The organism is Rathayibacter sp. AY2B9 (assembly GCF_002931595.1).
Taxonomy (GTDB): Bacteria; Actinomycetota; Actinomycetes; order Actinomycetales; family Microbacteriaceae; genus Rathayibacter.
In genome coordinates, this window is record NZ_PSUB01000006.1 from 57,672 (window position 1) to 114,626 (window position 56,955).

Here is a 56,955-nt window from a genome sequence, read left to right on the forward strand (position 1 = left end):
GTCGGGCGGTGACTGAGGTCATGGTCGCTTCCTGGGTTGCCATGGGCGGGAGGTCCTACTTGCTGGGGACGAGCGCGGCGAGCGGGTTGTCGAACTCCTCGAACGGCTGGGGGAAGGCGCCGAGGGCCTGCTCCGCGGTCTCGGAGGTCACGAGTGCGGTGGGCGACTCGATCTCGGCGGGGATCTCCTCGCCGGCGCCGACGGCCTCGCACGCCTGCACGCCGAGCTGGCCGATCGCGTAGGGGTACTGGGCGACGGTGGCGGTGAGGCCGCCGTCCTTCACCGACTGCAGCGCGTCCTCGTTGCCGTCGACGCTGACCACCTGGACGGAGCCGGTGAGGCCCGCGTTCTCGACGGCCTTGACGATGCCGAGGCCCATGTCGTCGTTCGCGGCGAAGAACGCCTTCACGTCGGGGTTCGCGGCGAGGATGTCGGTCGCCTTGGTCAGCGCGACCTCGCGCTTCCAGTCGGCCGCGGCCTCCTGGACGACGGTGAGGTCGGAGCCGATCGCGGCGGTGAAGCCGTCGACGCGGGCGGCGCTGGTGACGTCTCCCGAGACTCCGCCGATGACGGCGACCTCGGAGCCGGCGGGCAGCTGCTGCAGGAGGAAGTCGCCGGCCTTGCCGCCCGCGGCCTCGTTGTCGGTGCCGATGTAGGTGGTGACGTCGAGGTTCGCGGCCTCGACCGCGTCGGGGTCGAGCGGGCTGTCGATGTTGACGATCGTCTTGCCGGTGGCGGAGGCGAGGGCCTGCACCAGGTTCGTGCCGCTGATCGGGTTGACGATGAGGCAGCCGAAGTCCTGGCCGGCGACGGTGGTGAGCTTGTCGGCCTGGCCGGTGGTGTCGCCGATGTCGGCGGCGGCCTGCACCGAGACGTCCACGGAGTCGTCCTTCGCGGTGTCCTCGATGCCGTTCTCCATCGCCTGGAAGAAGGGGTTGTCGAGGCCCTTGATGACCGCGGCGACCTTGGTCGATCCGGAGCCGCCGGCGGCCGCGTCGCCACCCGAGGCGCAGCCGGTGAGGAGGAGTGCGAGGGCGCCGACCGGTGCGAGAACCGGGAGGAGGCGGCGTGCTGTGCGGTTCATCGTCATCCTTGAGGATCAGTGGCACCACTGCGTGCCGGTGTGTGAAAACTACCCGGGCTTTCGCGTTACCGCAATACGAAAGTCGGGGAACTTCAGGTTTCCCGTCGGCAGGCATGTACGCTGACCGTGACAAGAGGGGGAGCGATGACGGGGTACTCCACCGGCGAGGCCGGTTCGCACGTGGCCGACGTCCTCGCGCTGTTCCGCGAGCAGGGCGAGATCTCGCGCAACGCGGTGATGGAGCAGACGGGGCTCTCCCGCTCCACCGTCAACCAGCGCCTCGCGACCCTCGTGGAGCTCGGCCTGATCGCCCCCACCACCGGCGGCGAGTCGACCGGCGGGCGCCCCTCGAGCATGTTCGCGATGAACCTGGTCGGCACGGTGTTCCTCACCGCCGACATCGGGGCGAGCGGATTCGTCGCCGCCGCCTGCGACCTGCGCGGCACCCCCCTCCGGCACGAGAGCGGCGTCGTCGACGTCTGGGAGGGACCGGACGCCGTGCTCTCGCTGGTGCTCGCCGCGTTCGAGCGGCTGCAGCAGGGCGACGCGGTCGCCGGCATCGGCGTCGGAGTCCCGGGGCCGGTCGAGTTCGCCGCCGGGCGCGTGCGCAATCCGCCGATCATGACCGGCTGGGACGACTTCGACATCGCCGGCTACTTCGCCGAGCCGTACGAGGGCGTGCAGGTCGTCATCGAGAACGACGCGAACGCCCGCGCCCTCGCCGAGTCGCGCCACCACGGCTCCGACAACCTGATCAGCCTGAAGCTCGGCACCGGCATCGGCTCGGGCCTCGTCTTCAACGGAGCGACGATCCGCGGAGCCGTCGGCGCGGCCGGCGACATCGGCCACACCCGCGCGGTCACGGGCACGGTCGACGCGGATCCGCTGCCCTGCCGCTGCGGCAACGCCGGCTGCGTGGAGGCGTATGCGAGCGGCTGGGCCCTCGTCCGCGACCTCTCGGCCGACGACCCCTCGATCAAGCACGTCGCCGACGTCACGGCCCGCGTGCTCCGCGGCGACATGCGCGCCACCCAGGCGGTGCGCCAGGCCGGCCGCGTCCTCGGCGAGGCGGTCGCCGACCTCGTCAACATCCTCAACCCGCGGACCATCGTGATCTCGGGCCAGCTCGGCGACTGCGGCGAGGTGCTGATGTCGGGCCTGCGCGAGCGCGTCTACCTGCGCACCCACCCGCTCGCCACGCGGCACCTGACCATCCACACGTCGGACCTGGGCGAGCTGGCGGGCGTGATCGGCCTCGCTCTGACGACAGCCGATCAGGTCTTCAGCCGCGAGCGCTTCGACCGCGAGGCGAGCGCCGAGAGCCCCCGCGCGGCGGCCGCCGCGAGCTGAGCGGGAGCGGGTTCAGTGACGCAGGGTCGCGGTGATCCGGCAGAGCACCTGGACGTGGGACGGGGCCTCGGGGTTCACCTTCTCGGCGACCGCCTCGACCTCCCATCCGGACGCCATGAGCGCGGCGACCTCACCGCACAGCCAGTCCGGCACCCATCCGATCCGCTCGCCGGACACCGAGGCCACCTCGTAGGCCTCCGGGTTGCGGAGGTTCGAGGCGTCGGGCACGAGGACCAGCCCGTCGCCCTGCTCGAGAGGCAGCACCGGAAGCGGGAGCTCGGCCCGATGGCGGACTCCCGCCACGAAGAAACGACTGATGAGGGTCTGCGCGGTGCGGAGAGGCTTCTCCACGACATGGAAGGTGTCGGTCGCTCGCGCCGCGCCGGTCCGGACCATGATCTCGACGGGGAGGTCGGGGGACGCCGCCTCGAGACCGAGCCACCCCAGGTACTCCTCGTACGAGCCGCGCTCGGACGACATCACCCTGTTGGCGAAGAACGGCGGAAGGGACGAGCTCCGGTACTCCGCGTCCACACGGGGGAACTCCGCGAGCGGGAAGAAGTCCTCGTCGGCGACAGCCGCCGGCTCGTACCGGAAGAGGAAGCCGTCGACCCCGACGGACAGCACCGCCGCGCGGAGGAACCGGCGAGTACGAGGGTTCTGCCAGACGAGCAGCAGCTCGCGGACACCAGGGGTCGGACGCGGCGCCGGTCGATCAACGAGGAGAGTCATCGAGGATCCTCCTCCGTGTCGCTGCCAGCAGTCCTTCCGTGAAACTAGCGCACGTCTCCGACATCAGGGTCGGAGGAACCGCCGCGAGGACCTCGCGGACCGCAGAGGGATCGACCGCTCGGAGCCGAGCAGGCCAGAACGCCTGCGCCTCCGGAGAGGCCGCCGCGAGGGCCTCCGCTGCGAGGTCGACCAGCAGCGGTCTCCCGGCGAATTGGTGACTCCTTCCTCTCCGCACCCACCGGTCGAAGAGAGCCTCATCGGCGAGGCAGGCGGCGCGCTTCTCCTCGGTCTCCTGGAACCCGAGGGCGTTGCCGTGATCGAACGAGGGCGAGAGGGTCCGATGACCGCGTCCGGCGATGACGGCCCAGTTCTCGTCGTGTCGATCCCGTCCAGCTACCCAGGCATCGAACAGCAGGTAGCCCGCCCACACGTCGAAACCGCTCAGTCCGGCGACGGCGTCGAAGCCTGCAGGAGCGTCGACGCCGTCGAGAGCACGTCTCACCGCATCGACGGTGTAGCGGTCGTTGGGCCGCCTCCGAGCGTGGTCGTAGTGGCGATCGGAGTGGCGCAGCAGGCTGTTCCCGATCTCGAGGCTCTGGATCTGCTCGCGCTCGATGACGTTCCTCGACATGATTCCGCGCCGACCGCCCACCGTCGCAGGTCGGATCTCCGCGCACGGGACGTCGAGCATCCGCGCGAGATGGAACGACACCCACTCCGCCCAGTCCTCACCGCGGGTCTCGTCTCCTCGCTGGCGGGCGAACTTGAAGAGCCACAGATCGCCGTCGGCGACGAGCCAGAACTTCTCCTTCGTCCCCATCGGCTCGTCCGACCACCCCTCGTCGAAGGCGCGCTCGATGGTCGTCGACTCCCACTTCGGCTGCATCCGGTCACGGTAGCCCGCGTGCTGCCGGCCGCGGCGGTCCTGTCGCGTCTCGCGGCCGCGACCCCCTCCGCCCCGCGCACTGTTACGCCCGGCGACGAAGGGTTACGCCGGGCGACGCGGGCCGGGACGGGCGGGCCCGCGGTGCTCCATCATCTTGTCCGGGACGACGCGGAGAGGCCGCGGCCGCCCGACCCGTCCGAAGGAACGCGATGATCCGGCTCGAGCAGCTCAGCAAGTCGTACGGTCCGGCGACCGTGCTCGACCGCCTCGACTTCTCGGTCGCGACCGGCGAGATCTTCGCCGTCGTCGGCCCGAGCGGCGCGGGCAAGAGCACGCTCGCCGCCTGCGTGAACCTCCTCGAGCGGCCCACCTCGGGCACGGTCGTCGTCAACGGAGAGGCGCTCTCGCAGCTCTCGGAGGAGCGGCTGCGCGTCGCCCGCCGTCGCATCGGCACCGTCTTCCAGTCCGACGGACTCTTCAGCCGCCGCACGGCCGAGCAGAACGTGGCCCTTCCGCTGGAGTACCTCGGCGTCACCGCCGCCGAGACGAAGCGCCGCGTCGCGGAGCTGCTGGAGCGCGTCGGCCTCTCGGACCGCGCGCGCTACTACCCGCACCAGCTCTCCGGCGGTCAGCGCCAGCGCGTCGGCATCGCCCGCGCGCTCGCCCTCCGCCCCTCGGTGCTGCTCTCGGACGAGGCCACCTCGGGCCTCGACCCCGCCTCGACCACCGCGATCACCACGCTCCTGAAGGAGCTGCGCGACGACCTGGGCCTCTCGATCCTCTTCATCACCCACGAGATGGAGACGGTGCGCCAGGTGGCCGACTCCGTCGCCCGCCTCGACCACGGCCGCATCGTGGAGTCAGGGCGCCTCGTCGACCTGCTGCGCGACCCCGCGTCCCCGCTCGGCCTCGCCCTCAACCCGGTGCGCCCCTCCGTCGCGCCCGGCCCGGGTCTGGTCGAATGGGTGGTGGGCTACTCCCGCTCCGGAGTGCCGACCGACTGGGTCACCCGGCTCGCGGAGGCGGTCGGCCCCGTCTCGCTGCTCGGCGCGGCGATCGAGACGGTGGACGGGCAGGCGGTCGGCCACGCGACGATCGGGCTCGGCCCGGTCGACGAGGCGCGGCTCAGCCGTGCGGCGGCCGAGCTCGGCCTGTCGGTCCGGCCCGCCGGCGTGCGCGTCCTCGCCGAGGAGGTGGCGGCGTGATCCTCCACCTCGACAACAAGGTCCCGCTCGAGCAGATCCCCGCGCTGGTGCTGCCGGCGCTCGGCGAGACGCTGATCATGGTCGGCATCGTCATGGCGATCGTGGTGCTGGTCGGCGTGCCGCTGGGCGCTCTCGTGCACAACCTCGCTCCGGGCGGCCTGGCCGAGAACCGGGCCGCCCACCAGGTGCTCAGCGCCGTGATCAGCGTCGGCCGCTCGCTGCCGTTCCTCATCCTGATGGCGTCGATCATGCCGTTCACGCGCCTGATCACCGGCACCAACATCGGGATCGCGGCCGCCGTCGTGCCGATGTCGATCGCGGGGATCGCCTTCTTCACCCGGATCGTCGAGAACGCGCTGCGCAGCGTGCCGCTCTCGCTCACCCGCGTCGCCCGCGCCTCCGGAGCGTCGCGGCTGCAGGTGGTGCGGACCGCCCAGCTGAGCGAGGCGGTGCCGCAGATCATCGGCGGCCTGACGATCAACACGATCGCGATGATCGAGTACTCGGCGATCGCCGGCACGATCGGCGCCGGCGGCATCGGCTACGTCGCGGTGACCTACGGCTACCAGCGCTTCGACACCACCGTCATGCTCGCCACCATCGTGATCCTGGTCGCCACCGTCGCGACCGTGCAGCTCACCGGCGACGCCCTCGTCCGCGCGACCACGCCCGGCGCCTCCCGCTCGCGGCGAGCGCCGCGGGTCGCGGCCTCCGTCTAGAACCACCACTCCTCCTCCTGCGCCCTCGGGCGTCCCTCCTGCGCCCTCGGGCGTCCCTCCCGCGCGCCCGCGCACCCCCTCTTCGAAAGGCACCGCCATGTCCACTCCCGACGACCTCGGATTCGATCTCAAGAAGAAGCGCCGCTGGCCCTGGATCGCCGGAGCGGCCGTCGTCGTGGTCGGCGTCGCCTCCGCGATCGCCGTCCCGCTCCTCTCCCCCGCCGTCTCGGCCAACGAGCAGGAGGGAGCGACGCTCTACGTCGCGACCGCCGAGGGCAACGCCTCCGAGCAGGCCCTGGTCGACTTCGTCGCGAAGGAGGTGGCGCCGCGCTACGGCATCACCGTCGCCTTCAAGGGGCTCTCGGACAGCAACACCATCAACCGCGCGGTGAGCGAGGGCGAGGTCGCGGCCACGGTCTACCAGCACAAGCTCTGGCTGGGACAGGTGCTCGAGGCCAACCCCGACTTCGAGGAGGAGGCGGCCACCCCCGTCTTCCGCTGGGGCTTCGGGCTCTGGAGCGACAAGTACTCCGACGTCTCCCAGATCCCCGACGGCGGCACGGTCTCGCTCTACTCCGACCCCGCCAACGAGGCGCAGGGCCTCTGGCTGCTGCAGAACGCCGGCCTGATCACGCTGAAGCCGGGCACGGAGCCGGGCACCGCGACCCAGGACGACATCGCCGAGAACCCGAAGAACCTGCAGTTCACGCTGCTCGACTTCGCCGCCCAGTCGCGCGCGCTGCCGGACCTCGACGCGGCCGTCGGCTACACCGAGTACTACCTCGCCGCCGGCATCCCGATCGAGCAGCAGATCTTCGCCCCGCAGGCCCCCGACGACTTCGCCGGGCAGCTCACCATCGGCTCGAAGTACCGCGACACCGAGAACGTGAGGAAGCTCGTCCAGGCCTTCCAGGATCCGGCCGTGCAGGAGTTCCTCGCCACGGACGAGACGGTGAAGGGGATCCTGCTGCCGATCGACGGCTGAGCAGGGCCGGAGCGACGGGGTCGCCTGAGGAGTCGCGCGCGGCTTCTCGGGCGACTCGGCGTCTGCGGACGTAGCGTGGGCTCATGAACACGTTCACTCTCCACAACGGTGTCGAGATCCCCGCCCTCGGACTCGGCGTCTTCCAGACTCCGCCCGACGAGACCCGCGCCGCCGTCGCCGCCGCGCTCGACGCGGGGTACCGGCACATCGACACGGCGGCGGCCTACGGCAACGAGCGCGAGGTGGGCGAGGCGATCGCCGGCCGCGACGACGTCTTCCTCGAGACGAAGGTGTGGATCAGCGACTACGGCTACGACGAGACGCTGCACGCCTTCGACAAGAGCGCGGGCAAGCTCGGCGTCGAGCGGATCGACCTGCTGATCCTGCACCAGGCCCTGCCCGAGGCCTTCGACCGCACCCTCGACGCCTACCGGGCGCTCGAACGGCTGCTCGCCGACGGGAGGGTGCGGGCGATCGGCGTGAGCAACTTCATGGTCGAGCACCTCACCCGCCTGCTCGCCGAGACCGACGTCGTCCCCGCGGTGAACCAGCTCGAGGTGCACCCGTACTTCCAACAGCGGCGGGTCGAGCGCTTCGGCTGCGAGAACGACATCCTCACCCAGGCCTGGTCGCCGATCGGCGGCATCACCGCCTACCGCGACTCCCCGCGCCGCAGCTTCGACGACCCGGTGCTCCTCGAGCTCGGCGCCAAGTACGGGAAGACGGCCGCGCAGGTGATGCTCCGCTGGCACCTGCAGGAGGGCCGCCAGGTCATCCCGAAGTCGACCCGCCCCGAGCGCATCGCCGAGAACATCGACGTGTTCGACTTCGCGCTCTCCGGCTCGGAGCTCGCCCGGATCGACGCCCTCGAGGCCGGCGTGCGCGGCGGACCGGAGCCCGAGGCCGTGACGCTGGAGGCGTACGGCCGCGACATCCCCGAGGCGTGAGGAAGGCGCCCGCGACGGGAACACCGGAGCCGTCGCGGGCGTTGCCCTCATCATGAGCGTTCCCCTCTCCATCCTCGACCTCGCCCCCATCGCCCCCGGTGAGACCGCTCGCGACAGCTTCGCCGCCTCCGTCGCGCTGGCCCAGGAGGCCGAGCGGAACGGCTACCGCCGCGTCTGGTACGCCGAGCACCACAACATGGCGAGCATCGCCTCCAGCGCGACCTCTGTGCTCATCGCGCACGTCGCCTCGCAGACCTCCACGATCCGCCTCGGCTCCGGCGGCGTCATGCTGCCGAACCACTCCCCGCTCACCATCGCCGAGCAGTTCGGCACCCTCGAGACGCTGCACCCGGGACGGATCGACCTCGGACTCGGCCGCGCCCCCGGCAGCGACCAGGCGACCTTCCGCGCGCTCCGCCGCGACCCCGACTCCTCCGAGCGCTTCCCGCAGGACGTGCTGGAGCTGCAGGCGTTCCTCGCCGGCGAGTCCCGCATCCCCGGAGTGAGCGCGACGCCCGGTGCCGGCACCCGCGTCCCCCTCTACATCCTCGGCTCCTCGCTCTTCGGCGCGCAGCTCGCGGCCGCGCTGGGCCTGCCGTACGCGTTCGCCTCGCACTTCGCTCCGGACGCGCTGCACCAGGCCGTCGCGGAGTACCGCCGCGGCTTCCGCCCCTCCGAGCAGCTCGACGCCCCCTACGTGATCGCCGGGATGAACGCCATCGCCTCCGACACCGAGGAGGACGCGCAGGAGCAGTTCGCGCAGATGAAGCGCGCCCGCCTGATGATGCTGCTGCGCCAGAGCGGGCAGATCCCCGTCGGCCAGACCTTCGACGACGAGGAGCTCGACGCCCTGCTCAGCGCCCCGATCGGCGCCCACGTCGCGAGCATGACCACCTACACCGGTGTCGGCACCGGCGACCAGGTGGCCGACTACACCGCCGACTTCGCCCGCTCCGCCGACGCCGACGAGGTCATCGTCGCCCACGCGTCGCTGCAGACGGAGGCGCGCCTGCGCTCGGTCGCGCTCCTCGCGCAGTCGAACGCGCGCGTCGCCGCCTGACGGGCGGCCCAGTCCGTCGACGCCGCCGCACGGGCCCCGCGCGCGACCGGGGCCGCGCATCGGCGGGCGTGCGGCGCGCATCGGCGGACTCCTGTGAAAGTGAGCCTCTAACGGGGGCCACCTCACAGGGGGCGACCTCGGGAGGAGCGCGTCCGCGGTGCCAGGCTGAGCCCTGTGTCGACGATGACGGGCAAGCGGCGTGAGCCCGGGGACGGCCCTGCGCGGTCAGCGGCCCTGCTGCTGCGGGTCTGCGCGGGCGACCGGACCGCCTTCCGGCAGCTCTACTCGCTCACCGCGGGCCGGGTCGTCTCCGTCGCGGACGCCGTGCTCGACGACCGCGCCGCCGCCGAGGAGGTCGCGCAGGAGGTCTACCTCGAGCTCTGGCGCACCGCGCGCTCGCTCGACCCGGGCCGTCCCGTGCTCGCCTTCCTGGCCCAGGTCGCGCACCGCCGTGCCGTGGACCGCGCCCGGGCGGACCGGTCGGCGCGGCGCCGGGAGCTGCAGTACACGGTCCTCGACCGGCCGCGCGATCACGAGTGGGAGCGCTCGGACGTCCGGCTGGCCCTGGCGCCCGCGGCCGGCGCGATCCGGCAGCTCGCCGCCATCCACCACGACGTCCTCTACCTCGCCTACGTCCGCGGGTACAGCCACTCCGAGATCGCGGAGGAGCTGTCGATCCCGCTCGGCACCGTCAAGACCCGGCTGCGCGACACCCTCATCCGCCTGCACACCCACCTGCAGTCCGCCGGCCCGGCGGACCCGGACGGCGGACCGGGACGGCGCATCCGGCGCTGACCGATGGCGCGGACGCCTCTGCGCCACCGGGGTCGCACGCTTCAGGACCGTGTCCGGCCCGCTCAGCCCGCCTGCGTCGCGCCCGAGACCGCGAGCCCGACGATCACCGTGAGCACCGTCGTCCACAGTGCGATCGCGACGCCCTGCCAGAGCAGGATCCGCCCGCGGCCGACTCCGGCGCCCGCCAGCATCACCGCGGTGAAGTGCGTCGGGAGCAGCAGGGGCCCCAGCAGGCTCACGCCCGGGACGCCGTAGCGGGTGAAGGCCCGCTGGAACTTCTCGCGCCGCGGAGTCGTCCGCTTCGCCTCCGAGCGGCCCGTGATCGCCGAGCGGACGCCGGTGCCCAGCAGCACGAGCAGCGCCACGCAGACGAAGTTGCCGATCGCCCCCGCGAGCCCGGCGACGACCGGGTGGATGCCGCCGATGATCCCGATGCTCGCCGCTCCCTCGCCCTCGATGAAGGGGACGGCCCCGGCCGCGGCGACGACGAGGGGCTGCACGAGCTCGGGAACGCGGCCGATCAGGTCCTGGAATCCGAGGATCGCGTCGCTGATGATCGTCATGGTCGTGCCTTCCGCTACGTGGCCCCGGCTCTCGGGACTCCTCCATCCGACCGTGTCCGCGCCCGACGCGGCAGTGCCGCCGGGTCACCGCGTCCCGGGAGGATCGACGGCCCGAGGGGTGACAAGTGTCATGGTCGTAGCCTGGGCCGCATGGTGAACTCGACCGAGGCGGATCCGCCCGTGCGCGCGGGCCGCGGCGTCGCCGTGACCTGGTGGTACACCCTCGCGTCGGCCGCCTCCTTCGTGGTGATCGTCCTGGCCGTCTGGTCCGTGGCGGTGCTGAGCGCCGAGGCCGAGGAGTGGCGGAAGGGGGCCTACTTCCTGGGCGCGGCCGCCTGGGTCGCGGTGTTCTCGCCGACCGCGCTCGCGTACCGGCGCGCCGACCGCGAGGGCCCGGTGCGCCTCCGGGCCGCGCCGACCCTGGTCTTCTGCCTCGGAGTGGCGGCCGCCGCGCTCACCGGCACGGCCGCCGGGAGCCTCGCGCTCGGGCTCTCGCTCGCCGCGACCCTGGTCGCCGTGCTGCCCTGGCAGAGCGGGGTGCGGCTCCGGGTGATGGTGCTCTGCACGATCGTCCTCGCGGTCGCGGCGGTGCTCGAGCAGACGCGCGCGGCGCCGGACACGTCGGCCGCGCTCTCGACCCTCCTGCTGTTCGCGACGCTGCTGCCCCTGACGGTCGTCAGCGCGCTGTGGTGGTGGGACATCGTCCGCGAGCTCGACCGGGCGCGCGCCGCCGAGGGCCGGCTCGCCGCGGCCCAGGAGCGCCTGCTGCTCGCCGGCGATGTGCACGACCTCCAGGGCCACCACCTCCAGGTGATCGCGCTGCAGCTCGAGCTCGCCGAGCGCCTCCTCGGCAGCGACCCGGACGCCGCGCTCGAGCAGCTGCGCGCCGCCCAGCGCTCGGTCGACGGTGCCCGCACCGGCACCCGCGAGCTGGCGACGCGCTTCCGCAGCGTCCCGCTCGTCGACGAGCTGGCCAACGCCGCCGACCTGCTCCGCTCGGCCGGGCTCCGCGTCGAGCTCGAGGTCGACCCGGCGGCGGCTCACGCGCCGGCCGAGACGCTCGGGCCGGTGGTCCGCGAGACGACGACGAACATCCTCAAGCACGGCGGCGGCTCCAGCGCGCGGCTGCGGCTCGCGCGGGAGCGGGACGAGTGGCGGTTCGAGGCGGTGAACGACCTGGCACCGGACGCGGAGGAGGCGGACGGGACCGGCTCGGGCGTCCTCGGCATGGCGGAGCGGGTCGAGCGGGCAGGGGGGACGCTGCGCGCCGGGGCGGTCCGCCGCTCCTTCGAGCTGGACGCGCGCCTGCCGGTGGGGAGCGACTCGTGATCCGGGTGCTGATCGCCGACGACGAGGACATGATCCGCACGGCGCTGGCCGCGCTCCTCCGCCTCGAGGAGGACCTCGAGATCGTGGGCGAGTGCCGCGACGGCGAGCAGGCGGTCGCGGAGGCGTTGCGCCTGCAGCCCGACGTGTGCCTGTTCGACGTCGAGATGCCCGGGCTCGACGGGATCGAGGCGGCGGAGCGGCTGCGCCGGGTCTCCGCGACGCGGGTCGTGGTCGTCACCCGGCACGCGCGGCCGGGGGTCCTGCGGCGAGCGCTCGGAGCGGGCGTCAGCGGCTTCCTGCCGAAGTCGCGCCGGGTCGAGGACGTCGCCGAGGTGATCCGCCAGGTCGCGAGCGGACGCCGCTACGTCGATCCGGAGATCGCCGCCGACGCCCTGGCGAGCACGCGCAGCCCGCTGACCGACCGCGAGCTCGACGTGCTCAGCGCCGGCTCCCGCGGCGAGACGATCGGCGAGATCGGCGCGGCGCTGCACCTCTCCTCCGGCACCGTCCGCAACCACGTCTCGTCGATCCTCCGCAAGCTCGACGTCGACACCCGCCAGCGCGCGGTGATCGAGGCCCGCGAGCGCGGCTGGATCTGAGCGCAGGCGCCGCGACGGCAGCCACTACGCAGGCGTCGTCGCACTCACACTCGAGTGCGACGACTTCCGCGTTCTCGCGAGCGGTGCCCGTCAGGCCGTCGGCGTCCAGATCCGCATCGTCGACGGTCCGCGGTTCGCCCAGCGGTGGTACGGCCGGAACTCCGCCTCGAAGCGGCGCCTCTCCTCCACCGGCACGGAGCCGTAGGGCCAGCCGGGAGCCGCCTCCCGCGCCACCAGGGACACGCGCGCTCCCTCCGCCGTCACGACGGGCGGCACCGAGGCGTCGACCGCGATGTGCTCGGTGTCCAGGCCCTCGGGCAGGTCGAGCGACTCGATCGCGAGCACGAACGGCCCGCGCTCGAGGGCGACCTGGCCGCGCACCGCGTCGATCCGGGGGTGCGGGGCGACGAAGCGGGCCGTCATCGGCAGCGAGAGCCGCACGGTGTCGCCGGCGGAGAACGCCCGGCGGACGGTGACGGTCGGCGTCGAGACCGGCTCGCCGTCGAGCAGCGCCGAGCCCCGCGCGAACGGCGGCACCCGCAGCGTCAGCGCGAACTCCGCGTCCTCGAGGATCCGCACGACGATCTCGCCGTCGGCCGGGTACTCCGTCTCGACGCGCAGCGCGACGCCTCCCGTGCGCACCTCGTACGCGCCGTACTGGTGGAGTTGCACCCCGTCGTCGGTGGCGGTCGCGAAGCCGAGCTCGACGCTCGCGAGGGTGCGGGCGGTGTTGGTCGGGCAGCACGAGACCCAGAACCAGGGCGCGCGGAGGCTGGACTGCGCGCGGTCGGTCTCGCGCGACTCGTCCGGCGCCACTCCGTCGACGCGCTGCTGCAGCGTGTTCGTGTAGAAGAAGGCGCGGCCGTCGTCGCGGGTGGCGGGGAGCACCGCGTTCAGCAGCGTCCGCTCCATCAGGTCCGCGTAGCGGTGCTCGTTCGAGCCGAGCAGGAGCCGCCAGCTGAGCATCGTGGAGCCGATCGCCGCGCAGGTCTCGGCATAGGCGCGATCCGGCGGCAGCTCGTAGTCGGCGCCGAACGCCTCGTCCTGGTGGTGCGAGCCCATCCCGCCCGTGACGTAGGTGCGCCGCTCGACGGTCGCCTCCCACTGGCGGCGGACCGCCTCCTCCAGCTCGGCGTCGCCGGTCTCGACCGCGACATCGAGAGCCCCGGAGGCGAGGTAGAGGGCCCGCACCGCGTGGCCGCGCAGCACCTCCGCGTCGCGCACGGGCACGTCGTCCTGGAAGTACTCGGCGCCGAACGCGATCGGCTTCAGCGTCCCCGTCCCGCGCCGCTCCACGAAGAGGCGGGCCAGCTCGAGGTAGCGCTCCTCCCCCGTCGCCCGCGCCAGCTCGGCGAGCGCCGGCTCGATCTCGGGGTGGCCGCACACGGCGACCCTCCCCTCGGGCCCGAACTCGCGGTGCACGTGGTCGGCGAGGCGCCGGGCGACCTGCGGCAGGAGGTCGTCCTGCCCGGTGCGGAGCCGCGCCACGGCGGCCTGGATCAGGTGCCCGAAGCTGTACAGCTCGTGGCCCCACTCCAGGTCGGAGTAGCGCGCACGCTGGCCGGGCCGGCCGAAGCTCGTGTGCAGGTACCCGTCCGGGTCCTGGGCGGAGGCGACCCGCGCGACGAGGTCGTCGTACCGCTCCTGCAGCCCGGCGTCGTCGCTCCGGCCGAGCTCCCAGGCCATGGCCTCGAGGAGCTTGTAGACCTCGGAGTCGACGAACTCGATGCCCGCGTGCGCGTCGCCGCCCTCGGCGGACGAGATCGAGCCGTCGGCCGCGCGGTCGAAGTTGCCGGCCCAGCCGACGCGCTCGATCCACGAGCGGCAGTGCTCGATGACGGCGGAGGAGTTGAGGTCCTGGTAGTGCTTCCAGAAGCCGCCGGTGAGGCGGATCTCGTCCTGGCGGAGCGGCCGGAGCACGCTCCGCGAGGGGGCGACCGGGCCGCCGAGGGCGGTGGCGGTGGGGGCGGTGAGGGTCACGGTGTCTCCTTGGAGGGACGGGTCAGTCCTTGACGGCGCCGGCGGTGACTCCCGCCGAGACGTACCGCTGGGCGACGACGAGGAGGACGGCGGCCGGGAGCGAGGCGACCACGGCGGTCGCCATGATCGAGTTCCACTCCTGGTTGTTGTTGCCGATGTACTTGTAGATGCCGAGGGTGATCGGCTGGAGCTTCCCGCCGCTGTCGAGCGTCGAGGCGAAGATGAAGTCCGACCAGGCCCAGAGGAACGCGAACAGCGAGACGGTGACGACGGAGTTGCGGCTGATCGGCATGATCACCGAGGTGAAGGTGCGCCAGGCGCTCGCTCCGTCCATCCGCGCCGCCTGGGTGAGCTCGTCGGGGATCCCCGACATGAAGGCCGTGAAGATCAGCACGCCGAACGGCACCGCGATGGTGGAGTCGGCCACGATCAGGCCCGGGATCGAGTTGAGCAGCCCCAGGTTGAGGTAGATGGCGTAGAAGCCCATCGCCATGATGATCGCCGGGATCATCTGCGCGATCAGCAGCACGAACGAGAGGGCCTGACCGCCGCGGGGCCGCAGCTTCGCCAGCGAGTAGGCGGCGGGAGCGGCGATCGCCACGGTCAGCAGCACCGTGCCCAGGCCGACGACGAGGCTGGTGCCCAGGTAGGGCAGCTGCTCGCTCAGCACCGCCTGGTAGCCGGTGAACGTGGGCGAGAACGGGAACCAGTCCGGCGGATCCTTCCGCATCGAGCCGGTCGGAGTGAGGGAGACGTTGATCATCCAGTAGACGGGGAACAGCATGACCGCCGTGAGGGCGATCCCGACCACCGTCAGGTACCAGGGGCGGCGCGCGGTCACGAGTCGGCCTGCTTCCGCTGGACGCGGATGTACACGAGGCCGAAGACGAGGGCCAGGATGATCAGCAGGTTGCCGACGGCCGCGGCCGGTCCGAAGTCGGGCAGCATCGAGCCGAAGCCGAGCTGGTACGTCCAGGTGGCGAGCGTGGTCGAGGAGTCGGCGGGGCCGCCCTTCGTCATGATCCAGATGATGTCGAACACCTTCAGCGTGTAGACGAGGCCGAGCAGGATCGTGATCGCCGACACCGGCCGCAGCAGCGGCAGCGTGATCCGCCAGAACTGCTGGGCGCCGGTCGCGCCGTCGAGCGAGGCCGCCTCGTAGAGGTCCTGCGAGATGTTCTGCAGGCCGGAGTAGAGGATCACCAGATTGAACGGGATGCCGATCCAGATGTTCGCGATCAGGACCGCGATCAGCGAGGTGGTCGGCGAGGTGAGCCAGTTGATCTGGCCGATCCCGAACGACTCCAGGAACGCGTTCACGATGCCGGAGTCGCTGTTGAGCATCCATGACCAGGTCGAGGCCGAGACGATCAGCGGCAGGAGCCACGGCACCAGGAACAGCGCCCGGAGCGTGCTCGCCAGCGGGAAGCGGCGGTAGAAGAACACGGCGAGCGCCAGCCCCAGCGTGAACTGGAAGAGGAGCGAGACGCCGGTGAAGACCGCCGTGTGCAGCAGCGCCGGGCCGAAGGTCGCGTCCTGGAACACCTGGACGTAGTTGTCGAACCAGACGAAGGGTGCGTTCCCCTGCACGAACGAGCGGACCGTGTAGTCCTTCAGGCTCAGCTCGAGGTTGCGGTAGAGCGGGAACGCGTAGAAGACGAGCAGGTAGGCGACGAGCGGGGCGAGGAACGCCCACGCGACCAGACGGCCGCCTTCGGGGCGCCAGCGGCGCCGACGGCTCTCGGCGGCCGGGGCGGGCGGGGCCGGCGGCTCGGTGCCGCGCCGCAGGAGGCGGGCGGTCTCGGTGGCAGTGGTCATGGTCTCTCCCGTCCCTCCGGCCGGTGCGCGGAGCACCGGCCGGAGGGACCTCGTTCGGGGAGCGGGAGCCCCCGGTCGTCCTACTTCGTGGCGGATTCGGCGGCCGACTGGGCGGCCTTCAGGGCGTCCTCGGGAGACTGCGAGCCGCTGAGCACGGTCTGCACCGCGCCCCACAGCTGCTCCGAGATCTTCGGGTACTTCGTGCCGAGGTCGTCCGAGGTGCGGCCCTTCGCGGCCTGCACGGCGGTGACCCACGGCTCGAGGTCGGCGTTGCCGGCGACCTGCTCCTGCTGCGCCTCGGCCGTCGGCGCGATGTACGAGAGCGTGTTGTCGGTCGTGACCAGGCTGCTCGTCGAGGTCAGGCACTCGGCGATCTTCTTCGAGGTCTCGTAGCGCGCCGTGTCCGACTGCACCGGGAGGGTGAGGAACTCGCCTCCGGTCGGTGCGGGGGCCGCTCCGCCGTCCTTCGACGGGATGGTCAGCACGCCGTAATCGATGCCCGAGGCCTTCGCGTTGGCCAGCTGCCAGGTGCCGTTCTCGCCGAACGCGTACTCGCCGGTCTCGAACTCCTGCCAGCTCGTGGTCTGCGTGTTGCCGATCACGGAGTTGGGCGCGTAGCCCTTCTGCAGCCAGTCGCTCCAGAGCGAGACGGCGTCGACCGCGGCGGGCGAGTCGAGGTCGGTCAGCTCGGCGCCGGAGCCCCAGAACCACGGCAGGAACTGGAAGGTCCCCTCCTCCGTGCCGATGCCGGAGAACGTGATGCCCTTGCCGCCGGAGGCGGTGACCTTCTCGAGCGCGTCGGTCAGCCCGGCCCAGTCGGTGATGGAGGCGGCGTCCACGCCGGCCTTCTCGAGCACGGCCTTGTTGTAGTACAGCGCGAGCGTGTTGGCGCCGATCGGCACGCCGAAGGTGTCGCTGCCGGTCTGGCCGGCCGCGAGGATGTTCGCGTCGATCCCCTCGGTGGAGAGCCCGGACTCGGCGGTCGTGGTCAGGATGCCCGACTCCGCGAGCGTCGAGACCACGGGGTTGTCGACGAGCAGGAGGTCGGGCGAGTTGCCCTGCTGCCCGGCGAGCAGCGCCTTGTTGGTCAGGTCGGTGGTGTCGTAGCCGGTGCGCTCGACGGTGACGCCGGCCTCGGTCCCGCAGGAGTCGATGAGCTTCGCCCAGTCGGACGACTCGTCGAACTGGGGGTACGGGTCCCAGAACGTGTAGCTGCCTCCCGCGGCGGAGCCGGAGTCGCCCCCGGTGCCGCTCGCGCAGCCGGTCAGTGCGGCCGCGGCCGTTCCCAGCAGGACGGCGGCGGCGAGGCCCCGAGCGTGCTTCCTCGTCTTCACGGATGATCCCTTCGTCGTTGACGGATTCCTCGGCAGTCGTCCCGATCGTCTGCGCCGGGCCGAAACTACTTTCTGTCGGGTAAACCTAGGCAGGGGTGGCTCCCGCGTCAAGAGATGCGAGCTTTTCGGTCTTTTCGGTTTTTCGCCGAAGTCGTGCGAGGATCGACGCGGCGGCCCGCCGGGCCCGGAACGGAGACGCGGTGCCACCACGCAAGCCCACCGGCACCATCACGCTCACCGACGTGGCGGCCGCCGCCGGCGTCTCGATCGCCACCGCCTCCAAGGCGCTCAACGGCCGCGACCAGGTGCGCGCCGAGACCCGCCAGCGCGTGCTGGACGCCGCCGAGGCCCTCTCCTTCACCCCGAACCCGTTCGCGCAGGCCCTCAACTCCCGGCGCACGGGCACCATCGGGATGCTCACCAACGATCTCGACAACCGCTTCGTGCTCCCCGTGCTGCTCGGCGCCGAGGACGCGTTCGGCGCCGGATCGACGTCGGTGCTCCTCTGCGACGCCCGCGGCGACTCGATCCGCGAGCAGCACCACATCAAGAACCTGCTCGCCAAGCGCGTCGACGGGATCGTGGTGCTCGGCCGGACGACGAACCCGCGCCCCTCGATCACCCGCACCATCCCGGTGCCGGTCGTCTACGCCTACGCGCCCTCGGAGGATCCGCGCGACTCCTCCTTCACGCCCGACAACGTGCAGGCCGGCGTCCTCGCCGCCCGCCACCTGATCGAGCGCGGACGGACCAGGATCGCCCTCGTCAACGGCGAGCCGAGCTACACCGCCGCGCACGACCGTGCCCGGGGCGTCGAGCAGGCGCTGACGGAGGCGGGGCTGCCGCTGGTCGGCGGCGGCATCCTCTTCGGGCAGTGGTCCGAGAGCTGGGGCCGCCAGTGCGCCGAGTCGCTGCTGCGCGCGCATCCGGACCTCGACGCGATCATCTGCGCGAGCGACCAGATCGCCCGCGGCACGCTCGACCACCTGCGCGAGACCGGCCGGCGGGTGCCGCAGGACGTGGCCGTCGTCGGCTTCGACAACTGGGACCTCCTCGTCGAGGCCGCCCGCCCGCCGCTCTCGAGCATCGACATGATGCTCGACACGCTCGGCCGCGCCGCCGCGGAGGAGCTCTCGAACGCGATCCACGGACGTCCGACCGCGGGCGTGCAGGCCATGCCCGTCCGCTTCGTACCGCGGGAGTCCTCCGGCTGACGCCCCCGCCCTCCGCGAGAACGCGGAGGACCCCGCCTGCTCAGCGGTGTCCCGACGCTCGGAGCGGCGTCTCGACGCACGAGCGGGCCAGCGCGCATCGGCGAGGACACCGGAGGGACGGGCGGAGCGCGATCGAGGGCGCAGACGTGCGCCGGACCCCTCGGGAGTCCGGCGCACGGCCTGGCGGTGATCAGCTTCCGGTGATCAGCCGGGATCAGCTCCCGGTGCGCTCACCGCGGCGTCGGAGGGTGAGGAGCATCAGACCGCCGCCGAGCAGGGCGAGCAGGCCCAGCACTCCGGCGGTCGCCGTCGCTGCGGCGTCCACTCCGGTCGAGGCGAGAGCCGGACCGCGGGGACCGTTCGACCCGGACACGGGAACGACCGCGGCGTGGGAGGGCGCCGGTCGCGGCGCTGTGGTCGCGGTCGGAGTGGGCGAGGCCGTGGGCGTCGCGGTCGGCGTGGGGGTGGGGGTCGCCGTCGGAGCCACGGTCGGGGTCGCCGTCGGCGTGGTCGTCGGCGTGACCGTCGGAGCCACGGTGGGCGCGATCGTCGGAGTCACCGTCGGAGTGACGGTGGGCGCGATCGTCGGAGTCACCGTCGGAGTCACCGTCGGCACGACGGTGGGAGTCACCGTCGGGGTGACGGTGGGAGTCACGGTCGGCGTGACAGTGGGTGTGACCGTCGGCGTCACGGTCGGCGTCACGGTCGGCGTGACGGTGGGGGTCACGGTCGGCGTGACGGTGGGGGTCACCGTCGGGGTCACGGTCGGAGTGATGGTCGGGGTCACCGTCGGCGTGACCGTGGGCGTCACGGTCGGCGTGACCGTGGGGGTCACGGTCGGCGTGACTGTCGGCGTCACGGTGGGCGTGACCGTCGGGGTCACGGTCGGCGTCACGGTCGGCGTGATCGTCGGCGTCACGGTCGGCGTCACGGTCGGCGTGATGGTCGGCGTCACGGTCGGCGTGATGGTCGGCGTAGCCGTCGGCGACGATCCGCCGTCGGAGGGCTCGCAGCCCGGCTCGGTGAAGTCGTTGGAGTCGAGCGTGACCGCTCCCGTGCGGGCCAGTGCGCGGCCCTCGACGGAGACGCCCGTCGTCACCGTGATCGAGACCGAGGCGAGCACGGAGCCCACGAAGTCCGAGTCGGTGCCGAGAGTCGCGGAGCTGCCGATCTGCCAGTAGACGTTGCAGGCCTGCGCTCCGTTGATCAGGGCCACCGTGCTCGACGACGCCGTCGTCAGCGTCGACGCGGCGCGGATCACGAAGACCGCCTCGTTGACGCCCTCGGCGTCGAGCGTGAGCGTCCCCGTCACTCCGACCGGTCCGGCCGCGGTGTAGACCCCGGGCTTCAGCGTGCTGCCGCCGATCTCGGCGTCGATCTGCGCGGTCGTCGCCTGCGAGGCGAGCTGTCCGTAGGCGGTGCCCACGTCGGCCTGGGCCTGAGCCGCCTCCGCGTCTCCGCGGTGGATCACTCCGTCTGTCCGCCCGGGCGGGAACCCGGTGACGGCGGTCAGCGGGCTGACCCGACGTTCTGGTCGAGGACGCTCGACCCCGTGTTCGTCACGGTCGACGCGGCCAGGACCGAGTAGTCCTCCGCCGTGCCGAGGTCGGGAGCAGTGGCCGCCTGCGCCGAGACGCCGGCGAAGAGCGCGGCGCCGACGACGGCGAGGACGACACCCGTCCCGATCGCCCCTCTTCTGCGGTTCTGCCGATAACGGCGGAGCGAGGTACGAGAGGACACGTGCGGCATGAGGCCAGCGATCTGCCCACGTCAGCGTGAGCTCAACAACCCGAGGTGGGAGGCTCGAACCGTAGGTCGCGCTCCTCGCCCGCGTCTACGCCGCGACCCTGACGGGGGGCAGGATCCGCCGACGGCGTCCCCCGACCCGGGACATGCCCGCCACTGGAGTCCTCGCGCCGGTGACGGCGGACCCGGCCGGCGGAGCGGATCAGCGGTGCCGCCCGCGGCACCCGAACCGGTCGGAGTGCCGTGCGTCCCGGAGCCCTCAGCCGAGAGCCGCCACCCGCTCGATCACGCCCTCGCCCAGCCGGGCGACGTACCCCTCCGGATCCGTCCCGGCCGGCGCCAGCTGCACGTGGTCGATCCCCAGCGCCGCGTACTCCTCCATCGCGCGGACGAAGCCGTCGGGGTCGCCGATCGGATCGCCGCCCCCGGTGATGGTCTTCGTGATCGTCGCGTAGTCGCGCCCGAGGTCGTCGCAGTGCCGCTTCAGCACGTCGAGCTTGTGCGCCACGTCGTCCGCGCCGGTGCCGAACAGGTTGCAGGCGTCGCCGTACTGCGCGACCAGCCGCAGCGTCTTCCTCTCGCCGCCGCCGCCGATGAGGATGGGCGGGCCGGGCTGCTGGATCGGCGCCGGGTGGTTCAGCGTCTCGGCGAGCCGGTAGTGCATCCCCTCGAACGGCCCGTCGTCGTCGCTCCACATCTGACGGCAGATCCGCAGCGTCTCCTCCAGCCGCTCGAACCGCTCCTTCAGCGGCGGGTACGGCACGCCGAGCCCGAGGTGCTCGCGCTCGTACCAGGCGGCGCCGATGCCGAGCATCGCGCGCCCGCCGGAGAGCACGTCGAGGGTGGTGACGATCTTCGCGAGCAGTCCCGGATGGCGGTACGTCACGCCGGTGACGAGGAGCCCCAGCCGCATCCGCTCCGTCCGGCCGGCGACGAAGCCGAGCGAGGTGTAGCCCTCGAGCATCGGATCCTCGCTCGTCGCGAAGTGCTCCATCTGGAAGTAGTGGTCCATCAGCGTGAACCAGGCGCAGCCGACGTCCTCGGCCGTCCGCGCGGTCGCTCCGAGGATCGGCGCGATCTGCGCACTCCCCCCGGGCAGAGTGAAGTTCATGAAGTGAATGCCGAGCTGCACGCGCGTCTCCTGTCGTCCCGGGATGTCCAGGAGCCAGTGTGCGCCGAGCCACCGCTCAACACGCCGACGCGCCCGCCTCTGAGCGGCGTCTCATCCGTTCCGCGGCGTCTCGGCCGATCGCACCCGCCGAGGGGCGGTCGCCCTCACTCGCAGACGCGGAAGCGGTTCCGGTCGAACCCGACGACGTCGCCGACGGCGAGCTGGCGGCCGCGGCGCAGATCGACCTCGCCGTTGACGGTCACCATCCCCTCGGCGACCGCCTCCTTGGCCTCGCCGCCCGAGAGGATCCCCGCGAACTTGAGGAACTGGCCCAGGCGGATCGACCCGCCGCCCAGCGGGACGTCGACGGGCTCGGGGACGGCAGCGGCACCTGTCACGTCAGACCGCCGGGATGTCGGCGAAGCGCGAGAAGTGGCCGTGGAAGCCCACGGTCACCGTGCGGGTCGGGCCGTTGCGGTGCTTGGCGACGATGAGGTCGGCCTCGCCCGCGCGCGGGTTGTCCTTCTCGTAGGCGCTCTCGCGGTGCAGGAGGATCACCATGTCGGCGTCCTGCTCGATCGAGCCGGACTCGCGGAGGTCCGAGATCGCGGGGAGCTTGTCGGCGCGCTGCTCGGGGCCTCGGTTCAGCTGCGAGAGCGCGATGACCGGCACCTGCAGCTCCTTCGCGAGGAGCTTGAGGGCACGGGAGAACTCCGAGACCTCCTGCTGGCGGCTCTCGACCTTCTTGCCGGAGGTCATCAGCTGCAGGTAGTCGATGACGACCATCTTGAGCCCGACCCGCTGCTTGAGTCGGCGGCACTTCGCCCGGATCTCGACGAGGGTCATGTTGGGCGAGTCGTCGATGTAGAGCGGCGCGTCGTTGATCCGACCACGGGTGGAGGCGATGGTCGTCCAGTCGCGCTGGTCGACCGTGCCCTTGCGCATGTGCTGCAGCGGCACGGACGCCTCGGCCGAGAGGAGGCGCATCGCGATCTCGCTGCGCCCCATCTCGAGGGAGAAGAAGATCGTGGCCATGTTGTGCTTGATCGCGGCGGCGCGGGCGAAGTCGAGCGCCAGCGTCGACTTTCCGAGCGCGGGGCGCGCGGCGACGATGATCATCTGCCCGGCGTGGAAGCCGTTGGTCAGGTCGTCGAGGTCGGCGAAGCCGGTGGGAACGCCGGTGAAGCTGCCGTCCTTGTGAGCGGCCGCCTCGATCTCGTCGATCGCGACGGTCACCGCGTCGGTCAGCGGGACGTAGTCCTCCGCCGTCTCGGAGCCGGTGACGTTGTAGATCTCGGCCTGCGCCGTGTTGACCAGGTCGAGCACCTCGCCCTCGCCCTGGTAGCCCATCTGCGCGATGCGGGTGCCCGCCTCGACGAGGCGGCGCAGCAGAGCGCGCTCGGCGACGATGGAGGCGTAGTAGCCCGCGTTGGCCGCGGTGGGGACCATCGAGGTGAGCGTGTGCAGGTAGTCGGCGCCGCCGGCCCGCTGCAGCTCGCCCTGCTTCGTGAGCTCGTCGGTGACCGCGATGACGTCGGTCGGCTCGCCGTGCGAGTAGAGGGCGAGGATCGCGTCGAAGACGATCTCGTGCTTGGGGATGTAGAAGTCGGTGCCCTTGACGCTCTCGACGACATCGGCGACCGCGTCCTTCGAGAGCAGCATGCCGCCCAGCGCCGACTGCTCGGCGAGGAGGTCGTGCGGAGGGGTCCGCTCGTTCCCGCGCGACTCGCCGCGGTCTCCGCGACCGTCCCGTCCGTCCGAGCCGGGTACCGCCAGGTGCGCGATCGTCATGCCTTCGCCTCCTCCTGTCGGGTGCTGCGCGTCCGGTCGAGCCGGTGCCGGGATCCGGTCTACCAGCGACCTCCGACAGCGGCGCACGGGCGCCTGCCCGCACCCCTCGCGGGGCGCTGCGCCACCCTACGGACCGCCGCCCGCGGCACGCAAACCGCCCTGTGGAGAGAGCTGTGCAGAACCGAGGGGAAACGCCGGGCCCACTGTGGGCAACCTGTGGACAATCCTGTGGGATCAGCAACCGTCGGCAAGTTTTTTCCGGCTTTTGACCAGGCATTTCCTGCTTTCCACAGGTGTGCGGGGAAAAGAGTCTCAAGACCACAGTGAAGGTTGGTCCCGCCGGAGGGTGTATGTGGATGGAGCTGTGGAGAACGGGAACGACGAAGGGCGGTGCGAGGGGACTCGGAAGTCCCGTCGCACCGCCCTCCGCGGCGTTCTCGCGGCCTTACTTGGCCGCGACCACCTGCAGCTTCACAGTGGCCTGGATGTCGTCGCGCAGACGCACCACGGCCTCGTGCTCGCCGACGTGCTTGATCGCGTTCGAGATGACGATCTTGCGCTTGTCGAGTTCGCCGAATCCGGCCGCCGCCACCGCGTTCGCGATGTCGGAGGTCTTCACCGAGCCGAACAGGCGGCCGTCCTTGCCGGCCTTGACCGTCAGCTTCACGCGGTTGGCCTCGAGGACCTGCTTGGTGTGCTGGGCCTCTTCGATGGTCTTGTGCTCACGAGCGGCTCGCGCCGACTTGATCTGCTCGACCTGCTTCTCGCCACCGCGGGTCCACGCGACGCCGAAGCCCTGCGGGATGAGGTAGTTGCGGGCGAACCCGTTCTTCACGTCGACGACGTCGCCGGCCGAGCCGAGTCCGTCGACCTCGTGGGTCAGGATGACCTTGGACATACCGTTACCTACCTTCCGCTGCCGGCGTAGGGCAGGAGCGCCATCTCGCGGGCGTTCTTGACGGCACGGGCGATGAGGCGCTGCTCCTGAACGGAGACGCCGGTGATACGACGGGCGCGGATCTTCCCGCGCTCCGAGATGAACTTGCGGAGGGTCGCGACGTCCTTGTAGTCGATGACACCCACGCGGACCGACTTCGCGGGGGCCGCGTTCTTCGCGCCCTTGCCGCGGATCGGCTTGCGGCGGTCGCCGCTGCTCTTTCCAGCCATAGTGGTTTCCTTAGATTCTGGTTCGCCCCTGCCCCGCCGCGAGCGATCGCGGTGCGGGGGAGGCGTGATTCAGGTGAGGAGAGCGTCCGAGCCGAGGCTCAGAACGGCGTCTCGTCGTTGTAGCTGCCCGGCGTGCTCCACACGTCGCCACCGGCGGGAGCGCTCGGCGCCCACGGCTCCTCGGCCTGACCGCCACGGTTGCCGCCGGCGTTGCCGGAGCCCCCCTGACCGCCGCCGCCGAAGCCGCCCTGGCCGCCGCCGATCTGACCGCCGTTGCCCTGGCCGCCACCGGCCTGGCCGCGTCCGCCTCCACCGGAGGCGCGCGTGACCTGCGCGGTCGCGTAGCGCAGCGAGGGCCCGATCTCGTCGATCTCGAGCTCGATGCTGGTGCGCTTCTCGCCTTCCTTCGTCTCGTAGGAGCGCTGCTTCAGGCGGCCGGTCGCGATGACGCGGCTGCCCTTGGTCAGCGTTCCTGCGACGTTCTCGGCGAACTCGCGCCAGACGGAGGCGCGGAGGAACAGCGCTTCGCCGTCCTTCCAGTCGTTCGCCTGACGGTCGAAGGTGCGCGGCGTGGAGGCGATGGTGAAGTTCGCGACCGCGAGCCCGCCCTGCGTGTAGCGCAGCTCGGGGTCGGCGGTGAGGTTCCCCACCACGGTGATGATCGTCTCGCCGGCCATGAGCGCTACGCCTTGGGAGCGGCCGAGGCCTTGGCAGCCTTGCGGGCGGCCTTCTCGTCGGCGAGCTTCGCGGCGGCCGCGACCTGGGCGATGCCCTCTTCGGCCCGCAGCACCTTGGTGCGCATGACGGCCTCGGACAGCTTCAGCTGACGGTCGAGCTCGTTCGCTGCGGCGGAGGTCGACGTGAAGTCGACGACGGCGTAGATGCCCTCGGACTTCTTGTTGATCTCGTACGCCAGACGACGGCGGCCCCAGACGTCGACCTTGTCGATGGATCCACCATCGGTGCGGATGACGTTGAGGAACTTGTCGAGACTCGGAGCGACGGTGCGCTCATCGATCTCGGGGTCCAGGATGACCATGATCTCGTACTGATGCGTCACTAACCCACCTCCTTCGGACTGAACGGCCACGGTATTTCCGTGACAGGAGGGTATGTAGCATCTGCCCACTCCCGCGGACGCGAGTGCGTCTGGTCGTGGACAACCTGTACAGACTACAACAGGACCGCCGCGACGCGCCGGACGGATCCGCTCGAGGCGCACCATCCAGGGCGCAGGGCGAGGCGAGCACGGGGCCCGGCTCAGCGCCTCAGCGCGACGCCCACCACTCGCGGAGCCGCTGCGTCGCGACCTCCTCGCCGAGCGGACCCTCCTCGAGCCGCAGCTCCAGCAGGAACCGGTACGCCTGCCCGACCTCGGGGCCCGGGGCGAGGCCGAGGATCTCCATGATCCGCGTGCCGTCGAGGTCGGGGCGCTTGGAGGCGAGCTCCTCCTTCTCGGCGAGCTCCGCGATGCGCGCCTCGAGGTCGTCGTAGGCGTGCGCGAGCCGGTCGGCTTTGCGACGGTTGCGCGTGGTCACGTCGGCCCGGGTGAGGATGTGCAGCCGCTCGAGCAGGGGCCCGGCGTCGGTCACGTAGCGGCGCACCGCGGAGTCGGTCCACGCGCCGTCCGTGTACCCGAAGAAGCGCAGGTGCAGCTCGATGAGGCGGGCCACGTCCTTCGTCGTCTGGTTGTCGAACTTCAGCGCGCGCATCCGCTTGATCGCGAGCTTGGAGCCGACCAGGTCGTGGTGGTGGAAGCTCACCGCTCCGCCCGGCTCGAGCCGCCGCGTGGCCGGCTTCCCGATGTCGTGCAGGAGGGCGGCGAGCCGCAGCACGACGTCGGGCGCGGCTCCGGGGTGCCGCGACTCCTCCAGCGCGATCGCCTGCTCCAGCACGGTGAGGCTGTGGGTGTAGACGTCCTTGTGGTGGTGGTGCTCGTCCTGCTCCAGGCGCAGCGCGGGCAGCTCCGGGAGGAAGCGACCGGCCAGACCGGTGTCGACGAGCAGCTCCAGGCCGGCTCGGGGCGAGGCGGTCGCGAGGAGCTTCCGCAGCTCCTCCTGCACGCGCTCCGCCGAGACGTCGTCGATCCGGCCGGCGAGCTCGGCCATCGCCCACTCGACCTCGTCGGTGGTGCGGAAGCCGAGCTGCGAGGTGAAGCGCGCGCCGCGGAGCATCCGGAGCGGATCGTCGCCGAAGGAGAGGTCGGCGGGGGAGGGGGTGCGCAGCCGGCCGGCGAGCAGGTCCTCCACTCCTCCCGAGGGATCGACGAGGACGACCTCCGGGAGCCGCAGCGCCATCGCGTTGACCGTGAAGTCGCGCCGCACCAGGTCGCCCTCGAGCGAGTCGCCGAACTCGACCTCGGGCTTGCGGCTCACCCCGTCGTAGCTGTCGCTGCGGTAGGTCGTGATCTCGACCGTCTCGCCGGCCACGCGGGCGCCGATCGTGCCGAAGGCCCGGCCGATGTCCCAGTGCGCCTCGGCGATCGGAGCGACGATCCGCACGATGTCGTCGGGGCGCGCGGAGGTGGTGAAGTCGAGGTCGTGCACGCCGTGGCCGAGGAAGGCGTCGCGGACCGGGCCGCCGACCAGCGCGAGCTCGTGGCCCTGGGCTGCGAACGCCTCCGCCAGCCGCGCCACCGTGGGCGTCCCCGCGAGCGCGCGGAGGGTCTCGAGAGCGGTCTGGACGCTGTGCATTCGCACGATCCTAGTGGCGGGGGGTGTCCCGTCAGCGGGTGACCGTGCCAGGGGGTTACAGGGGGAACCGCGTGCACAGCGGACGCACCGCCTGCCCCGAGGAGGGCTGCCCGTAGAATCACCCGCATGGAGGCCGAGTGAGTCCGATGCATCGGCGCGACCCCTCCCTCCGCTCCCGCCGCTCGCGGGCGGCCCTCCTCCTGCTCCGCTCGGCAGGTGCTGCCGCTCTCGCGCTCGGCCTGACCGGCGTGGCCTCCCCCGCCCTGGCGGCCCCGATCTCCGCCGCGACGGCGACCTCGACGCCCGCTCCCGGCACCGTCACCACGACCGCGGGGGCCGGCAGCGACGGCGTCCTGCGGCCCGGCCAGGACCTCGAGCTCTCGATCGCCGTGCGCAACGGCACCACCGAGGCGATCGACAGCGCCGACGTGACGGTCGCCCTCTCCTACGCCACCCTCGACACCCGCGCGGAGCTGCACGACTGGCTCGACGCCGAGGCCGACAACGACACCGACCCGGTCCGTGCGACCGCCCAGCTGCGCCTGCTGCCCTCCAGCACCGCCGAGGCCGGCCTCACCGTGCCGGTCGACCAGATCCCCTTCTCCAACGACCGGACCGCGCTCGGCACCCACGCCGTCCTCGTCACGGTCACCGGTCCGGGTGGTGTCGTCTCGACCGCCCGCACGGCCGTCGAGCTGACTGACGACGCGGCGGCCCCGGAGCGCGAGACCGGCGTCAGCGTCCTCGTCCCGCTCACCGTCCCGGACACGGCCGACGGCCTGCTCTCGGCCGAGGCCCTCGCCGACTACACCGACGGCACGGGGACCCTCACCCGGCAGCTCGACGCGGTCGCGGGGAAGGGCGTCACGATCGGGGTCGACCCGCGCATCCTCGCCTCGATCCGGATCCTCGGCAGCGCCGCTCCGGAGTCGGCCCTCGACTGGCTCGACCGGCTGCAGTCCGTGCCGAACGAGCGCTTCGCCCTGCCGTACGCCGACGCCGACGTCTCGGCCCAGGCGCAGGCCGGGCTCTCCGCGCTCCTCTCTCCCACCTCCTTCGAGTACGCGATCGACGACACCCGCTTCGCCGCGGTCCCCGGCACCGCCAGCCCGGCGCCCACGGTCGCCGTCGACTCCGACCAGCCGGCCGAGGACCTGCCGGCGCGTCCGAGCACCGAGTCGCTGCTCGCCTCCGACTGGAGCACCTCCCTCGGCAGCGTCGCCTGGCCCGACGAGGGCACCCTCCGCGGGTCGGACCTCGACGTCTACGCGGCCAGCGGAGTGAACCGCACGGTCGTCCCCTCCTCCGGTCTCCTGCTGCCGGAGGAGGTGACCACGACCTCGCGCGCCACCGTCGGCGACTCGGACCTGGTCGTGGCCGACTCGCGCCTCACCGAGGCGTTCGATGCGGCCACCACCGCCACCGACGACACCGAGTGGCGCGCCCGCATGTCCGAGATCGCCACCGATCTCGCCGAGGTGCAGGAGGAGGGGACCGCGCCGGACGTCGTCCTCACCCTCGGTCGCGGCTCGGCGATCGGCGCCGCGCGCCTCTCCGAGACCCTCGACGCGATCGAGTCGCTGCCCTGGGCCCGCGGAGTCGCCCTCTCCACCGCCCTCGCCGTCCCCGCGACCGAGGGCGCGAGCGTCGTCGACTCGCCGGAGTCGGAGTCGCGGCTCGACCGGGTGCGCGACGTGCTCGACGCCGGCTCCGAGGTCGAGGCGTTCTCCTCCGTGCTGCAGGAGCCGGAGCTGCTGTCGGGCAAGAGCCGCAACGACGTGCTGGCGCTGCTCTCGGCGACCTGGCGCGGAGACGGCAGCGGCTGGGGCGACGCCGTCGGCGCGGCCATGACCGAGGCCGACCGGACGCTCTCGCTGGTGTCGATCGACGCGACCGGCAGCATCCTGCAGGTCTCCCGCGACTCGAGCATCCCCGTGTACGTCCGCAACGAGCTCCCCTGGCCGATCGCCGTCCGCATCCAGGCCTCGACCTCGAACGCCGTCCTCGACATCGACGAGGAGGCGATCGAGACCACCGAGATCGACGCCCGCTCGCAGGGCCGCGTCCTCATCCCCGTGAAGGCCCGGGTCGGCAACGGCGAGACGAGTCTCGGCCTGCAGCTGACCTCGGCGCAGGGCGTCCCCATCGGCACCCCCACGGGCATGACGACCAGCGTCCGCGCCGACTGGGAGACCGTCGGCACCCTGGTCATCGGGATCGCGCTCGTCGTCGTCTTCGGAGCCGGCATCCTCCGCAACATCCGCCGTCGCCGTCGAGGCGACACCCCTGAGGACGAGGAGGACCCGAACGCCGTGCTCGAGGTCCAGCCCGACCTCGACGACCAGCGATCGGACCCGCGTGGCTAGCTTCTCCCTCGGACGCGCGAGCGCCGTCCTCGCCTCCGGCACGATGGTCTCGCGGATCCTCGGCTTCATCATGTCGATCGTCATGGCGATCACGATCGGAGCCGCGGTCGCGCCGGGCGCGGACGCCTTCACGACGGCGAACCTGCTCCCCAACACGATCTACTCGATCATCGCGGGCGGCGCTCTGAACGCCGTCCTCGTCCCGCAGATCGTGCGGGCGGGCCTCGACGCCGACGGCGGCCGCGGCTACATCAACCGCCTGCTGACCCTGGCGCTCGGCCTGCTCCTGGTGACCACGATCGCCGCCACGGTCCTCGCTCCCCTGCTCGTGCGCCTCTACGCGCCCGGCTACGGACCGGAGCAGTACCAGCTGGCCGTCGCCTTCGCGTTCTGGTGCCTGCCGCAGGTCTTCTTCTACGGTCTCTTCACCATCCTCGGCGAGGTGCTCAACGCCCGCGGCTCGTTCGGCCCCTTCACCTGGGCGCCCGTGCTGAACAACGTCGTGGTGATCGCCGGGCTCATCGCCTTCATGGTGCTGTTCGGCGCCGATCCGGAGGGGAACCGTCCGGTCGACTCGTGGTCCCCGGCGATGGTCACCCTCCTCGGCGGGAGCGCGACGCTGGGCATCGTCGTCCAGTCGCTGTTCCTGATGCTCTTCTGGCGGAGGGTCGGCCTCAGCTACCGCCCCGACTTCCGCTTCCGGGGCGTCGGCCTCGGCACGGCCGGGCGGATGTCGCTGTGGTCGTTCGCCACGGTGCTGCTGACCATCGTCGCCGGCATCGTCGAGAGCCAGGTCTCCTCCACCGCGTCCGGCGAGGGGCCCTCGGCCGCGGCGCTGCAGAAGGCGTGGCTGATCTTCATGCTGCCCCACTCGGTCATCGCGATCTCGATCGCCATGGCGTACTTCACCAAGATGAGCGGCCACACCGCGCGGGGGGAGATGAAGGAGTTCCGCTCGGACGTCTCCACCTCGCTCCGCCTGGTGCTGATGATGCTCGTCTTCGCCGCCGCCGCGATCGTCGTGGTCGCGGTGCCGTTCGGCTCCGTCTTCACCGACTCGTTCGCGGACGCGCAGGCCATCGGAGCGATCGCCATGGCCTACGTGATCGCCCTGCCGCTGTTCTCCTCGATCGCCATCATGCAGCGCGCGTTCTACGCCCTGAGCGACGGAGTGCGGCCGTTCCTGTTCACCCTGGTGCAGGTCGTCGTGGCGGTCGCCGGGTACCTGATCGTGCTCCGGCTCCCCGCCGACCGCACCGCTGTCGGCATCGCCGCTGCGACCTCGCTCGGCATCTGCGTGCAGGCCCTCGTGGCGGCCCTCCTCCTGCGCCGCCGGCTCGGCGGCCGCGGAGGCAGGCGGATCCTCGTCAGGCTCGCGCAGTTCGTCCTCGCCGCGGTGCCCTCCGCCGCCGCCGGCTACGGCGTCCTGGTCGCCCTCGGCGGCACGCGCGCGGGCGGTTTCGCCGTCTCGAACTACGTGGAGCCGCTGCTCTCGATGGCCGCGATCGGCACCGTGATGGCGCTCGTCTACTTCGCGGTCCTCTGGTTCCTCCGGGTGCCGGAGCTGCGCGCCGTCCTGGCTCCGGTGCTCCGCCGACTGGGCCGCTGATGCTGCTCCGGCAAAAGCCCGGTCAGAGGCTCTTTCCGATTCTGCTGAGTCGACCGGACCGTAGCGCTGCCCACGCTCCCGGGCCCGCGGAATAGTGCCCGCCTAGGATGTGTTGTAGCCCACGGAGCCGCGGAACGATTCGAGCGACCGGCTCCGGGTGCTCGGCTCCCGCCCCACCCGTCACCGCTCGTACAGACCCCGAGGAGTTGCCGTGCGCGACATCGTCATCATCGGATCCGGCCCCGCCGGCTGGACCGCCGCCATCTACGCGGCGCGCGCCGAACTGCACCCGGTGGTCGTGGCCTCGTCGGTCGAGATCGGCGGCGACCTGATGAACACGACGGACGTCGAGAACTTCCCCGGCTTCCCCGACGGCGTCCTCGGCCCCGAGCTGATGACCTCGATGCAGGCGCAGGCCGAGAAGTTCGGCGCCGAGACCTTCTACGACGACGTCACCTCCCTCGATCTCGAGGGCGAGGTCAAGACCGTCCACCTCGGCTCCGGCGAGAGCATCGAGGCGAAGACCGTCGTCGTCGCGACCGGATCCGCCTACCGCAAGCTGGGCCTCCACGATGAGGACCGCCTGTCGGGACATGGTGTCTCGTGGTGCGCCACCTGCGACGGATTCTTCTTCAAGGGCAAGACCATCGCCGTCGTCGGCGGGGGCGACTCCGCCATGGAGGAGGCGACCTTCCTCACCAAGCACGCCGCGAAGGTCTATGTGATCCACCGCAAGGACTCGCTCCGCGCCTCGAAGGTCATGCAGAAGCGCGCCTTCGACAACGACAGGATCGAGTTCATCTGGAACGCCGAGGTCACCGGCATCAGCGGCGAGAACCACGTCGACGGCGTGAAGCTGCGCGACACGGTCGACGGCACCGAGTCCCACCTCGACCTCGACGGCCTGTTCATCGCGATCGGCAACGACCCGCGCACGCACGTCGTGCACGGCAAGCTCGACCTCACCACCGAGGGCACCATCTCGGTGGTCGGCCGCTCCTCCCAGACCTCCGTTCCCGGCGTCTTCGCCGCCGGCGACGTGATCGACCCGACCTACCGTCAGGCCGTCACCGCCGCGGCATCCGGAACGGTCGCCGCCCTCGACGCGGAGCACTACCTCGCTTCGCTCGCCGATGGCACCGCCCACACCGAAGGCTCACCCCGGGCCGAGCTCATCACCCGCTGACCGTCAGGTCATCGCACATCGGAGCCGGCAGCCCGCCGACTCGTGAAGGAGAGAACACCATGTCCACCGCGAAGAGCGTCACCGACGCATCGTTCCAGTCCGACGTCCTCGACTCCGAGAAGACCGTCCTGGTCGACTTCTGGGCCGAGTGGTGCGGCCCCTGCCGCATGGTCGCACCGATCCTCGACCAGATCTCGGCCGAGCACGGCGACAAGATCGAGATCGTCAAGCTGAACGTCGACGAGAACCCGCAGACCGCCGCGAAGTACCAGATCACGTCGATCCCGGCGATGAAGGTGTACCAGAAGGGCGAGGTCGTGAAGACCGTCATCGGCGCCAAGCCGAAGCCGGCCCTCGAGGCCGACCTGGCCGCGTTCCTCTGAGTTCGCACTCCTGACCGCCCTCTGCGGTCTCCGAGAGCCCCTGTCACGTCGCGACGGGGGCTCTCCTCGTGCAGGGCTGTTTCACGTGAAACAGCCCTGCTGGGGCGCAGGCCACGATCCCTGCGGTGGCGCCCGACCGCCCCGCCGCAGCACAGGACCGGCCGGTACTGTGGATCCACCCGGCTCCGGCCGGAGAGACCCTGTCCACCGAGCGAAGCGGAACCATCGTGACCAACCGCGGCACCAACCTCGACCCCTGGTACAACTCCTATGCGGAGCGCACGGCCGGTCTGGCCGCCAGCGAGGTCCGAGCCCTGTTCGCCGTCGCGTCACGCCCCGAAGTGGTCTCGCTCGCCGGCGGCATGCCGTTCGTGTCCGCGCTCCCCCAGGACCTGGTGACCGGCGCCATCGACACCGTGATGCGGGAGCAGGGACCGGTCGCGCTGCAGTACGGGTCGGGCCAGGGCGTCCCCGTCCTGCGCGAGCAGATCCTCGACGTCATGGCCCTCGAGGGCATCTCCGCCAGCGCGGACGACATCGTGGTCACCACGGGCTCTCAGCACGCCCTGGAGCTCGTCTCGAAGCTGTTCCTGGACCCGGGGGACGTCGTCCTCTCCGAGGGCCCCAGCTACGTCACGGCGATGGTCATCTTCCGGTCGTACCAGGCCGAGGTCGAGCACGTCCCGATGGACGAGCACGGGCTCATCCCCGCCGCCCTCCGCGAGCACATCGCCCGCGTGCGCGCCGCCGGCAAGACGATCAAGTTCCTGTACACGATCCCCACCTTCCACAACCCCGCGGGCGTGACCCTCAGCTGGGAGCGCCGCGTCGAGATCCTCGAGATCTGCAAGTCCGAGGGAATCCTCGTGCTCGAGGACAACCCGTACGGCCTCCTCTACTTCGAGGACGTCCCGCCGAAGGCGATGCGCTCGCTGGAGGAGGACGGGGTGATCTACCTCGGGACGTTCTCGAAGACGCTCGCTCCCGGCTTCCGGGTGGGCTGGGCTCTCGCTCCGCACGCGATCCGCGAGCGGCTGATCCTCGCCAACGAGGCGGCCGTCCTCAGTCCGTCGTCCTTCAGCCAGCTGGTCATCTCGAAGTACCTCGAAACGGCCGACTGGCGCGGACAGATCGACACCTTCCGCGGCGTCTATCGCGAGCGGAAGGAAGCGATGCTGAAGGGCCTGCAGACCCATCTGCCCGGCCTCAGCTGGACGAACCCGAACGGCGGCTTCTACGTCTGGGTCACGCTGCCCGCGGAGCTCGACTCCAAGGCGATGCTGCCGCGCGCGGTGAAGGAGCTCGTCGCGTACACGCCGGGCACTGCGTTCTACGGCAACGGAGACGGACGTCAGAACATCCGCCTCTCGTTCTGCTACCCGACGCCGGAGCGCATCGGTGACGGCATCCGCCGCCTCGCCACGGTCATCAACGGGGAGCTCGATCTGCTGTCGACCTTCGCGGGCACGGGCCGGCTGAGCAGCGCCGACGCGAGCAAGCGCGACGCCGTCCTGCCGCCGAACGTCTCCTGACACCGCTCCTTCGATAAGAAAGCCCTGGTCATGACCGATTTCTCTGTGCTCGACCGTACTCTCGACATCGTCGTCATCAGCGGTGGCATCAGCCACGAGCGCGACGTCTCCCTGCGGTCGGGCCGACGCGTGGCGGACCGTCTGTCCGCCATGGGCCACCGCGTCTCCCTGCACGAACCGGACGCCGGCCTCCTCTCGACGCTCCTGCAGAAGCGTCCCGACGTCGTCTGGCCCGCGGTGCACGGGGCGAGCGGTGAGGACGGTGCGCTCCTCGGGCTCCTCGAGGCGGCGGGCTTCGCCTACGTCGGCTCCCAGACGGACGCGGCGCGCCTGGCCTGGTTCAAGCCGACCGCGAAGACGCTCGTCGCTCGCGCGGGCTTCTCGACCCCGCGATCCGTCACCCTCCCCCGCGAGACCTTCCGCGAGCTCGGAGCCGCCGGGATCCTGGAGCAGGTCGAGGCGCACCTGCCGGGCTCCCTCGTGGTAAAGCCCGCTCAGGGCGGTTCGGCCCAGGGCGTCAGCATCGTGACGGAGTCGTCGCAGCTCCCGCGAGCGATGGTCGAGGCGTACACCTACGGCGACGTCGTGCTCATCGAACAGCAGATCCAGGGGACCGAGGTCTCCGTCGGTGTTCTCGACCTCGGTGACGGTCCTTTCGCCCTGCCGCCTGTCGAGATCGCACCCGTCGCGGGCCAGTACACCTTCGAGGCGCGCTACAACGCGGGGGAGACGCACTTCTACACGCCGCCACGGATCTCGCCGGAGATCACGGAGGAGGTGTCCCGCGTGGCCGTTGCGATCCACGAACTGCTGGGGCTCCGCCATCTGTCGCGACTCGACTTCATCATCGACGAGGCCGGACTCCCCTGGTTCTTCGACGCGAACGTCCTTCCCGGAATGACCGAGACCTCACTCGTTCCTCAGGCCATCGAGGCATCCGGCCGCTACCTCGGCGACGTCTACTCCACCCTCGCGAAGCTCGCAGCCTCCTGACCTCCACCGTTTCACGTGAAACGGTCCGCTGCGCGTACGCTCCTGATCACGTGGCTGCTGAGTTCTGAACACTGCTCGAATCCATGCCAGACGAGTAATAGCGTCGCGACCGATCAGGACCCTCTATCGCCGCCTTCTCCCTACAATGCGGGTCGAGTAGCCACTCAATAACGGGTCCACGTCTTCATCAGCAGACCAGTAGTGCCAACTCGGGGAAGAACCCGAGGCCGCGTATCGACTCCCACCAACGTTAGACATCTGTCGCCGCGCCGGTCGATCATCCGCAGATCAGCGTGGTACATCCCGCCCCCGCCGCCACCTTTTCACCAGGCCCACGGGCATCCATCGCCACTTGGTCCTCGTCGTCATGCTGGTCGAGTAGACGCATTGCCGCGCATCGAGACCCGGCCACCCCCAGTGGGTACCTGGTGGGCGTTGCCTGGAGGGATGTATCCACGCCCACTGTCTGGCCATATCCGCAGACACACCGGTGAAGAGCAGTAGTGCGTCGAATCGAGGCTCACCACGATCGCCACCCGCGCATCTCTGGGGAGACACAACATGGTCGATCGACGCTGATCGACACCATGCACCCGTCGCCGTGCTGGTCGAGTAGCCACAACGCGACGTACTGAGATCCACGGCCCGAAGGGACCCCGTTAGCTTGGTTCTCCGACCTCAACTTCGTCTCGGGGGGGGTTGGTGTCTCTATTCGGCTGGTCAGGCGAGCAATCTCTTTCGAGCATTGCGGTCGAAGTCGGTCCCGCGACGATCCCCATGGGCGTCCAATGTTCTCAGCAGGGGCGTTTCACGTGAAACGCTTCCGCAGCCGTTGAGCAACTTCGATCCGAAATGTTGCGCCCGTTCGAGCGAGTCGAGCCGACGAGGGCCTCCTCTCCTACATGGCAAGCTCGTAGCTCTTCAATGGCTAGGCCGCCCTAGAGCGGACCGTTTCACGTGAAACGGCCCAGCCATCGTCTCTTTCAGTGCTCTCTGGGGGCGACCGCCGACGGAGTCCTCCGTCAAACCTCGGCGAACCCAGTCATCACATCTGCATCGATCCGCGAAAACGAAGCGATACTGCATTTCGTCTAAGGTTGCCCCCCGCTGGCCAATTTCTGGAGGCCGAGGAGGCGCTCCTCACCGGCGACTTGGGATGCACGGACAGCCGAGGTGATCCTCATCTCAGCGGCCAACGTAGGAAAGTTTCACGTGAAACATTGCGCACGCGACTATGGGCGACCATGACGTCGCCCTGGGCAGCGGAGAGCGCCACCGAGTACGACCCGCCCAGGTACCCTTCCTGCGCCTGCCAGCGAGTCACTGAAAGCGACATGAACTCCGGAGGTCAGGAGGTCTGAACTCAGCCAACCCTAGATCCGGCGCTCCACGCCTACTCAACCGCCATATAGGCGCATCGTGAGCTGCTCTATCCAGAGATCAATGCCCCAGATACCCGGCGATCGTCACCGGTCGGCAATACCAGCCGTATTCTCGACCAGGACCGGAGTCAGCAGGGCCCCGCAGAACCTGGAACCACTTCATCGGACTGTACCGGTCAGAAGGGCCTATCAATCAGAGAGAGGACGACAACCGAGAATCCTCAGCTCACAAGGCATCTCGAAGATCGCCCCAAGCGTGCTGATCTGCGATCGCGGTGCCGACGAGGGGAGCGGATACCGCCACATCGGCGATTTCGGCCAAGAACACAGCGCGAGCACGCGCACGCCAGCCGCACGGCGAATCAGTGGCGGCCACTAGGCCGGCCACTACGGAGCGAGCGACACCTCGGTCGGCTCCCCGATCTCCGCGAGGATGCGGTTCAAGTCCTGGATGGTGGCGAAGTCGATGACCATCTGGCCCTTACGTGCGCCCAGGGTGACCTTGACGCGCGTGTTCAACCGGTCGCCGAGGTGATCCGCGATCGACGAGAGGTGTCCGGAGTGCCCGCCCTGCTCCTCCACCACGGGACGCGTGGTCGTCCGCGGCGCCTTCATCTGCGCCGCGGCGGCCTCGGCGGCACGGACGGACAGGTCCTCGTTGACGATCTTGTCGGCCAGGCGGCGCATCATCTCGACGTCGTCGAGGGACAGAACCGCACGCGCGTGTCCTGCGGTCAGGACGCCGGCAGCGACGCGGGCCTGCACATCGGCCGGGAGCCGCAGGAGACGGAGCGTGTTCGAGATCTGCGGCCGCGAACGTCCGAGCCGCGTCGCCAGGGCCTCCTGGGTGATCCCGAAGTCGCTGAGGAGCTGCTGGTAGGCGGACGCCTCCTCGAGCGGGTTGAGGTCGGCGCGGTGCAGGTTCTCCAGCAGCGCGTCGCGGAGCATGTTCTCGTCGGCTGTGTCCTTGACGACCGCGGGGATGGTGGTCAGTCCCGCGGCCTTCGAGGCGCGGAACCGGCGCTCACCCATGACGAGCTCGTACTTCGCTCCGCCGCGAGCCGTCACGGGCCGGACGACGATCGGCTGCAGCACCCCGAACTCGCGGATGCTGTGGACGAGTTCCGCGAGGTCGTCCTCGTCGAACACCGACCGCGGCTGCGCCGTGTTGGGGGTGATGTCGGCGAGGGGGAGTCGCGCCAAGCGCGCTCCGGGGACCTCGAGGAGCTCCTCGGCACGGGCCGAATCGCCGACCTGATCAGGGAAAAAGACGTCGACGGGCCGGGAGCGCGACTCGTCGCTGGTCGGGATGAGCGAGCCGATCCCCCGGCCGAGTCCCGTGCGCTTGGTCGCCATCAGCGTGCCTCTCCTTCGTGTGCCGTCTCGGGTGTCTTCCGGGCTCCGCGTCGTGCGATCTCCGCGGCCGCCTCCAGATACGCCAGCGAACCGGACGACTGCGGGTCGTAGCTGATCACGCTCTGTCCGTAGCTCGGCGCCTCCGAGATCCTCACGTTGCGCGGGATCACCGCGCGCAGCACCTCCTTCGGGAAGTGTTCTCGGACATCCGCTGCCACCTGCTGGGAGAGGTTGGTGCGGCCGTCGTACATCGTCAGGAGGATCGTCGAGACACCGAGGTTCGGATTGAGGTGCCGCTCGATCAAGTCGATGTTCTTGAGCAGCTGGCTGAGCCCCTCGAGCGCGTAGTACTCGCACTGGATCGGGATGAGCACCTCGCGAGCGGCGACGAACGCGTTGATGGTCAGCAGACCGAGCGACGGCGGGCAGTCGATGAAGACGTAGTCGAACGGCTCGTCCATGGTGTCGAGCATGCGGTCGAGCGCACGGCGAAGACGCTGCTCGCGTGCGACGAGCGAGACCAGCTCGATCTCGGCGCCGGCCAGGTGGATGGTCGCCGGCACACCGTAGAGCGAGGCGAACTCCGGGCTCTTCTGCACGACGTCCGCGAGGGGAGTGTCGTTGACGATCACGTCGTACACGCTGGCCGTCTCGGCGCGGTGCTCGATGCCCAGGGCCGTCGACGCGTTGCCCTGCGGATCGAGGTCGATGACGAGCACCTTCGCCTCACCGCGGGCGAGCCCGGCGGCGAGGTTGACGGTCGTCGTCGTCTTGCCGACGCCGCCCTTCTGGTTCGAGATCGTGATGACGCGCGTCGACTCGGGCTTGGGCAGCGGCTGGGCGTTCAACAGTGCGCGCCGACGGGTCATGTCCGCGATCTCCCGGGCCAGGGGAGTCGAGGAATCGAAGCCTCCGGTCAGACCGGCGGAATCGGGTTGTTTCACGTGAAACCTTCGCTCAGCGAGTGGGACGGACATCAGCACCGAGGAGTCGACGGACGAGGAGTCGGGGGCTCACTGCGGCGTCGTGGCGATCAACCTACTGTAGCCCGGACGACCCTCGTCACCTCGGAGAGCACGCCGTCGCCGAGCACGACGACCTCGGGCGGGGAGAGACGGAAACGACGGATCTGCTTGGCCGCCGCCTCGATCTCCTTCTCGGCGTTGATGCCCTTCAACAGGACCAGCTCGCCTCCGGGCCGCAGCAGCGGCGCGGTCAGCGGGATCAGCTTCGAGAGGGCGCTGACCGCCCGAGCGGTCACCTGGTCGAGAGGCTCCGCGAGCTCCGCCTCTTCAGCACGGGCTCGAAGAACTGAGACATTCTCGAGTCCGAGTCCGTCCACCTGCTCCTGAAGCCAGACGACGCGACGCTCCATCGGCTCGATGAGCACGAAGCGGACGTCGGGCCGCACGATGGCCAGGACGAGCCCGGGAAGGCCCGCGCCACTGCCGACATCACCCACCAGTCCCGGACGCAGGAGAGGGGCCACCAGGGCGCTGTTGAGCACGTGCCGCGTCCAGAGACGGGGGAGCTCCAAGGGCCCGATCAGGCCGCGCTCCTCACCCTGGTCGGCGAGAGCCTCCGTGAACCGCCGCAGGAGGGGCAGGCGGTCGCCGGCGATCGCCGCAGCGGCTGCGGGCTCGGCCTCGAGGGTCGACTCCACGCCGTTCAGCCGCGGGTGATGACGGTGTGGCGCTCGCGCGCCTCGCCGCGCGACTCCGACACGAAGCCGCGCTCGCCCACCATGTCGTGGACCAGCTTGCGCTCGTACGACGACATGGGCGGGAGCGAGGCCGCCGTGGCGCCGTCCTCGATCCGCTCGATCGCGCGGTCGACCAGCTGGGCCAGCTCCGCCTCGCGGGCGTCGCGGGAGCCGCCGATGTCGAGGATGAGGCGGGAGAACGCGCCGGTCTTCGTCTGGACGGCCAGGCGGGTGAGCTCCTGCAGCGCCTGGACGGCGTCGGGGCGGGAGAGCACCCGGAGGTTCGTGTCGCCGGAGGCGGTGACAGAGAGGTAGGCGCGGCCGTTGCGGACCTCGATGTCGATGTCGCCGTCGAGGTCGCAGATGTCGAGGAACTCCTCGATGTAGTCGGCGGCGACGTCGCCCTCGTCCTCGAGCTGAGAGAGCGTGGACTCGGGCGCCTCGTCGACGGCGGACGCGTCCACGTCCGCGGGTGCGGACGCGTCGTCGGTGATGGTCTGCATCGGATCGGTCATGGCGGCTCTACTTCTTTCCGGCTTGCTTCTTGGAGCGGTTCTTGCTCACGGGCTGCGTGCGCTGCACGGCCTTCTTCTCGACGAGGGTGACGTCGCCGGCGGCCGTGGTCTCCTCGACCAGCTTGCCCTTGCGGCGCAGGCGCTCCTCGCGGGCCTTGGCGGCCTCGCTGCCCGGGGTCGGCATGTTCCGGATGACGATGAACTGCTGGATCATCGTCCAGATGTTCGAGGTCAGCCAGTAGAACATGACGCCGAGGGGGAAGGCGAAGCCCGAGAAGGCGAAGACCAGGGGGAGGATGTAGAGCAGGATCCGCTGCTGCTTGAACGTCGGCGAGGCCTTCGCCTCGGGCGACATGTTCTTCGAGACGATCTGCAGCTGGGTGATGAACTGCGACGCGGTCATCAGGACGACCATGATCACCGCGATGATGATGACCGGCTCCTGGCCGCCCTCGGCGAGTGCGCCCTGGATCGACTGGTGCAGCGGTGCGACGCCGAAGAGGTTCGCCTCGCCGAACTGGCGGGCGAGCGTCTCGTCGAGCGGGCCCACGCCCTTCTGGCTGTGCTGCGCCGCGTTCAGCACCGAGAACAGGCTGAAGAAGATCGGCATCTGGATCAGCAGGGGCAGGCAGGAGGCGAGCGGGTTGGTGCCCGTCTTCTTGTAGAGCTCCATGGTCTCGCGGGACATCGCCTCGCGGGACAGCTGGTCGCGCTTGCCCTTGTACTTGTCCTGGATCTTCTTGAGCTGGGGTGCGACCTCGAGCATCCGGCGCTGGCTCTTGATCTGCTTGACGAAGATCGGGATGAGCGCGGCGCGGATGACGATGACCAGGCCGACGATCGAGAGGACCCAGGTGATTCCCGCGGCCGCCTCCATGCCGGTGAAGGTCAGCAGCTGGTGGAAGGCGACGAGGAGCAGCTCGACCACCCACTTGAGGGGCCAGAGGATCGTGCCGAGGAGGTCCATGGAGTGGGGTCAGTCCTTTCGAGGGCCCACGACGAACCCGGCTCGCGTCACGGCGAAGCGGGTCCGGCCGGAAGCCGGTCGGTGCAGGGGGATCGAGGTCGGGACGTCGTCGATGCCGCCGGCCGCCCACGGGTGGCAGCGGAGCAGACGGCGGGCCGCGAGGACGGAGCCGAGGACGAGCCCGTGGAGCTGGACCGCCTGGAGCGCGTACGCGGAGCACGAGGGGTAGTAGCGGCAGACGTCCCCGTAGAGAGGGGACACGACCGCCCGGTAGACGATCAGGAGCAGGACGCCGATGTTCCGCGGCAGCAGGAGGATCGCCCACCCGAGCCGGGCGAACGGTGCCTCGCGGCGGGGGAGCACGGCGGTCACGAGGACGCCCCGCTCTTCCGCGCGGCTCGCGCCATCGCGGACCACACCTCGGAGCGCAGCTCCGACCAGGGGGCGTCGGCGCTGCCGGGCAGCGCGCGGACGACGACCTGGGTGCCGGGGTCGATCTCGGGGACGAGCTCGAACGCCACGGCCTTGAGCCGGCGACGGACGGTGTTGCGCGTCACCGCGGTGCCGACCGTCTTGGCGACGATGAACCCGAACCGTGCCGGATCGCCCGCGGAGGATCGGCGGACATACGTGACGGTGTGCGGTCCTGTGGACCGCACACCGCGACGGACGACTGTCCGGTACTCGCCTCCGTGGACGATGCGATTGGCTCTGGCCAGCACCGCTGGTCGGTACCGCTCGCTGCTAGGCGGAGAGCTCGGTGCGCCCCTTGGCGCGGCGCGCGCTGAGGATGCCGCGGCCGGCACGGGTGCGCATGCGCAGACGGAAGCCGTGCACCTTGGCGCGACGACGGTTGTTCGGCTGGAAGGTTCGCTTGCTCATAATCAGATCTCCACGTACGTGTTCCGCGGCGCGAACCGGCACCACCCGCTCGGGCGGAGACTCGGATCCTCCGGGAAGAAGGGGTGCCCGGCTGCGGAATCCGCTCGGCCTGCGAGGGCCGCACGGACGACACCGGGCAGGCGTCAACTGATTTAAACTACGGCCTGTTCCGCCACCGGTCAAATGTGGACGGCGCGAAACCTCGATCATGCACACGGGACACGGGGTTCCGCGCATTGACACGCGGGTGTCGCTGTGGTGGATTTGTCTCCCGTCGGCTCGGTTCGTTACGGTGTTGAGCCGCAGTTATCCACAGGTGGGATCCGCGTCCTCCCGCGCCCGCACAGGCATCGCTCGAGGCCGGTGGACAACCCTGTGGAGAGAGCGGCACTCGAGACCCGGCTCCGCGCCCGGTCCGCGACGCCCCTGCAGCGGGCGGCGACGGGTCCGGCGGAGACGGCGATCCCGCAGCGACTTCACAGCGACAGCACCCAGGACCGGAGACAGATGGCAGACGACACGTCGATGGTCGACGCGTGGAACGTGATCCTCGGCGCACTGTCCCAGGACGAGCGGATCACCGCTCCCCTCTACGGGTTCGTCTCGCTCGTGGAGCCCAAGGGCATCATGGCGGGCACCTTCTACCTGGAGGTCCCGAACGAGTTCACCCGCGGAATGCTCGAGCAGCGCGTGCGCGTGCCCCTGCTCAGCGCGATCGGGACGCTCGACGACTCCTTCGGCGTCACGACGTTCGCCTTCGTGGTGAACCCCGACATCGAGCACGAGCCCCTCAGCTCCCCGTCGTCGCAGGAGTCGATGAACCCGTTCGAGCCGATCACCGCCTCCTCGGCGACGGTCGCGCCGACCCGCGGGGTCGAGGAGCTGCGGACCGTGCCGGCGACCGACACCCGGCTGAACCCGAAGTACAGCTTCGACAACTTCGTCATCGGAGGCTCCAACCGGTTCGCGCACGCCGCGGCCGTCGCCGTCGCCGAGGCTCCCGCCAAGGCCTACAACCCGCTCTTCGTCTACGGCGACTCCGGGCTCGGCAAGACGCACCTCCTCCACGCCATCGGCCACTACGCGATGAGCCTCTACCCGGGGATCCGCGTGCGGTACGTCTCGAGCGAGGAGTTCACGAACGACTTCATCAACTCGATCGCGAACAACCGGGGCAACGCCTTCCACGGCCGCTACCGCAACGTCGATATCCTCCTGATCGACGACATCCAGTTCCTGCAGGGGAAGGCGGAGACGCAGGAGGCGTTCTTCCACACCTTCAACCAGCTGCACGACCACAACAAGCAGGTCGTGATCACGTCCGATCTGCCGCCGAAGGCATTGACGGGCTTCGAGGACCGGATGCGCTCGCGCTTCGAGTGGGGCCTCATCACCGATGTGCAGGCTCCCGACCTCGAGACCCGCATCGCGATCCTCCGCAAGAAGGCGGTCAGCGAGAAGCTGCTCGTGCCCGACGACATCCTCGAGTTCATGGCGTCGAAGGTGTCGAGCAACATCCGCGAGCTCGAGGGGACGCTCATCCGCGTCACCGCGTTCGCGAGCCTGAACCGGACGCCGGTCGACATGTCGCTCGTGCAGACCGTGCTGAAGGACCTGATCACGCTCGACGAGGACAACGTCATCTCGCCGGTCGACATCATCAACCACACCGCGGACTACTTCAAGCTCACGGTCGACGACCTCTACGGCTCGTCGCGCTCGCAGGCCGTCGCCACCGCGCGCCAGATCGCCATGTACCTGTGCCGCGAGCTGACGAACCTCTCGCTGCCCAAGATCGGCCAGCTGTTCGGCAACCGCGACCACACCACGGTGATGTACGCGAACAAGAAGATCTCGGAGCTCATGAAGGAGCGCCGCAGCATCTACAACCAGGTCACCGAGCTGACCACCCGCATCAAGACGAACCGCTAGCCGACAGTCGTACGGTCCCCGGGACCGCCTGTCCCGGGTGGCGTGCCCCGGGGTCCATCAGCGTCCGTGCCCGGTGGTCGGGTAATCGCTCCCCTCCTTCCTCGCGTGAGGGGAGGCGGAGGCGACGGGGATCGCGGCGCGAGCAGCAGGACGTCGGTGTCGGCGCGCGTCGAGATCAGGCGAAGGCGCTGGCGGGGGTCTCGATACGGCGCGCTGGGGCTACTCGACCAGCACGGACCGGACATGCTCAGGGGGTCCGGGCGAGCGGCGGAGCGGCGGGGCGGCCTGCGTGCGATCGAACGGCGTCGATCCGCCGTGCGACGGCCCGGAGAGCAGCGCGGGGGAGAGGGAACTCGCGCCGTCTTCCCGCCGCTCGGACGGCGGCAGCTGCGCTCGACGGCCGCCGTCGTGACCCGGAGAAGTCGTCGACGGACTCCTCGACCCGCCGCGCGCGCCTCGGACACGCCGCCTCGCGCCCCTCGGAGGGCCGATTTCCACAGTGTGAGGAACCTGTGGATAACTGTGGACAACCGCCTCGGGACTGTGCGCCGGGAGAGCCCGCCTGTGGAGGGCGAACGGTCGGCTCGGATCGCTCCACAGGCGTCCACGGGCCCGCTCACACTCCCTCCACAGGGGCGGGTCCCTCCGATCCCACCCAGGAGAAGGGGTCCGAAGCGTTTTCCACAGTTTCCACACGTGTTAACACTGTTAACGCAGTTCTCTCTTTAATGAAGCCTCGACCGGCAACCTCTCCACAGCGGCTCGGGAGTGCTCGGCCGTCCACCCCCTTCCGAGCTCGCCGAGCCCGGCGGGTACGATGGGCGACGGTCTTCGTCCGCGACTCGTCAGGGGTGTACTCGTGAGGTTCCAAGCCAACCGCGATGTCTTCAGCGAGGCGGTGTCCTTCGCGGTCAAGCTGCTTCCGCAGCGCACGACCCTGCCGATCCTCTCCGGAGTCCTCATCGAGGCGACCGCCGAGGGTCTGACGCTGTCCTCCTTCGACTACGAGGTGTCCGCGCAGACGCAGATCGCGGCCGACGTGGAGGAGACGGGGACCGTGCTCGTCTCGGGCCGTCTGCTCGCCGACATCGCGAACCGCCTCCCCAACGCTCCCGTGCGCATCGCCACGGAGGAGTCGCGCGTCTCGGTCTCGGCCGGCTCGGCGCACTTCACGCTCCTGCAGATGCCCGTGGAGGAGTACCCGAGCATCCCCGAGATCGACGCCTCCACCGGCCTCGTCCCGGCCGACGCCTTCGCAGCCGCCGTCTCGCAGGTCGCGGTCGCCGCCTCCCGCGACGACGTGACCCCCGTCATCACCGGCGTGCAGCTCGAGATCACCGAGAACACGATCGGCCTCGTCGCGACGGACCGCTACCGCGTCGCCGTCCGCGAGATCGACTGGGACAACGGGGACAACCCCGCGCCCACCCAGCCGCTCACCGCCCTCGTGCCCGCGCGCACGCTGCAGGAGGTCGGCAAGACCTTCGGCCACTCCGGCACCGTCTCCGTCGCGATCACCAACCGCGACGAGCGCGAGCTGATCGCCTTCACCGCGGACCGCAAGACCGTCACCTCGCTGCTGATCAAGGGCAACTTCCCGCCCGTGAAGCGCCTCTTCCCCGCCTCCGTCGAGAACTACGCGGTCATGTCGACCAGCGACCTCATCGAGGCCACCCGCCGCGTCTCGCTCGTGCTCGAGCGAGAGGCGGCCCTCCGCTTCAGCTTCAGCAGCGACGGCCTCACCCTCGAGGCCATCGGCTCGGAGCAGGCGCAGGCGTCCGAGAGCATCGACGCGATCGTGACCGGCGACGACGTGGTCGTCTCGCTCAAGCCGCAGTTCCTGCTCGACGGCCTCGCCGCCGTCCACTCGGAGTTCGTGCGCATCGCGTTCACGAAGACCGAGAACCCCAACAAGCCCGGCCCCGTCCTGATCACCGCGCAGACCTCGCGGGAGCAGCCCGGCAGCGACAGCTACCGCTACCTGCTCCAGCCCAACCTGCTGCTGCGCTGACCACTCCCCGGATCGCAGAGCCGCGACCGCCCCGCTCCCGACGAGCGCCCGCCCGCCGGACAACGAATCCAGGAAGGTTCACCATGCACATCGGACTCGTCGGCCTCGGCAAGATGGGCGACAACATGCGCTCCCGCCTCCGCTCCAAGGGGCTCGAGGTCACCGGCTACGACCGCAACCCCGACGTCTCGGACGCGGCCTCTCTCGACGAGATGATCGCCGCACTCCCCTCGCCCCGCATCGTCTGGGTGATGGTGCCCGCCGGCGAGATCACCGACGCGGTCGTCAAGGACCTGTCGGAGAAGCTCAGCGAGGGCGACCTCGTCATCGACGGCGGCAACTCCCGCTTCACCGAGGACTTCAAGCACGACGCGCTCCTGAAGCCCAAGGGCATCCACTACATCGACGCGGGCGTCTCCGGCGGAGTCTGGGGACTCCAGAACGGCTACGGCCTGATGGTCGGCGGCCCGAAGGAGCTCGTCGAGTACGCCATGCCCGTCTTCGACGCGCTGCGCCCGGAGGGCCCCCGCGAGGAGGGCTTCGTCCACGTCGGCGAGGTCGGCGCCGGCCACTACGCGAAGATGGTCCACAACGGCATCGAGTACGCCCTGATGCAGGCGTTCGCCGAGGGCTACGAGCTGCTCGAGACCCGCAGCGACATCATCAAGGACGTCACCGGCACCTTCAAGGCCTGGCAGCGCGGCACGGTCGTGCGCTCCTGGCTGCTCGAGCTCCTCGTCCGCGCCCTCGAGCAGGACCCGGACTTCAAGAACATCGAGGGCTACGTGCAGGACTCGGGCGAGGGCCGCTGGACCATCGAGGAGGCCATCAACAACGCCGTCCCGGTGCCCACGATCAGCGCCTCGATCTTCGCCCGCTTCGTCTCCCGCCAGGAGGACTCCCCCGCGATGAAGGCCGTCGCAGCGCTCCGCAACCAGTTCGGCGGGCACTCCGTCAAGGCCGTCGACTGAGTCGGCTGGTGAGGACTGCCTCCGGCAGTCCTCACGGCGGTCGGCTTCCGGAGGGGGGCGCGTTCCGTAGAGCCGGTGACGGACGGCGGACTGCGGCCCGCCGCCCCCGTGAGGCAGGGATGCTCTCACGGAGGCGGCGGGCCTCCGGCCGCCTCCACCCTGCTACCGGCGTCGGGCGGCGAGCCTGCGGCCGCCTTCACAGGCGGGGACGGGCGCCGCCGATCATGGTGAGCGAGTAGTGGCCCCGGAAGGGCGTATCGGGATTCGCGTCCCGGACGGTTCCGCCGCCGTGCCGGTCGAGTAGCCCGCAGGGGCGTGTCGAGACCGGGGGCGCAGGCCTGGCCGGCAGGGGGACAGCGGGCCGCAGGCGCCGGGGCGGGTGGACCGGCCGAGCGAGACGGGCGAGGAGCCCGCAGGGGTGCAGTGAAGGCCCGCGACGACGGGTGGAGGAGAGGAGCGCGACGTGCAGGTGACGCAGCTGGCGCTCAGCGACTTCCGGAACTACGAGTCGGTCGATGTCGAGCTCGTGCCCGGACCGAACCTCTTCGTCGGCCGCAACGGCCAGGGCAAGACGAACCTCGTCGAATCTCTCGGCTACCTCTCCACCCTGGGCTCGCACCGCGTGTCGAGCGACCAGGCGCTCATCCGCGCCGGCCGGGACAGCGCCGTGGTGCGCGCCCGCCTCCGCAACGGCGAGCGCGACCTGCTGGCCGAGGTGCAGATCAACCGCTCCTCCCCCAACCGCGCGCAGATCAACCGCGGCGGGATCAAGCCGCGCGAGCTCCCCCGCTTCTTCTCCAGCGTCCTCTTCGCCCCGGAGGACCTCCTCCTCATCCGCGGCGACCCGTCGGCCCGCCGCCGCTTCCTCGACCAGCTGGTGATCCTCCGCTCCCCGCGGATGAGCGCCGTCCAGGCCGACTACGAGCGGGTGCTGCGCCAGCGCAACTCGCTGCTCAAGTCGGCGCGCGCGAGCGGCGTCCGCGACCCGTCGAAGCTCGGCACCCTCGACATTTGGGACGAGCGCCTGATCGCGCTCGGGACCGAGATCATGCAGTCGCGCCTCACCCTGGTGGAGGAGCTGAGCGGACCCGTGCGCGCCGCGTACGAGGCGGTCGCCGGTGCCGACCAGCGTCCGGTGCTCCGCTCCCGCCTGAGCATCGAGGGCGCGGTCGACGACGACGGCGAGCCCGTGGAGCAGCCGGGCGCCGCGTCACCGGCGGCGGGCGAGGAACTGGCGGAGGCGTTCGCGTCCGCCCTGGCCGGGGTGCGCCGCCGCGAGCTCGACCGGGGCGTCTCCCTCGTCGGCCCGCACCGCGACGACGTGCAGTTCGAGCTGAACGCGCTGCCGGCCAAGGGCTACGCCAGCCACGGCGAGAGCTGGTCGTTCGCGCTGGCGCTGAAGCTGGGCGCCGCGGAGCTGCTCCGGCGCGACTCCCCCATGGGCGATCCGGTGCTGATGCTCGACGACGTCTTCGCCGAGCTGGACGCGCGCCGGCGCGAGCGGCTCGCCTCGGTGGTCGCCGACTACGAGCAGGTCCTGATCACGGCGGCCGTCTTCGACGACGTCCCGGAGGCGCTGGCCGCGCACACCGTGCGGATCGAGGCCGGCCGGATCGTCGGCACGGGCGCCGCCGCCGCGCCGATCGCCGTGCCGGAGCCGATCGCACCCGACTCCGCCTCGTCCGATCCGGTGTCCTCCGACTCCGCTCCTCCCGGTCCCGAGTCCTCCCACTCCTCTTCTCCTGATCCGGTCTCGTTCGACTCCCCTTCTCCTGGTGTCGTCTCCTCCGCCGCGGCCTCCTCCTCGGAGCCCGCGTCCCCAGCGCCGGCGTCCACAGATCCCGCGTCCCCGGAGCCGCCCGCGTCTACCGCCACCTCAAGGAGGTGTTCGGCGCCGACGGCCCGCGCCGCATCCGGAAGACCGTCGAGCGTGCCGAGCCCAAGGGCGACGCGATCCCGTTCGGCAAGGGCCGCGACCCGCACGACCTCGGCGACGTCCTCGACTCCCTCACCGTGAAGCTCGGCTGGACGGCGCCGCTGGCGCAGGGCGACCTGATGTCGTCGTGGACGGCGATCGCCGGCGAGGAGACCGCGAAGCACTCGACTCCGGTGGGCGTCGTCGACGGCGTGCTGACGGTCGCGTGCGAGTCCACGGCGTGGTCGACGCAGCTCCGGCTGATGCGGATCGAGATCATGAACCACATCGCGGTGAACTTCCCCGACGCGGGCATCGCGTCGATCCGTTTCCAGGGCCCGGACGTCCCGAACTGGAAAAAGGGTCCCAGGTCGATTCCAGGGCGTGGTCCGCGCGACACCTACGGCTGAGGACGCATTTTCGGTCGACCGCCGATCTTTCGCGCCTCAGATCGCCGTCCAGCGCTTCGGATCGACCCGGCACGCGGTAGAATGGAGGGCCGCCGAACCGCAGTGACGCCGCCGCGCGGGCGATCTCCAGATCACCGTGCGCGTCGCGACGGACCGTCAGAGGAGAACTCCACAGCTATGACTCACGAGCCGAACGACTCCACGTCACCCGCAGCGAACGACCTGGACGCGAACGGCTCAGCAGCCCCCTCCGCTCCGCACGAGAGCATGTCGACCAAGTCGTCCGGCGACTACGGCGCGAACCAGATCCAGGTCCTCGAGGGCCTCGAGGCGGTCCGCAAGCGCCCCGGCATGTACATCGGATCCACGGGTCCGCGCGGTCTGCACCACCTGGTCTACGAGATCGTCGACAACGCCGTCGACGAGGCGCTCGCGGGCTACTGCGACAACATCGAGATCCTGATGCGCGCCGACGGAGGCGTCACCGTCTCCGACAACGGCCGCGGCATCCCGGTCGACATGCACCCGACCGAGGGCATCTCCACGGTCGAGCTGGTCCTCACCGTGCTCCACGCCGGCGGCAAGTTCGGCGGCGGCGGCTACGCGGTCTCCGGCGGCCTGCACGGCGTCGGCTCCTCCGTGGTCAACGCGCTCTCGACGCGCCTCGACGTCGAGGTCAAGCGCCAGGGCGCCGTGTACCGGATGAGCTTCACCGACGGAGTGCCGGACGCCCCGCTCGAGAAGGGCGAGGCCAGCGACGAGACCGGCACGACGATCACCTTCTGGCCCAACGCCGGCATCTTCGAGACGGTCGAGTTCGACTACGAGACCCTGCGCGCGCGCTTCCAGCAGATGGCGTTCCTCAACAAGGGCCTGCGCATCGCGCTGACCGACCAGAACGAGGTCGAGTTCGAGGGGGAGGGCGAGAACGAGACCGAGGGCGACCGGACCGACGTCTTCCACTACGAGAAGGGCCTCGTCGACTACGTCGAGTACATCAACTCGCTGAAGAAGTCGGACCTCGTGCACTCCGAGATCATCGACTTCGAGTCCGAGGACACCGAGCGCCGCATCTCGCTCGAGGTCGCGATGCAGTGGACCACGGCCTACACCGAGAGCGTCCACACCTACGCCAACACCATCAACACACACGAGGGCGGCACCCACGAGGAGGGCTTCCGCGCCGCGCTGACCACTCTGGTCAACCGCTACGCGCGCGCGAACAACCTGCTCAAGGAGAAGGACGAGAACCTCTCGGGCGACGACATCCGCGAGGGCCTCACCGCCGTCGTGTCGATCAAGCTCGGCGAGCCGCAGTTCGAGGGCCAGACCAAGACGAAGCTCGGCAACACCGAGGCGAAGGCGTTCGTGCAGCGCGTGGCCGGCGAGCAGCTGGCCGACTGGTTCGACCGCAACCCGAGCCAGGCGAAGGACATCATCCGCAAGGCGATCCAGGCGGCCTCGGCCCGCATGGCGGCGCGCAAGGCGCGCGAGACCGCCCGCCGCAAGGGCCTGCTTGAGGGCGGCGGCATGCCGGGCAAGCTCAAGGACTGCCAGTCCAAGGACCCGTCGATCTCCGAGATCTTCATCGTCGAGGGCGACTCGGCGGGCGGATCCGCGGTGCAGGGCCGCAACCCCGAGACGCAGGCGATCCTCCCCCTCCGCGGCAAGATCCTCAACGTCGAGAAGGCGCGGCTCGACCGCGCTCTCGGCAACAACGAGGTCCAGGCGATGATCACGGCGTTCGGCGCCGGCATCGGCGAGGACTTCAACCCCGACAAGGCGCGGTACCACAAGATCATCCTGATGGCCGACGCCGACGTCGACGGCCAGCACATCACGACGCTGCTGCTGACGCTCCTCTTCCGCTACATGCGCCCGCTGATCGACCTCGGCTACGTCTACCTCGCGCAGCCGCCGCTGTACCGCCTCAAGTGGTCGAACTCCCCGCACGAGTACGTCTACAGCGACCGCGAGCGCGACGCCCTGATCGCGCACGGCTCGGCGACCAACAAGCGCATGCCCAAGGAGAACGGCATCCAGCGCTACAAGGGCCTCGGCGAGATGGACTACAAGGAGCTGTGGGAGACCACGATGGACCCCGCCACGCGGACCCTCCTCCAGGTCACGCTCGACGACGCGGCCGCGGCCGACGAGATCTTCTCCACCCTCATGGGCGAGGACGTCGAGTCCCGCCGCTCCTTCATCCAGAAGAATGCGAAGGACGTGCGCTTCCTCGACATCTAGCTGTCGAGGAAGCGGACGTCCTTCGAGAGGCGGCGGCCGGGCGGTCCAGTGGACCGCCCTCGCGAGCATCTCGAACACGTGACGGCGGCCCTCGATGGGCCGCATCCTCGACCAGAACGCGACAGAGGCCCTCACCGGCCCGCACACCGACGACACACCTGACACCCAGCGCGACCGCCGCCCCCGCTCCTCCGGGGCACGGACCCACCTGAGAGACCAGAGACCATGGCAGAAGAACCCACCACCCCCACCGGCCCGGACGAGAGCGACGACATCGTCACCGAGACCGGTGTGGTGATCCACGGTCACGACAAGATCGAGCCGGTCGACCTGCAGCTCGAGATGCAGCGCTCCTACCTCGACTACGCGATGAGCGTCATCGTCGGGCGAGCCCTGCCGGAGGTGCGCGACGGCCTGAAGCCCGTGCACCGCCGCGTGATCTACGCCATGTACGACGGCGGCTACCGTCCCGACAAGGCGTTCTCGAAGTGCTCGCGCGTCGTCGGCGACGTGATGGGCCAGTTCCACCCGCACGGCGACTCCGCGATCTACGACGCGCTGGTCCGTCTGGTGCAGCCGTGGAGCCTCCGCTACCCGCTCGCGCTCGGGCAGGGCAACTTCGGCTCCCCCGGCAACGACGGCGCGGCCGCCCCCCGGTACACCGAGACCAAGATGGCGCCGCTCGCGCTCGAGATGGTCCGCGACATCGACAAGAACACCGTCGACTTCCAGGACAACTACGACGGCCGCACGCGCGAGCCGGCGATCCTGCCGGCGCGGTTCCCGAACCTGCTCGTCAACGGCTCCGTCGGCATCGCGGTCGGCATGGCGACCAACATCCCGCCGCACAACCTGCGCGAGGTCGCCGCCGGCGCCAAGTGGGCGCTCGAGAACCCCGACGCGACGCGCGAGGAGCTCCTCGAGGCGCTGCTGCAGCGGATCAAGGGACCCGACTTCCCCACCGGTGCGCAGATCCTCGGCGTCCGCGGCATCCAGGACGCGTACCGCACCGGCCGCGGCTCGATCACGATGCGCGCCGTCGTCTCCATCGAGGAGATCCAGGGCCGCACCTGCCTCGTCGTCACCGAGCTGCCGTACCAGGTGAACCCGGACAACCTGGCGATCAAGATCGCCGAGCTGGTCAAGGACGGGCGCGTCTCGGGCATCGCCGACATCCGCGACGAGACCTCCGGTCGCACCGGCCAGCGCCTCGTCGTCGTCCTCAAGCGCGACGCCGTCGCGAAGGTGGTGTTGAACAACCTCTACAAGCACACCCCGCTGCAGGAGAACTTCGGCGCGAACATGCTCGCGATCGTCGACGGCATCCCGCGCACGCTCTCGCTCGACGGCTTCATCCGCGCGTGGGTCGACCACCAGGTCGAGGTCATCGTGCGCCGAACCCAGTACCTCCTCGACGAGGCGGAGGCGCGGATCCACATCCTGCGCGGCTACCTCAAGGCGCTCGATGCGCTCGACGAGGTCATCGCCCTCATCCGCCGCTCCCCCACCGTGGAGGAGGCGCGCGACGGCCTGATGGAGCTGCTCGACATCGACGAGGTGCAGTCCCGCGCCATCCTCGACATGCAGCTGCGCCGCCTCGCGGCCCTCGAGCGCCAGAAGATCATCGACGAGCACGACCGGATCCAGGCCGAGATCGAGGACTACAAGTCGATCCTCGCGAGCCCCGAGCGCCAGCGCACGATCATCTCGGACGAGCTCGACGAGATCGTCGACCGCTTCGGCGACGACCGCCGCACCGAGATCCTCTTCGGGTTCGACGGCGACATGAGCGTCGAGGACCTGATCCCCGAGGAGGAGATGGTCGTCACCGTCACCCGAGGCGGTTACCTCAAGCGCACCCGGAGCGACTCCTACCGGGCCCAGCACCGCGGCGGCCGCGGCGTGCGCGGCGCGCAGCTGAAGGCCGACGACATCGTCGAGCACTTCTTCGTCACCACCACGCACCACTGGCTGCTGTTCTTCACGAACACCGGCCGCGTGTACCGCGCCAAGACCTACGAGCTGCAGGAGGCCGGCCGCGACGCCAAGGGCCAGCACATCGCGAACCTGCTCGCGCTCGAGCCGGGGGAGCAGATCGCGCAGATCCTCGACATCCGCGACTACGAGGCGGCCCGCTACCTGGTGCTCGCCACACGCGACGGCCTCGTGAAGAAGACGGCCCTCTCGGAGTACGACACGAACCGCTCCGGCGGCATCATCGCGATCAAGCTGCGCGACGGCGACGAGCTCGTCTCGGCGCTCCTGGTCGAGGAGGACAGCGACGTGCTGCTGGTCTCCCGCAAGGGCATGTCGATCCGCTTCACCGCGTCCGACGAGGCGCTGCGTCCGATGGGCCGCTCGACCTCCGGAGTCCGCGGCATGTCGTTCCGCGGGGAGGACCGCCTCCTCGACGCCAACGTCGTCAGCGACGAGGGCTTCGTCTTCGTGGTCACCGAGGGCGGCTACGCCAAGCGCACCGCGGTCGACCAGTACCGCCTCCAGGGACGCGGCGGGCTGGGCATCAAGGTGGCCAAGCTCGAGGAGAAGCGTGGCGACCTCGTGGGCGCCATCATCACCGGAGAGGACGACGAGGTGCTCGTCGTGCTCGCCAGCGGCAAGGTGGTACGCTCTGCGGTGGCCGAGGTACCGGCCAAGGGTCGCGACACCATGGGAGTCGTCTTCGCACGATTCGCTGAGGACGACCGCATCATCGCACTCGCCAAGAACACCGAACGCAATCTCGACGCCCAGGACGAGGATCCCGACGCCGCGGCGCCGGCCGAGTCCGCCCCGGTGTCGGAGGAGGATGGGTCCGTAGATGAGTAGCACCGTCGCCGAGAAGCTCGCCAGGAAGTCCGCGAAGAGCCCGGCGGCGAAGCAGGTCCGCCTGAAGCTCGTCTACGTCGACTTCTGGTCGGCCGTGAAGCTCTCGTTCCTGCTGGGCCTGACGCTCGCGATCATCACGATCGTCGTCGTCTACCTGGTCTACACGGTCCTGGCCCAGACGGGCGTGTTCGACGAGGTCAACGGCCTCGTGCAGGACATCGCCGGCGCCGAGGCGTTCGACCTCAACACGATCATCTCGCTGCCGCAGGTCATGGGCTTCGCGATCGTCGTCGCGGTGCTGAACACCATCGTCACCACCGCGCTCGGCGCGATCGTGGCGCTGCTGTACAACCTCAGCGTCAAGATCACCGGCGGCCTCCTGGTGGGCTTCACCAACCAGTAGGGCGCACGGTCCGGCCGATTGGGATTCCTGCTCGATGTCGGGTAGAGTCTCCTCTGGCCATTCCGGGGGTATAGCTCAGGCGGTTAGAGCGCTTCACTGATAATGAAGAGGTCCCAGGTTCAAGTCCTGGTACCCCCACCCGGTCCGAACGGCCCGTCACCTCGCGGTGGCGGGCCGTTCGACTCTCGGAGACGGATCGCCCCGTCTCCGGCCCGGGGCCTTAGCTCAGTTGGTAGAGCGCCTGCTTTGCAAGCAGGATGTCAGGAGTTCGAATCTCCTAGGCTCCACACTTCCTCCCCTCTCGCGGGTGCTCCCCCTTCGTCGGCCCTTCTGGTCCACCGGCCCACGGCACTCCGGGTCCTCCGCCGTCGCGGGGTCACCGTGTCGAGGTCTTCGGCGGCCTCTCCTGTCGCCGACCGTGCGGTCCCGCGATCGAGGTCGCCACTCGGACGGCCGAGCCGCCCGCTCAGCGGTCCACGCAGGCGAGGCCCAGGAACTGCTGGACCGAGAGGGTCTCGGACGTGCCGTCGCGGATGTCGCCGACGATGATCTCACCGACGGAGAGCGTGTCGAACTGCTCGGCCGTGAAGACGACCGGGCGGGCGAGCACGGAGCGGTCGGTCGCGTAGGCGCCCAGCGCGAGGTCGACGCCGAGCGGGAACCGCTCGATCACCGTGTCGGCCGGCCAGACCGTGGATCCGGAGAGGTCGGTCGCGCCCAGCTGCGTGACCGGGGACGGGGAGACCCAGCGGGTGACCCTCCGCAGCCCGTCGCCGATGGTCAGGGGGGCGGAGTCGGAGGCGGCGAGGTCGAGGCCGTCGACGGATCCCGAGCACACGACGACGACGCCGAGGACCTTGCCGCGCTCGCCGCCCCGTCCGAGCCCGACCGCGGCGGTGGTCACCGGCTCCTCGGAGGCGCACCCCGAGAGCGCGAGGGCGCCGAGCAGAACGACGGTGCTCGCGAGCGCAGCGCGACGGTGCATGGGTCCTCCCGCGGCCACCCTACGCGGGCAGGGCGAGGGCCAGAGCGGCGAGAGCCTGCGGGAGGGAGGGGGCGCCCTCCGCCCGGAAGACCACCTCTCCGGCCGTGTCCCGCACGACGACCGTGGGCGTCGAGCGGATGCCGGCGGCCTCGGCCTCGACGGGGTGGAGGGCCACGTCGCGCTCGCGGATCTCGGCGGCGGGGACGAGCTCCGCGGCGCGCTCCAGCACCGAGCGCGCGGCATGGCAGGCGCCGCAGAAGGCGGAGGTGTAGAGCTCGACGATCACGACGAAGGGAACGCCGGGGCGCGGCCGGGGATTCCCGGGCACCGTCAGCGGAGGAGCCAGGCCTCGTTCATGGTCAGGGCCGCGTCGACGAGCTCGACGCGCTCCAGCTCCTCGACGTCGCTCAGGGGGAACCAGGCGGCGGCGTCCGTGGAGCCGTCCACCTCGTGCGTGAGCTCGCCGCCCACGATGCGGGCGCGGTAGACGACGCGGATGGCGTGCAGGGGGCCGGCCTCGGGATCGCTGCGCCGGTGCGCGGGGATCACGTGCGAGTCCACGCCGATGAGGGCCTCGAGTTCGGCACGGTAGCCCGTCTCCTCGAAGATCTCGCGGACCGCGGCGTCGGCGGGCGACTCGCCCTCGTCGATCCCGCCGCCCGGAAGCGTCCAGGCCGACCACGGCCCCTGGCTCCAGTGCGCGAGCAGCATCCGCTCGCCGTCGATGATCACGCCGTACGCGGCGACCCGGATGTCCACCGCAGAAGCCTAACCCGGGCATGCGAAGGAGCCGGACCCCCTGAGGGGCCCGGCTCCAGCGACGAGAACGTCAGGAAGCGGTCGAGGCCGCGTTCTGCGCGGCGCTCTGCGGCTCGTCCTCGGCGACCCACAGCTCGTCGTCGGCGCGGAACGTCTGCCAGACGGCGTAGCCGATGCCGCCGACGGCGACCAGCGCGGCGCCGATCGCGAAGACCGTCCCGACCTTGCTCTTCTTCTTCGGGGGAGTGGTGAGCTCCTCCCAGCGCGCCTTCGAGATCTCGGCGAGCTTCGCACGGTTCTTCGAGTCCTTGGCGGCCTCGAAGGCGGCGGCGGCCGTACCGCCCACAGCGGCGAAGGTCGGGACGACCTTGTGCTTGTAGGCGTTGCGGGCCGAGGAGTACGTGCCCTCGACGGCCGAGACGCCGTTGTCGTAGACCGGCTTGACGCGCGAGTCGTACGTGTCCTTGACGAAGGGGACGAGCTCCTTCTTGGCGTACTTCGACGCGTGGCGGCGG

General features: G+C 70.5%; 54 protein-coding genes, 2 tRNA genes and 1 pseudogene (2 of these 57 running past the window's edge). 26 read left to right on the forward strand and 31 right to left on the reverse strand.

Annotation, left to right across the window (positions count from 1 at the left end):
- Positions 1-22, reverse strand: partial view of an ABC transporter permease gene (locus tag C5C25_RS07530; protein WP_104222714.1) — the 5' portion only. Its footprint begins 959 nt before the window's first position; 22 of the gene's 981 nt are visible here — the first part of the coding sequence; the start codon lies at positions 20-22; the stop codon falls past the left edge of the window.
- 33 nt (positions 23-55) lie between these two features.
- Positions 56-1,084, reverse strand: coding sequence for a substrate-binding domain-containing protein (locus C5C25_RS07535; protein ID WP_104250235.1), 1,029 nt, complete (start codon positions 1,082-1,084; stop codon positions 56-58).
- Between the two features lie 144 nt (positions 1,085-1,228).
- On the opposite strand from C5C25_RS07535, the gene C5C25_RS07540 reads away from it, so the two are divergent.
- Entirely contained in the window at positions 1,229-2,434 is a 1,206-nt protein-coding gene (locus C5C25_RS07540) for an ROK family transcriptional regulator (protein WP_104250236.1), read from the forward strand.
- 12 nt (positions 2,435-2,446) lie between these two features.
- Here C5C25_RS07540 and C5C25_RS07545 read toward each other — a convergent pair whose 3' ends face one another.
- Both C5C25_RS07545 and C5C25_RS07550 read right to left on the reverse strand, forming a co-directional pair.
- The gene (locus tag C5C25_RS07545) at positions 2,447-3,166 is read right to left on the reverse strand and encodes an HIRAN domain-containing protein (protein WP_146079454.1); all 720 of its coding nucleotides are present in this window, start codon (positions 3,164-3,166) and stop codon (positions 2,447-2,449) included.
- Entirely contained in the window at positions 3,150-4,052 is a 903-nt protein-coding gene (locus C5C25_RS07550; protein ID WP_104250237.1) for a hypothetical protein, read from the reverse strand. The genes C5C25_RS07545 and C5C25_RS07550 overlap by 17 nt, the downstream gene beginning before the upstream one ends.
- A 209-nt stretch (positions 4,053-4,261) precedes the next feature.
- Between C5C25_RS07550 and C5C25_RS07555 the strand changes: the two genes are divergently transcribed.
- The 6 genes from C5C25_RS07555 to C5C25_RS07580 all read left to right on the forward strand — a co-directional run bounded on the left by C5C25_RS07555 (position 4,262) and on the right by C5C25_RS07580 (position 9,763).
- Positions 4,262-5,257 (forward strand): methionine ABC transporter ATP-binding protein, encoded by a 996-nt coding sequence (locus C5C25_RS07555; RefSeq protein WP_104250238.1) that lies wholly within the window; start codon positions 4,262-4,264, stop codon positions 5,255-5,257.
- Positions 5,254-5,976 carry a methionine ABC transporter permease gene (locus C5C25_RS07560; RefSeq protein WP_258069363.1) on the forward strand — a complete coding sequence of 241 codons (723 nt, stop codon included), beginning with the start codon at positions 5,254-5,256 and terminating at the stop codon, positions 5,974-5,976. The genes C5C25_RS07555 and C5C25_RS07560 overlap by 4 nt, the downstream gene beginning before the upstream one ends.
- 97 nt (positions 5,977-6,073) lie before the next feature.
- Positions 6,074-6,961, forward strand: coding sequence for a MetQ/NlpA family ABC transporter substrate-binding protein (locus C5C25_RS07565; RefSeq protein ID WP_104232971.1), 888 nt, complete (start codon positions 6,074-6,076; stop codon positions 6,959-6,961).
- Between the two features lie 83 nt (positions 6,962-7,044).
- Positions 7,045-7,908 (forward strand): aldo/keto reductase, encoded by an 864-nt coding sequence (locus tag C5C25_RS07570; RefSeq protein WP_104222706.1) that lies wholly within the window; start codon positions 7,045-7,047, stop codon positions 7,906-7,908.
- A gap of 52 nt (positions 7,909-7,960) precedes the next feature.
- Complete coding sequence (locus C5C25_RS07575; protein WP_104237741.1) at positions 7,961-8,968, forward strand: LLM class flavin-dependent oxidoreductase; 1,008 nt, start codon at positions 7,961-7,963, stop codon at positions 8,966-8,968.
- 183 nt (positions 8,969-9,151) lie between these two features.
- The gene (locus C5C25_RS07580) at positions 9,152-9,763 is read left to right on the forward strand and encodes a sigma-70 family RNA polymerase sigma factor (RefSeq protein ID WP_258065638.1); all 612 of its coding nucleotides are present in this window, start codon (positions 9,152-9,154) and stop codon (positions 9,761-9,763) included.
- 62 nt (positions 9,764-9,825) lie between these two features.
- Here the strand turns inward: C5C25_RS07580 and C5C25_RS07585 are convergent, their stop codons facing one another.
- On the reverse strand, positions 9,826-10,326 hold the full coding sequence (locus C5C25_RS07585; RefSeq protein WP_104225805.1) for a small multidrug efflux protein: 501 nt from the start codon (positions 10,324-10,326) through the stop codon (positions 9,826-9,828).
- 150 nt (positions 10,327-10,476) lie between these two features.
- On the opposite strand from C5C25_RS07585, the gene C5C25_RS07590 reads away from it, so the two are divergent.
- Both C5C25_RS07590 and C5C25_RS07595 read left to right on the forward strand, forming a co-directional pair.
- Entirely contained in the window at positions 10,477-11,655 is a 1,179-nt protein-coding gene (locus C5C25_RS07590) for a sensor histidine kinase (protein ID WP_104250240.1), read from the forward strand.
- Positions 11,652-12,254 carry a response regulator transcription factor gene (locus tag C5C25_RS07595; protein ID WP_104222701.1) on the forward strand — a complete coding sequence of 201 codons (603 nt, stop codon included), beginning with the start codon at positions 11,652-11,654 and terminating at the stop codon, positions 12,252-12,254. The genes C5C25_RS07590 and C5C25_RS07595 overlap by 4 nt, the downstream gene beginning before the upstream one ends.
- A 90-nt stretch (positions 12,255-12,344) precedes the next feature.
- On the opposite strand, the gene C5C25_RS07600 is transcribed toward C5C25_RS07595, so the two are convergent.
- The 4 genes from C5C25_RS07600 to C5C25_RS07615 all read right to left on the reverse strand — a co-directional run bounded on the left by C5C25_RS07600 (position 12,345) and on the right by C5C25_RS07615 (position 17,386).
- Positions 12,345-14,234, reverse strand: coding sequence for a glycoside hydrolase family 127 protein (locus C5C25_RS07600; RefSeq protein WP_104250241.1), 1,890 nt, complete (start codon positions 14,232-14,234; stop codon positions 12,345-12,347).
- Positions 14,235-14,256: 22 nt separating this feature from the next.
- Positions 14,257-15,075, reverse strand: a complete 819-nt coding sequence (locus C5C25_RS07605) for a carbohydrate ABC transporter permease (protein ID WP_104222699.1) — start codon at positions 15,073-15,075, stop codon at positions 14,257-14,259.
- Complete coding sequence (locus C5C25_RS07610; protein WP_104225802.1) at positions 15,072-16,052, reverse strand: carbohydrate ABC transporter permease; 981 nt, start codon at positions 16,050-16,052, stop codon at positions 15,072-15,074. The genes C5C25_RS07605 and C5C25_RS07610 overlap by 4 nt, the downstream gene beginning before the upstream one ends.
- Positions 16,053-16,132: 80 nt before the next feature.
- On the reverse strand, positions 16,133-17,386 hold the full coding sequence (locus C5C25_RS07615) for an extracellular solute-binding protein (protein ID WP_104250242.1): 1,254 nt from the start codon (positions 17,384-17,386) through the stop codon (positions 16,133-16,135).
- Between the two features lie 200 nt (positions 17,387-17,586).
- On the opposite strand from C5C25_RS07615, the gene C5C25_RS07620 reads away from it, so the two are divergent.
- Positions 17,587-18,600, forward strand: a complete 1,014-nt coding sequence (locus C5C25_RS07620; RefSeq protein WP_104250243.1) for a LacI family DNA-binding transcriptional regulator — start codon at positions 17,587-17,589, stop codon at positions 18,598-18,600.
- A 214-nt stretch (positions 18,601-18,814) separates the two neighbouring features.
- Here the strand turns inward: C5C25_RS07620 and C5C25_RS16820 are convergent, their stop codons facing one another.
- The 10 genes from C5C25_RS16820 to C5C25_RS07665 form a co-directional block, all read right to left on the reverse strand.
- Complete coding sequence (locus tag C5C25_RS16820) at positions 18,815-20,071, reverse strand: ice-binding family protein (protein ID WP_258069364.1); 1,257 nt, start codon at positions 20,069-20,071, stop codon at positions 18,815-18,817.
- A 38-nt stretch (positions 20,072-20,109) separates the two neighbouring features.
- Complete coding sequence (locus C5C25_RS16825) at positions 20,110-20,340, reverse strand: hypothetical protein (protein WP_258069365.1); 231 nt, start codon at positions 20,338-20,340, stop codon at positions 20,110-20,112.
- A gap of 265 nt (positions 20,341-20,605) precedes the next feature.
- Positions 20,606-21,478, reverse strand: a complete 873-nt coding sequence (locus C5C25_RS07630; protein ID WP_181133664.1) for an LLM class F420-dependent oxidoreductase — start codon at positions 21,476-21,478, stop codon at positions 20,606-20,608.
- A 143-nt stretch (positions 21,479-21,621) separates the two neighbouring features.
- Entirely contained in the window at positions 21,622-21,855 is a 234-nt protein-coding gene (locus C5C25_RS07635; RefSeq protein ID WP_104247028.1) for an RNA-binding S4 domain-containing protein, read from the reverse strand.
- 1 nt (position 21,856) lies between these two features.
- Positions 21,857-23,248, reverse strand: a complete 1,392-nt coding sequence (dnaB, locus tag C5C25_RS07640; protein WP_104225797.1) for a replicative DNA helicase — start codon at positions 23,246-23,248, stop codon at positions 21,857-21,859.
- A 445-nt stretch (positions 23,249-23,693) separates the two neighbouring features.
- Entirely contained in the window at positions 23,694-24,146 is a 453-nt protein-coding gene (rplI, locus tag C5C25_RS07645) for a 50S ribosomal protein L9 (RefSeq protein ID WP_104222692.1), read from the reverse strand.
- A gap of 8 nt (positions 24,147-24,154) precedes the next feature.
- The gene (gene rpsR / locus C5C25_RS07650) at positions 24,155-24,415 is read right to left on the reverse strand and encodes a 30S ribosomal protein S18 (protein WP_055784551.1); all 261 of its coding nucleotides are present in this window, start codon (positions 24,413-24,415) and stop codon (positions 24,155-24,157) included.
- A 98-nt stretch (positions 24,416-24,513) separates the two neighbouring features.
- A complete protein-coding gene (locus C5C25_RS07655; protein ID WP_104222691.1) occupies positions 24,514-25,092 on the reverse strand; it encodes a single-stranded DNA-binding protein in 579 nt (192 codons plus the stop codon).
- A gap of 5 nt (positions 25,093-25,097) precedes the next feature.
- Positions 25,098-25,475 carry a 30S ribosomal protein S6 gene (gene rpsF / locus C5C25_RS07660; protein WP_068207796.1) on the reverse strand — a complete coding sequence of 126 codons (378 nt, stop codon included), beginning with the start codon at positions 25,473-25,475 and terminating at the stop codon, positions 25,098-25,100.
- A gap of 208 nt (positions 25,476-25,683) precedes the next feature.
- Complete coding sequence (locus tag C5C25_RS07665) at positions 25,684-27,108, reverse strand: CCA tRNA nucleotidyltransferase (protein ID WP_104250244.1); 1,425 nt, start codon at positions 27,106-27,108, stop codon at positions 25,684-25,686.
- 146 nt (positions 27,109-27,254) lie between these two features.
- Here C5C25_RS07665 and C5C25_RS07670 point away from each other — a divergent pair, with 146 nt between their 5' ends.
- The 6 genes from C5C25_RS07670 (at position 27,255) to C5C25_RS07695 (ending at position 35,177) form a co-directional block, all read left to right on the forward strand.
- Positions 27,255-29,474 (forward strand): DUF6049 family protein, encoded by a 2,220-nt coding sequence (locus C5C25_RS07670; protein WP_104250245.1) that lies wholly within the window; start codon positions 27,255-27,257, stop codon positions 29,472-29,474.
- A complete protein-coding gene (gene murJ / locus C5C25_RS07675) occupies positions 29,467-31,083 on the forward strand; it encodes a murein biosynthesis integral membrane protein MurJ (RefSeq protein ID WP_258069366.1) in 1,617 nt (538 codons plus the stop codon). The genes C5C25_RS07670 and murJ overlap by 8 nt, the downstream gene beginning before the upstream one ends.
- Before the next feature lie 211 nt (positions 31,084-31,294).
- On the forward strand, positions 31,295-32,269 hold the full coding sequence (gene trxB, locus C5C25_RS07680) for a thioredoxin-disulfide reductase (protein WP_104250246.1): 975 nt from the start codon (positions 31,295-31,297) through the stop codon (positions 32,267-32,269).
- A 59-nt stretch (positions 32,270-32,328) separates the two neighbouring features.
- Positions 32,329-32,652: a thioredoxin gene (trxA, locus tag C5C25_RS07685; protein ID WP_104222687.1), complete on the forward strand. Its 324-nt coding sequence runs from the start codon at positions 32,329-32,331 to the stop codon at positions 32,650-32,652.
- A gap of 227 nt (positions 32,653-32,879) precedes the next feature.
- Positions 32,880-34,184, forward strand: coding sequence for a PLP-dependent aminotransferase family protein (locus tag C5C25_RS07690; RefSeq protein WP_104250247.1), 1,305 nt, complete (start codon positions 32,880-32,882; stop codon positions 34,182-34,184).
- Positions 34,185-34,214: 30 nt separating this feature from the next.
- Positions 34,215-35,177 (forward strand): ATP-grasp domain-containing protein, encoded by a 963-nt coding sequence (locus C5C25_RS07695; protein ID WP_104250248.1) that lies wholly within the window; start codon positions 34,215-34,217, stop codon positions 35,175-35,177.
- A 1,769-nt stretch (positions 35,178-36,946) separates the two neighbouring features.
- Here the strand turns inward: C5C25_RS07695 and C5C25_RS07700 are convergent.
- From C5C25_RS07700 to rpmH, 8 genes are read right to left on the reverse strand one after another with little or no spacing between them, the layout of a single operon-like run.
- Positions 36,947-37,915, reverse strand: a complete 969-nt coding sequence (locus tag C5C25_RS07700) for a ParB/RepB/Spo0J family partition protein (protein WP_104222684.1) — start codon at positions 37,913-37,915, stop codon at positions 36,947-36,949.
- Positions 37,915-38,892, reverse strand: coding sequence for a ParA family protein (locus C5C25_RS07705; RefSeq protein WP_104250303.1), 978 nt, complete (start codon positions 38,890-38,892; stop codon positions 37,915-37,917). Before C5C25_RS07705 ends, C5C25_RS07700 begins: the two co-directional genes overlap by 1 nt.
- Positions 38,893-38,948: 56 nt before the next feature.
- On the reverse strand, positions 38,949-39,578 hold the full coding sequence (gene rsmG / locus C5C25_RS07710) for a 16S rRNA (guanine(527)-N(7))-methyltransferase RsmG (RefSeq protein ID WP_104268815.1): 630 nt from the start codon (positions 39,576-39,578) through the stop codon (positions 38,949-38,951).
- Between the two features lie 5 nt (positions 39,579-39,583).
- Positions 39,584-40,132, reverse strand: a complete 549-nt coding sequence (locus tag C5C25_RS07715) for a R3H domain-containing nucleic acid-binding protein (protein WP_258069367.1) — start codon at positions 40,130-40,132, stop codon at positions 39,584-39,586.
- 7 nt (positions 40,133-40,139) lie between these two features.
- Positions 40,140-41,099, reverse strand: coding sequence for a membrane protein insertase YidC (gene yidC, locus C5C25_RS07720; protein ID WP_104222681.1), 960 nt, complete (start codon positions 41,097-41,099; stop codon positions 40,140-40,142).
- A gap of 9 nt (positions 41,100-41,108) precedes the next feature.
- Positions 41,109-41,462 (reverse strand): membrane protein insertion efficiency factor YidD, encoded by a 354-nt coding sequence (yidD, locus tag C5C25_RS07725; protein WP_244230695.1) that lies wholly within the window; start codon positions 41,460-41,462, stop codon positions 41,109-41,111.
- 5 nt (positions 41,463-41,467) lie between these two features.
- Positions 41,468-41,821, reverse strand: coding sequence for a ribonuclease P protein component (rnpA, locus tag C5C25_RS07730; RefSeq protein ID WP_104222680.1), 354 nt, complete (start codon positions 41,819-41,821; stop codon positions 41,468-41,470).
- A 22-nt stretch (positions 41,822-41,843) separates the two neighbouring features.
- On the reverse strand, positions 41,844-41,981 hold the full coding sequence (gene rpmH, locus C5C25_RS07735) for a 50S ribosomal protein L34 (RefSeq protein ID WP_055784512.1): 138 nt from the start codon (positions 41,979-41,981) through the stop codon (positions 41,844-41,846).
- Positions 41,982-42,608: 627 nt separating this feature from the next.
- Between rpmH and dnaA the strand changes: the two genes are divergently transcribed.
- The 10 genes and pseudogenes from dnaA (at position 42,609) to C5C25_RS07785 (ending at position 54,983) form a co-directional block, all read left to right on the forward strand.
- Positions 42,609-43,913: a chromosomal replication initiator protein DnaA gene (gene dnaA / locus C5C25_RS07740; RefSeq protein ID WP_374952921.1), complete on the forward strand. Its 1,305-nt coding sequence runs from the start codon at positions 42,609-42,611 to the stop codon at positions 43,911-43,913.
- An 859-nt stretch (positions 43,914-44,772) separates the two neighbouring features.
- The gene (gene dnaN, locus C5C25_RS07745; RefSeq protein ID WP_104232992.1) at positions 44,773-45,924 is read left to right on the forward strand and encodes a DNA polymerase III subunit beta; all 1,152 of its coding nucleotides are present in this window, start codon (positions 44,773-44,775) and stop codon (positions 45,922-45,924) included.
- Between the two features lie 83 nt (positions 45,925-46,007).
- Positions 46,008-46,895 carry a phosphogluconate dehydrogenase (NAD(+)-dependent, decarboxylating) gene (gene gnd, locus C5C25_RS07750; protein WP_104222677.1) on the forward strand — a complete coding sequence of 296 codons (888 nt, stop codon included), beginning with the start codon at positions 46,008-46,010 and terminating at the stop codon, positions 46,893-46,895.
- A 463-nt stretch (positions 46,896-47,358) separates the two neighbouring features.
- Positions 47,359-48,519 (forward strand): annotated as a pseudogene (recF, locus tag C5C25_RS07755) (DNA replication/repair protein RecF); the annotation flags it as partial.
- A 389-nt stretch (positions 48,520-48,908) separates the two neighbouring features.
- Positions 48,909-49,220, forward strand: coding sequence for a DUF721 domain-containing protein (locus tag C5C25_RS07760; RefSeq protein ID WP_258059326.1), 312 nt, complete (start codon positions 48,909-48,911; stop codon positions 49,218-49,220).
- Positions 49,221-49,487: 267 nt separating this feature from the next.
- A complete protein-coding gene (gene gyrB, locus C5C25_RS07765; RefSeq protein WP_208543372.1) occupies positions 49,488-51,467 on the forward strand; it encodes a DNA topoisomerase (ATP-hydrolyzing) subunit B in 1,980 nt (659 codons plus the stop codon).
- Positions 51,468-51,692: 225 nt separating this feature from the next.
- The gene (gene gyrA, locus C5C25_RS07770) at positions 51,693-54,293 is read left to right on the forward strand and encodes a DNA gyrase subunit A (protein WP_104222674.1); all 2,601 of its coding nucleotides are present in this window, start codon (positions 51,693-51,695) and stop codon (positions 54,291-54,293) included.
- Entirely contained in the window at positions 54,286-54,696 is a 411-nt protein-coding gene (locus tag C5C25_RS07775) for a DUF3566 domain-containing protein (protein ID WP_104222673.1), read from the forward strand. The genes gyrA and C5C25_RS07775 overlap by 8 nt, the downstream gene beginning before the upstream one ends.
- Before the next feature lie 64 nt (positions 54,697-54,760).
- A tRNA-Ile gene (locus C5C25_RS07780) sits at positions 54,761-54,834 on the forward strand.
- A 76-nt stretch (positions 54,835-54,910) separates the two neighbouring features.
- A tRNA-Ala gene (locus tag C5C25_RS07785) sits at positions 54,911-54,983 on the forward strand.
- Positions 54,984-55,162: 179 nt separating this feature from the next.
- Here the strand turns inward: C5C25_RS07785 and C5C25_RS07790 are convergent.
- From C5C25_RS07790 to C5C25_RS07805, 4 genes are all read right to left on the reverse strand, one after another.
- Positions 55,163-55,681 (reverse strand): hypothetical protein, encoded by a 519-nt coding sequence (locus C5C25_RS07790; RefSeq protein WP_104250249.1) that lies wholly within the window; start codon positions 55,679-55,681, stop codon positions 55,163-55,165.
- A 19-nt stretch (positions 55,682-55,700) separates the two neighbouring features.
- Positions 55,701-55,967 (reverse strand): glutaredoxin domain-containing protein, encoded by a 267-nt coding sequence (locus C5C25_RS07795; RefSeq protein ID WP_104250305.1) that lies wholly within the window; start codon positions 55,965-55,967, stop codon positions 55,701-55,703.
- A gap of 44 nt (positions 55,968-56,011) precedes the next feature.
- Positions 56,012-56,440, reverse strand: coding sequence for an NUDIX hydrolase (locus C5C25_RS07800; protein WP_104222671.1), 429 nt, complete (start codon positions 56,438-56,440; stop codon positions 56,012-56,014).
- A gap of 70 nt (positions 56,441-56,510) precedes the next feature.
- A protein-coding gene (locus tag C5C25_RS07805; protein ID WP_104232995.1) for a hypothetical protein crosses the window boundary here: on the reverse strand, positions 56,511-56,955 show its 3' portion. It continues 116 nt past the right edge of the window; the window shows 445 of its 561 coding nt (coding positions 117-561); its start codon lies beyond the right edge, outside the window; its stop codon occupies positions 56,511-56,513.

Bases quoted from the DNA above. Each gene is read 5' to 3' on its own strand.
- C5C25_RS07590 (WP_104250240.1), top strand. From the start codon at position 10,477: ATGGTGAACTCGACCGAGGCGGATCCGCCCGTGCGCGCGGGCCGCGGC.
- C5C25_RS07665 (WP_104250244.1), bottom strand. From the start codon at position 27,108: ATGCACAGCGTCCAGACCGCTCTCGAGACCCTCCGCGCGCTCGCGGGG.
- trxA (WP_104222687.1), top strand. From the start codon at position 32,329: ATGTCCACCGCGAAGAGCGTCACCGACGCATCGTTCCAGTCCGACGTC.
- gyrA (WP_104222674.1), top strand. From the start codon at position 51,693: ATGGCAGAAGAACCCACCACCCCCACCGGCCCGGACGAGAGCGACGAC.
- C5C25_RS07670 (WP_104250245.1), top strand. From the start codon at position 27,255: ATGCATCGGCGCGACCCCTCCCTCCGCTCCCGCCGCTCGCGGGCGGCC.
- gnd (WP_104222677.1), top strand. From the start codon at position 46,008: ATGCACATCGGACTCGTCGGCCTCGGCAAGATGGGCGACAACATGCGC.
- C5C25_RS07695 (WP_104250248.1), top strand. From the start codon at position 34,215: ATGACCGATTTCTCTGTGCTCGACCGTACTCTCGACATCGTCGTCATC.
- rplI (WP_104222692.1), bottom strand. From the start codon at position 24,146: ATGTCCAAGGTCATCCTGACCCACGAGGTCGACGGACTCGGCTCGGCC.
- C5C25_RS07655 (WP_104222691.1), bottom strand. From the start codon at position 25,092: ATGGCCGGCGAGACGATCATCACCGTGGTGGGGAACCTCACCGCCGAC.
- C5C25_RS07700 (WP_104222684.1), bottom strand. From the start codon at position 37,915: ATGGCGACCAAGCGCACGGGACTCGGCCGGGGGATCGGCTCGCTCATC.
- C5C25_RS07705 (WP_104250303.1), bottom strand. From the start codon at position 38,892: ATGTCCGTCCCACTCGCTGAGCGAAGGTTTCACGTGAAACAACCCGAT.
- C5C25_RS07715 (WP_258069367.1), bottom strand. From the start codon at position 40,132: ATGACCGATCCGATGCAGACCATCACCGACGACGCGTCCGCACCCGCG.
- dnaA (WP_374952921.1), top strand. From the start codon at position 42,609: ATGGCGGGCACCTTCTACCTGGAGGTCCCGAACGAGTTCACCCGCGGA.
- C5C25_RS07550 (WP_104250237.1), bottom strand. From the start codon at position 4,052: ATGCAGCCGAAGTGGGAGTCGACGACCATCGAGCGCGCCTTCGACGAG.
- C5C25_RS07545 (WP_146079454.1), bottom strand. From the start codon at position 3,166: ATGACTCTCCTCGTTGATCGACCGGCGCCGCGTCCGACCCCTGGTGTC.
- gyrB (WP_208543372.1), top strand. From the start codon at position 49,488: ATGTCGACCAAGTCGTCCGGCGACTACGGCGCGAACCAGATCCAGGTC.
- C5C25_RS07555 (WP_104250238.1), top strand. From the start codon at position 4,262: ATGATCCGGCTCGAGCAGCTCAGCAAGTCGTACGGTCCGGCGACCGTG.
- C5C25_RS07575 (WP_104237741.1), top strand. From the start codon at position 7,961: ATGAGCGTTCCCCTCTCCATCCTCGACCTCGCCCCCATCGCCCCCGGT.
- dnaB (WP_104225797.1), bottom strand. From the start codon at position 23,248: ATGACGATCGCGCACCTGGCGGTACCCGGCTCGGACGGACGGGACGGT.
- C5C25_RS07790 (WP_104250249.1), bottom strand. From the start codon at position 55,681: ATGCACCGTCGCGCTGCGCTCGCGAGCACCGTCGTTCTGCTCGGCGCC.
- C5C25_RS07535 (WP_104250235.1), bottom strand. From the start codon at position 1,084: ATGAACCGCACAGCACGCCGCCTCCTCCCGGTTCTCGCACCGGTCGGC.
- C5C25_RS07585 (WP_104225805.1), bottom strand. From the start codon at position 10,326: ATGACGATCATCAGCGACGCGATCCTCGGATTCCAGGACCTGATCGGC.
- C5C25_RS07580 (WP_258065638.1), top strand. From the start codon at position 9,152: ATGACGGGCAAGCGGCGTGAGCCCGGGGACGGCCCTGCGCGGTCAGCG.
- yidC (WP_104222681.1), bottom strand. From the start codon at position 41,099: ATGGACCTCCTCGGCACGATCCTCTGGCCCCTCAAGTGGGTGGTCGAG.
- C5C25_RS07570 (WP_104222706.1), top strand. From the start codon at position 7,045: ATGAACACGTTCACTCTCCACAACGGTGTCGAGATCCCCGCCCTCGGA.
- C5C25_RS07565 (WP_104232971.1), top strand. From the start codon at position 6,074: ATGTCCACTCCCGACGACCTCGGATTCGATCTCAAGAAGAAGCGCCGC.
- rpmH (WP_055784512.1), bottom strand. From the start codon at position 41,981: ATGAGCAAGCGAACCTTCCAGCCGAACAACCGTCGTCGCGCCAAGGTG.
- C5C25_RS07540 (WP_104250236.1), top strand. From the start codon at position 1,229: ATGACGGGGTACTCCACCGGCGAGGCCGGTTCGCACGTGGCCGACGTC.
- C5C25_RS07775 (WP_104222673.1), top strand. From the start codon at position 54,286: ATGAGTAGCACCGTCGCCGAGAAGCTCGCCAGGAAGTCCGCGAAGAGC.
- C5C25_RS07610 (WP_104225802.1), bottom strand. From the start codon at position 16,052: ATGACCACTGCCACCGAGACCGCCCGCCTCCTGCGGCGCGGCACCGAG.
- rpsR (WP_055784551.1), bottom strand. From the start codon at position 24,415: ATGGCTGGAAAGAGCAGCGGCGACCGCCGCAAGCCGATCCGCGGCAAG.